The sequence below is a fragment of the Pseudoclavibacter sp. 13-3 genome (assembly GCF_021168475.1).
In the GTDB taxonomy this organism is placed as follows: domain Bacteria; phylum Actinomycetota; class Actinomycetes; order Actinomycetales; family Microbacteriaceae; genus Pseudoclavibacter_A.
Map to the genome: position 1 here is coordinate 230,687 of NZ_JAJOZT010000004.1, position 57,399 is coordinate 288,085.

47 protein-coding genes (2 of these 47 only partly in view) are annotated in these 57,399 nt (G+C 67.4%); 22 read left to right on the forward strand and 25 right to left on the reverse strand.

Going from position 1 to position 57,399, the window contains the following annotated elements:
- The 3 genes from LRX77_RS08575 to LRX77_RS08585 form a co-directional block, all read left to right on the forward strand.
- Positions 1-954 carry the 3' portion of a class I adenylate-forming enzyme family protein gene (locus LRX77_RS08575; protein WP_231832477.1) on the forward strand. The gene continues 585 nt to the left of window position 1, outside the view, so the window shows 954 of its 1,539 coding nt (coding positions 586-1,539); its start codon lies off the left edge, out of view; it ends in the stop codon at positions 952-954.
- Positions 951-2,261, forward strand: a complete 1,311-nt coding sequence (locus LRX77_RS08580; protein ID WP_231832478.1) for a beta-ketoacyl-[acyl-carrier-protein] synthase family protein — start codon at positions 951-953, stop codon at positions 2,259-2,261. The genes LRX77_RS08575 and LRX77_RS08580 overlap by 4 nt, the downstream gene beginning before the upstream one ends.
- A gap of 102 nt (positions 2,262-2,363) precedes the next feature.
- Positions 2,364-3,554, forward strand: a complete 1,191-nt coding sequence (locus tag LRX77_RS08585) for an acyl-CoA dehydrogenase family protein (RefSeq protein WP_231832479.1) — start codon at positions 2,364-2,366, stop codon at positions 3,552-3,554.
- Between the two features lie 120 nt (positions 3,555-3,674).
- Here the strand turns inward: LRX77_RS08585 and LRX77_RS08590 are convergent, their stop codons facing one another.
- On the reverse strand, positions 3,675-3,878 hold the full coding sequence (locus LRX77_RS08590; RefSeq protein WP_231832480.1) for a cold-shock protein: 204 nt from the start codon (positions 3,876-3,878) through the stop codon (positions 3,675-3,677).
- Between the two features lie 372 nt (positions 3,879-4,250).
- On the opposite strand from LRX77_RS08590, the gene LRX77_RS08595 reads away from it, so the two are divergent.
- Both LRX77_RS08595 and LRX77_RS08600 read left to right on the forward strand, forming a co-directional pair.
- A complete protein-coding gene (locus tag LRX77_RS08595) occupies positions 4,251-5,579 on the forward strand; it encodes a bifunctional glycosyltransferase family 2/GtrA family protein (protein ID WP_231832481.1) in 1,329 nt (442 codons plus the stop codon).
- Complete coding sequence (locus LRX77_RS08600; protein ID WP_231832482.1) at positions 5,576-7,612, forward strand: ArnT family glycosyltransferase; 2,037 nt, start codon at positions 5,576-5,578, stop codon at positions 7,610-7,612. Before LRX77_RS08595 ends, LRX77_RS08600 begins: the two co-directional genes overlap by 4 nt.
- Positions 7,613-7,698: 86 nt before the next feature.
- On the opposite strand, the gene LRX77_RS08605 is transcribed toward LRX77_RS08600, so the two are convergent.
- The 4 genes from LRX77_RS08605 to LRX77_RS08620 form a co-directional block, all read right to left on the reverse strand.
- A complete protein-coding gene (locus LRX77_RS08605) occupies positions 7,699-8,907 on the reverse strand; it encodes a hypothetical protein (RefSeq protein ID WP_231832483.1) in 1,209 nt (402 codons plus the stop codon).
- A gap of 144 nt (positions 8,908-9,051) precedes the next feature.
- A complete protein-coding gene (locus tag LRX77_RS08610) occupies positions 9,052-9,618 on the reverse strand; it encodes a GNAT family N-acetyltransferase (RefSeq protein WP_231832548.1) in 567 nt (188 codons plus the stop codon).
- A 99-nt stretch (positions 9,619-9,717) separates the two neighbouring features.
- Positions 9,718-10,512: a formate/nitrite transporter family protein gene (locus tag LRX77_RS08615; protein ID WP_231832484.1), complete on the reverse strand. Its 795-nt coding sequence runs from the start codon at positions 10,510-10,512 to the stop codon at positions 9,718-9,720.
- A 5-nt stretch (positions 10,513-10,517) separates the two neighbouring features.
- Positions 10,518-11,459: a VOC family protein gene (locus LRX77_RS08620; RefSeq protein WP_231832485.1), complete on the reverse strand. Its 942-nt coding sequence runs from the start codon at positions 11,457-11,459 to the stop codon at positions 10,518-10,520.
- 195 nt (positions 11,460-11,654) lie between these two features.
- Between LRX77_RS08620 and LRX77_RS08625 the strand changes: the two genes are divergently transcribed.
- From LRX77_RS08625 to LRX77_RS08635, 3 genes are all read left to right on the forward strand, one after another.
- A complete protein-coding gene (locus LRX77_RS08625; protein ID WP_231832486.1) occupies positions 11,655-11,867 on the forward strand; it encodes a heavy-metal-associated domain-containing protein in 213 nt (70 codons plus the stop codon).
- A gap of 62 nt (positions 11,868-11,929) precedes the next feature.
- Positions 11,930-14,209 carry a heavy metal translocating P-type ATPase gene (locus LRX77_RS08630; RefSeq protein ID WP_331716151.1) on the forward strand — a complete coding sequence of 760 codons (2,280 nt, stop codon included), beginning with the start codon at positions 11,930-11,932 and terminating at the stop codon, positions 14,207-14,209.
- Between the two features lie 41 nt (positions 14,210-14,250).
- Positions 14,251-14,886 carry a DedA family protein gene (locus tag LRX77_RS08635; protein ID WP_231832487.1) on the forward strand — a complete coding sequence of 212 codons (636 nt, stop codon included), beginning with the start codon at positions 14,251-14,253 and terminating at the stop codon, positions 14,884-14,886.
- Positions 14,887-14,888: 2 nt separating this feature from the next.
- Here the strand turns inward: LRX77_RS08635 and LRX77_RS08640 are convergent, their stop codons facing one another.
- Together LRX77_RS08640 and LRX77_RS08645 are read right to left on the reverse strand one after the other, a co-directional pair.
- Complete coding sequence (locus tag LRX77_RS08640; RefSeq protein WP_231832488.1) at positions 14,889-15,446, reverse strand: type 1 glutamine amidotransferase domain-containing protein; 558 nt, start codon at positions 15,444-15,446, stop codon at positions 14,889-14,891.
- Between the two features lie 53 nt (positions 15,447-15,499).
- The gene (locus tag LRX77_RS08645; protein ID WP_231832489.1) at positions 15,500-16,732 is read right to left on the reverse strand and encodes an AI-2E family transporter; all 1,233 of its coding nucleotides are present in this window, start codon (positions 16,730-16,732) and stop codon (positions 15,500-15,502) included.
- Positions 16,733-16,834: 102 nt separating this feature from the next.
- On the opposite strand from LRX77_RS08645, the gene LRX77_RS08650 reads away from it, so the two are divergent.
- Entirely contained in the window at positions 16,835-18,949 is a 2,115-nt protein-coding gene (locus tag LRX77_RS08650; protein WP_231832490.1) for an NAD(+) synthase, read from the forward strand.
- Positions 18,950-18,954: 5 nt separating this feature from the next.
- Here the strand turns inward: LRX77_RS08650 and rraA are convergent, their stop codons facing one another.
- The gene (rraA, locus tag LRX77_RS08655) at positions 18,955-19,455 is read right to left on the reverse strand and encodes a ribonuclease E activity regulator RraA (protein WP_231832491.1); all 501 of its coding nucleotides are present in this window, start codon (positions 19,453-19,455) and stop codon (positions 18,955-18,957) included.
- Complete coding sequence (locus LRX77_RS08660) at positions 19,452-20,963, reverse strand: XRE family transcriptional regulator (protein WP_231832492.1); 1,512 nt, start codon at positions 20,961-20,963, stop codon at positions 19,452-19,454. The genes rraA and LRX77_RS08660 overlap by 4 nt, the downstream gene beginning before the upstream one ends.
- A 214-nt stretch (positions 20,964-21,177) precedes the next feature.
- Here LRX77_RS08660 and aceA point away from each other — a divergent pair, with 214 nt between their 5' ends.
- The 5 genes from aceA to LRX77_RS08685 all read left to right on the forward strand — a co-directional run bounded on the left by aceA (position 21,178) and on the right by LRX77_RS08685 (position 27,915).
- The gene (gene aceA, locus LRX77_RS08665) at positions 21,178-22,488 is read left to right on the forward strand and encodes an isocitrate lyase (RefSeq protein WP_231832493.1); all 1,311 of its coding nucleotides are present in this window, start codon (positions 21,178-21,180) and stop codon (positions 22,486-22,488) included.
- A gap of 154 nt (positions 22,489-22,642) precedes the next feature.
- A complete protein-coding gene (gene aceB, locus LRX77_RS08670) occupies positions 22,643-24,361 on the forward strand; it encodes a malate synthase A (RefSeq protein ID WP_231832494.1) in 1,719 nt (572 codons plus the stop codon).
- Between the two features lie 4 nt (positions 24,362-24,365).
- Positions 24,366-25,724 (forward strand): MFS transporter, encoded by a 1,359-nt coding sequence (locus LRX77_RS08675; RefSeq protein WP_231832495.1) that lies wholly within the window; start codon positions 24,366-24,368, stop codon positions 25,722-25,724.
- On the forward strand, positions 25,721-26,857 hold the full coding sequence (locus LRX77_RS08680; RefSeq protein ID WP_231832496.1) for a cation:proton antiporter domain-containing protein: 1,137 nt from the start codon (positions 25,721-25,723) through the stop codon (positions 26,855-26,857). The genes LRX77_RS08675 and LRX77_RS08680 overlap by 4 nt, the downstream gene beginning before the upstream one ends.
- 38 nt (positions 26,858-26,895) lie before the next feature.
- Positions 26,896-27,915: an acyl-CoA thioesterase gene (locus LRX77_RS08685; RefSeq protein WP_231832497.1), complete on the forward strand. Its 1,020-nt coding sequence runs from the start codon at positions 26,896-26,898 to the stop codon at positions 27,913-27,915.
- A gap of 28 nt (positions 27,916-27,943) precedes the next feature.
- Here LRX77_RS08685 and LRX77_RS08690 read toward each other — a convergent pair whose 3' ends face one another.
- Positions 27,944-28,792 carry a CPBP family intramembrane glutamic endopeptidase gene (locus LRX77_RS08690; protein WP_231832498.1) on the reverse strand — a complete coding sequence of 283 codons (849 nt, stop codon included), beginning with the start codon at positions 28,790-28,792 and terminating at the stop codon, positions 27,944-27,946.
- Positions 28,793-28,857: 65 nt separating this feature from the next.
- Here LRX77_RS08690 and LRX77_RS08695 point away from each other — a divergent pair, with 65 nt between their 5' ends.
- Positions 28,858-29,679, forward strand: a complete 822-nt coding sequence (locus LRX77_RS08695; RefSeq protein WP_231832499.1) for a pyruvate, water dikinase regulatory protein — start codon at positions 28,858-28,860, stop codon at positions 29,677-29,679.
- A 114-nt stretch (positions 29,680-29,793) separates the two neighbouring features.
- Positions 29,794-32,178 carry a phosphoenolpyruvate synthase gene (gene ppsA, locus LRX77_RS08700; RefSeq protein WP_231832500.1) on the forward strand — a complete coding sequence of 795 codons (2,385 nt, stop codon included), beginning with the start codon at positions 29,794-29,796 and terminating at the stop codon, positions 32,176-32,178.
- Positions 32,179-32,286: 108 nt separating this feature from the next.
- Here ppsA and LRX77_RS08705 read toward each other — a convergent pair whose 3' ends face one another.
- From LRX77_RS08705 to LRX77_RS08715, 3 genes are all read right to left on the reverse strand, one after another.
- Positions 32,287-33,129, reverse strand: a complete 843-nt coding sequence (locus tag LRX77_RS08705) for an HpcH/HpaI aldolase/citrate lyase family protein (protein ID WP_231832501.1) — start codon at positions 33,127-33,129, stop codon at positions 32,287-32,289.
- Positions 33,130-33,230: 101 nt separating this feature from the next.
- Positions 33,231-35,768: a glycoside hydrolase family 65 protein gene (locus tag LRX77_RS08710; protein WP_231832502.1), complete on the reverse strand. Its 2,538-nt coding sequence runs from the start codon at positions 35,766-35,768 to the stop codon at positions 33,231-33,233.
- Complete coding sequence (locus LRX77_RS08715; RefSeq protein WP_231832503.1) at positions 35,765-36,502, reverse strand: HAD family hydrolase; 738 nt, start codon at positions 36,500-36,502, stop codon at positions 35,765-35,767. Before LRX77_RS08715 ends, LRX77_RS08710 begins: the two co-directional genes overlap by 4 nt.
- Positions 36,503-36,858: 356 nt before the next feature.
- On the opposite strand from LRX77_RS08715, the gene LRX77_RS08720 reads away from it, so the two are divergent.
- The gene (locus tag LRX77_RS08720; protein ID WP_231832504.1) at positions 36,859-39,249 is read left to right on the forward strand and encodes a glycosyltransferase family 2 protein; all 2,391 of its coding nucleotides are present in this window, start codon (positions 36,859-36,861) and stop codon (positions 39,247-39,249) included.
- Between the two features lie 34 nt (positions 39,250-39,283).
- Here the strand turns inward: LRX77_RS08720 and LRX77_RS08725 are convergent, their stop codons facing one another.
- Positions 39,284-40,321 (reverse strand): glycoside hydrolase family 26 protein, encoded by a 1,038-nt coding sequence (locus LRX77_RS08725; protein ID WP_231832505.1) that lies wholly within the window; start codon positions 40,319-40,321, stop codon positions 39,284-39,286.
- 43 nt (positions 40,322-40,364) lie between these two features.
- Here LRX77_RS08725 and LRX77_RS08730 point away from each other — a divergent pair, with 43 nt between their 5' ends.
- Positions 40,365-41,588, forward strand: coding sequence for a glycoside hydrolase family 26 protein (locus LRX77_RS08730; RefSeq protein ID WP_231832506.1), 1,224 nt, complete (start codon positions 40,365-40,367; stop codon positions 41,586-41,588).
- A gap of 118 nt (positions 41,589-41,706) precedes the next feature.
- Here the strand turns inward: LRX77_RS08730 and LRX77_RS08735 are convergent, their stop codons facing one another.
- The 3 genes from LRX77_RS08735 to LRX77_RS08745 form a co-directional block, all read right to left on the reverse strand.
- Positions 41,707-42,240 (reverse strand): carboxymuconolactone decarboxylase family protein, encoded by a 534-nt coding sequence (locus LRX77_RS08735; RefSeq protein WP_231832507.1) that lies wholly within the window; start codon positions 42,238-42,240, stop codon positions 41,707-41,709.
- A complete protein-coding gene (locus LRX77_RS08740) occupies positions 42,240-42,821 on the reverse strand; it encodes a peroxiredoxin (RefSeq protein ID WP_231832508.1) in 582 nt (193 codons plus the stop codon). Before LRX77_RS08740 ends, LRX77_RS08735 begins: the two co-directional genes overlap by 1 nt.
- Before the next feature lie 213 nt (positions 42,822-43,034).
- Positions 43,035-45,680 (reverse strand): DEAD/DEAH box helicase, encoded by a 2,646-nt coding sequence (locus LRX77_RS08745; RefSeq protein WP_231832509.1) that lies wholly within the window; start codon positions 45,678-45,680, stop codon positions 43,035-43,037.
- Between the two features lie 46 nt (positions 45,681-45,726).
- Between LRX77_RS08745 and LRX77_RS08750 the strand changes: the two genes are divergently transcribed.
- A complete protein-coding gene (locus LRX77_RS08750; protein ID WP_331716152.1) occupies positions 45,727-46,257 on the forward strand; it encodes an NUDIX hydrolase in 531 nt (176 codons plus the stop codon).
- A gap of 21 nt (positions 46,258-46,278) precedes the next feature.
- Here LRX77_RS08750 and LRX77_RS08755 read toward each other — a convergent pair whose 3' ends face one another.
- A complete protein-coding gene (locus tag LRX77_RS08755) occupies positions 46,279-47,034 on the reverse strand; it encodes a glutamate racemase (protein WP_231832510.1) in 756 nt (251 codons plus the stop codon).
- A 78-nt stretch (positions 47,035-47,112) separates the two neighbouring features.
- Here LRX77_RS08755 and LRX77_RS08760 point away from each other — a divergent pair, with 78 nt between their 5' ends.
- Positions 47,113-48,054 (forward strand): Ppx/GppA phosphatase family protein, encoded by a 942-nt coding sequence (locus LRX77_RS08760; protein WP_231832511.1) that lies wholly within the window; start codon positions 47,113-47,115, stop codon positions 48,052-48,054.
- Between the two features lie 89 nt (positions 48,055-48,143).
- Here LRX77_RS08760 and LRX77_RS08765 read toward each other — a convergent pair whose 3' ends face one another.
- The 3 genes from LRX77_RS08765 to LRX77_RS08775 form a co-directional block, all read right to left on the reverse strand.
- Positions 48,144-48,959: a hydroxymethylpyrimidine/phosphomethylpyrimidine kinase gene (locus LRX77_RS08765; RefSeq protein WP_231832512.1), complete on the reverse strand. Its 816-nt coding sequence runs from the start codon at positions 48,957-48,959 to the stop codon at positions 48,144-48,146.
- 36 nt (positions 48,960-48,995) lie between these two features.
- Entirely contained in the window at positions 48,996-49,613 is a 618-nt protein-coding gene (locus LRX77_RS08770) for an IMPACT family protein (protein WP_231832513.1), read from the reverse strand.
- A gap of 219 nt (positions 49,614-49,832) precedes the next feature.
- Positions 49,833-50,984, reverse strand: coding sequence for a sensor histidine kinase (locus tag LRX77_RS08775; protein WP_231832514.1), 1,152 nt, complete (start codon positions 50,982-50,984; stop codon positions 49,833-49,835).
- A gap of 231 nt (positions 50,985-51,215) precedes the next feature.
- Between LRX77_RS08775 and LRX77_RS10545 the strand changes: the two genes are divergently transcribed.
- Positions 51,216-51,869: a response regulator gene (locus LRX77_RS10545; RefSeq protein ID WP_231832515.1), complete on the forward strand. Its 654-nt coding sequence runs from the start codon at positions 51,216-51,218 to the stop codon at positions 51,867-51,869.
- 44 nt (positions 51,870-51,913) lie between these two features.
- On the opposite strand, the gene LRX77_RS08785 is transcribed toward LRX77_RS10545, so the two are convergent.
- Positions 51,914-52,879: an MYG1 family protein gene (locus LRX77_RS08785; RefSeq protein WP_231832516.1), complete on the reverse strand. Its 966-nt coding sequence runs from the start codon at positions 52,877-52,879 to the stop codon at positions 51,914-51,916.
- A 134-nt stretch (positions 52,880-53,013) separates the two neighbouring features.
- On the opposite strand from LRX77_RS08785, the gene LRX77_RS08790 reads away from it, so the two are divergent.
- Positions 53,014-53,868, forward strand: coding sequence for a polyphosphate kinase 2 family protein (locus LRX77_RS08790; RefSeq protein WP_231832517.1), 855 nt, complete (start codon positions 53,014-53,016; stop codon positions 53,866-53,868).
- Positions 53,869-54,210: 342 nt separating this feature from the next.
- Here the strand turns inward: LRX77_RS08790 and der are convergent, their stop codons facing one another.
- The 3 genes in view from der to LRX77_RS08805 are tightly spaced (each overlapping or abutting the next) and all read right to left on the reverse strand, a layout consistent with a single transcriptional unit that may run on beyond the window.
- A complete protein-coding gene (der, locus tag LRX77_RS08795; protein ID WP_231832518.1) occupies positions 54,211-55,737 on the reverse strand; it encodes a ribosome biogenesis GTPase Der in 1,527 nt (508 codons plus the stop codon).
- Complete coding sequence (gene cmk, locus LRX77_RS08800) at positions 55,730-56,473, reverse strand: (d)CMP kinase (protein WP_231832519.1); 744 nt, start codon at positions 56,471-56,473, stop codon at positions 55,730-55,732. Before cmk ends, der begins: the two co-directional genes overlap by 8 nt.
- A protein-coding gene (locus tag LRX77_RS08805; RefSeq protein ID WP_231832520.1) for a prephenate dehydrogenase crosses the window boundary here: on the reverse strand, positions 56,470-57,399 show its 3' portion. The gene runs 165 nt beyond the window's last position; only the last 930 of its 1,095 coding nucleotides appear in the window; its start codon lies beyond the right edge, outside the window; it ends in the stop codon at positions 56,470-56,472. The genes cmk and LRX77_RS08805 overlap by 4 nt, the downstream gene beginning before the upstream one ends.

Below are 57,399 nucleotides of genomic sequence, written 5' to 3' on the forward strand. Positions count from 1 at the left end.
GAAGCGCTCGACGGCGAGCGCACCCTCGCACCAGGCCCCATCTCGTACAGCCTGACGCTCTACGCCCTGCTCGAAGTGCTCGCATCGGGCGGCACCTGCTCGCTGAGCGACTCGTTCTCGCCGATTCCGCTGGTCTCGCGCATGCGCGACGAGGGCATCGAACGCATCGTGGCCGTGCCGGCGGCGGTGCAGGGCATTGCGCAGGCCGCCCGGCACGAGCCTGCGGCGGCCGAGCTCCTGCGCCTGCTGGTCACCGGCGGCGCGAATCTCTCGGCGAGCGTGCGCGAGAGCGTGCAGCAGGCCTTTCCCGGCGTGCCCCTGATCAGCTACTACGGAGCCGCCGAGATCGGGTTCATCGGCGACAGCCGCGACGGCGACGGCACCCGCATCCATCCCTATGACGGCGTCGAGATCAGCATTCGAGACGGGCAGGGCCGCCCGGTGCCCGCCGGTCAGATCGGCGAGCTGCACATTCGAGTGCCGTCGACGGCGGCCGGCTACGTCACGGCGCTCACCGGCGAGCGCCTCGTCGACGAGAGCGGGTGGGCGACGGTGCACGACCAGGGCCGTCTGGCGGATGACGCACTCGAGCTGGTCGGTCGCGCGGGCGACATCGTGGTCACCGGCGGTCACAAGGTGAGTCTTCCCGAGGTGGAACGCGCCTTGGCCGAGATTCCCGGCTGCGAGCACAGCTGCGCTGTGGCGGTGCCCGATCGCAGCCTCGGGTCGATCGTGGTGGCCGTCATCGAGCACGATGAGAGCGCCCGCAGTGCAGCCGAGCTGCCGCCCAAGGCCGAACTGCTCGCAGAGCTGCGCCAACGCCTGGCTCCGCAGTTCGTGCCCAGAAGGTTCTGCGTCGTCACCCGGCTGCCGCGCACCGTCGGCGGCAAGATCCGGCGTACCAAGGCGACCGAGCTGATCAAAGCCGACGGCCCTGAGGTCACCCGGCTGTGAGTGCGAGTCAGAGCGGCCCAGCTCAGCGAGGCATCCGCCGCCCGGTCTTCGTCAGCGGGATCGGCGCTGTGACCCCCTGCGGGCTCGATGCCGAGAGCACCTGGCAGGCGGTGCTCGCTGGGCGCAGCGGCGTCGGGCTGCTGCACGGCCCGGACGGCTGCGGCGGGTCGTACGACAACCTGCCCGTGCGCATCGGCGGGCAGGTGCGCGGCTTCGACGCGCGGTCGGTGCTGCCGCCGCACGAGTCGCGCCGTCTCAGCCGCGTGCTGTGGTGGGCGATCGGCGCGGCAGACGAAGCCCTCGCCCACGCCGGGTCGGCAGGTCGGCTGCCGAGTGCGTCACGGGCCGAGATCATCATCGGCACCGGGTCAGGCCCGATCGAGACGATGCAGCAGCAGACTCGGGCACTCGACGCCCGCGGGCCGCGTGGGGTCACTCCCTACGTCGCCATGCACGGCGCGCCCGACGCCGCCGGCGCCCTGCTCAGCATGCGCTACGACCTGCACGGCCCGACCCTCGGTCTCTCTGCCACCTGCGCCAGCGGGGCGGTCGCCCTCGGCGAGGCCATGCGTCGTATTCGCCACGGCTACGCCGACGCCGTGCTCGTCGTCGGTATGGAAGACTGCCTCAATGCGGTGAACCTCTCGGCCAACGCACGTATGCGCGCACTGGCCGCCGGGTACGAGACCGACCCGGCATCCGCCTGCCGCCCGTTCGACCGCGCCCGCGGCGGATTCGTCATGTCCCAGGGCGCAGCGGCCATCCTGGTCGAATCCGGCGAGAGCCTGCGTGCACGCGGCGGTCGCCCGCTCGCCGAGCTGGCCGGCTATGGGGCGTCGAGCGATGCCTGGCACGCGACCGCGCCCGACCCTGAGGCGCGCGGTGCTGCGCAGGCGATCGACGCCTGTCTGCAGGATGCCGGCGTCACGCCCAGAGAGATCGGTCACGTCAACGCGCACGGCACCGGCACTCCGCTCAACGACAGCATGGAGGTGCAGGCGCTCGACCGTGCGCTCGGCCAGGCGGCACGGCAGGTGCCGATCACCTCGACGAAGTCGTCGACCGGTCATCTGCTCGGCGCGTCGGGCGTGCTCGAGGCGGTGTTCGCCGTGCAGACCCTGCGCGACGCTCTGGTGCCGCCGACGATCAATCTCGCTGAGAGCGCGTTCCCCGACCACGACGTGGTCACCGGGCGGGCGAGGCCCGTCGAGGTGAGCGCCGTGCTGTCGAACTCCTTCGGCTTCGGCGGCCACAATGCCTCGCTGCTGCTGCGCCGTGCACTCCACGCGACCGAAGAGACCTCATGAGCTCGCATGCGCACACGAAACGCTCCCAGACGGCCGCCCGACGACATCTTCCCACACGACCGAGCAGCCAGCCGGCCGCCCGAACGACGCGAAAGGCAATCGATGACTGACACCGCACACCGCGACCGAGAGGCGCGCTTCGCCGAGATCTCGCAGCAGCTGCTGCCAGACGATCTCTGGCAGCGCATCCACGATCGGGCAGCCGACTACGATCAGCGCAACGTCTTCTTCGACGAAGACCTCGCCGAGCTGCGCGAGCACGGTTATCTCAAGGCCTTCGTGCCCACCGGGCTGGGCGGCGCCGGCCTCGGCATGCACGAGGTGTCACTGCTGCAGCAGCGCCTCGCGCAGGCCGCGCCGGCGACGGCCCTCGGCATCAACATGCACCTGGTCTGGACGGGTGTGGCGCACGCGATGGCCGCTCGCGGCGACCACTCGCACGACTTCGTGCTCGAAGAGACGGCTGCCGGCGAGATCTTCGCCTTCGGCATCAGCGAGGCGGGAAACGACCTTGTGCTCTTCGGATCGACCACCGAGGCCGAGCCTCAGGGCGACGGCGGCTATCGCTTCACCGGCATGAAGGTGTTCACCTCGCTGGGCCCGGTCTGGACCCGTCTGGGCGTGCACGGGCTCGACAAGACCGATCCCGATGACCCGCGAGTGGTCTACGGGTTCGTCAATCGCGAAGACGGCGGCGCCGAGCCTGTCGGCGGGTGGAACCCGTTGGGCATGCGCGCCACTCAGAGCCGCTCGACACGACTCGATCACGCGCCGGTGCACGCCGACCGCATGACGCGCGAGATTCCGGTCGGCCCCTCCCCCGATCTGCTCACCTTCGCCATCAACGCGAACTTCCAGCTGCTGATCGCCTCGGTCTACACCGGCCTTGCGGCACGGGCGCTCGATCTCGCCGTCGAGGGACTGCGCGGGCGCTGGTCGGCCAAGGCGTCGGAGTCACTCGCCGAGGTGCCCGAGTTCCGGGCGCGCATCGCCGACATGGCGCTGGAATACGAAGCGGTGCCACCGCAGCTGGCGACGTACACGAGAGAGTTCGACGCGCTCGTCGATCACGGCGCCGGCTGGGCCCGACGCTTCGTGGGCGGCAAGCTGCGCGCCGTCGAGATGGCGAAGAACGTCGTGCAGGATGCGATTCGTCTGGCCGGCTCGCGTGCCTACGACGCGAGCAGCGAACTCAGCCGTCTGCAGCGCGACGTGCTCGCGGGGATGTTCCATCCCGCCGGCTGGGACGCCGCACGGCCCGTCTTCGCGACGCAGTACCTCGACGAGCATTAAGCGCCGCAGACAGAGAAAGAGGGCGTTCACACTGAACTGGTCAGTGCGAACGCCCTCTCAGTGTGTGCCGTGCGCGATCAGTGCGATCGATCACGACTCACGAAGTCGACTGCGCCTGTCTCAGGCGTTGCGGATGTTCTCGGCCTGCAGACCCTTGGGGCCCTGCGTCACCTCGAACTCGACGTGCTGGTTCTCTTCGAGGTTGCGGTAACCGTCGCCCGAGATCGCGCTGTAGTGAGCGAACACGTCGGCGCTGCCGTCATCGGGAGCGATGAAGCCGAAGCCCTTTTCCGAGTTGAACCATTTGACTGTGCCGGTTGTCATGCGTACTGCTTTCTTTCGTTGTTCGACAGCACTCCTGCACTGTCGATTTTTCGCGGCCCGGTGGGCGCGAAGCTCTTCTGTCTGCGTATGACCACCGTTGTCATACGACTTCTGCGCGTCTCTTCGTGCGAATCACGTCGCACGGCACATTCGCACATGCCACCGAGAGCGCTGATCGTGCAGATGCACGCTCTCAACGGCTTTTCACCGCCCGCGGTAACCCTCAGCCTACACACCTCGTCTGCGACACGCGACTCCTACGGCGCGGCGCGTCTCGGCGGAGTCCAACCGACAAGCCCGTCACAGCTTCCTGCTCGGAACTGCACATGCAATCGCCTCTTGCCTCACAAGCGCCGACGCGAGCATATTCACATGACCATCGACCAGAGCCGACCGGCAATCACCCCAGGCCAGGTGCGCACACCTGATCCGACGCAGACGCCGCACAGCGTGCTGAACATCGTGATTCCCGTGTACAACGAAGAGTCCTCGCTGATGCGGGCGGTGACGACCACTCGAGCATTTCTCGACCAGGGGTTCCCGTTCAGCACCACGATAACCATCGTCGACAACGCGTCGACCGACGGAACGTGGCAGGTCGCCGAGGCGCTGGCCGACAGCGTTCCTGCCGTGCGTGCCGTGCACCTCGACCAGAAGGGACGAGGACTCGCCCTGGCCACAGCCTGGTCTGCAGCCGACTCCCAGGTGCTCGCCTACATGGATGTCGATCTCTCGACAGATCTGCGCGCGCTCGCACCTCTGGTGGCGCCTCTGGTCTCAGGGCACAGCGATCTGGCGATCGGGACACGGCTGTCTCGCACCTCGCGTGTGAAGCGAGGCATCAAGCGGGAGTTCATCTCCCGCTCGTACAATCTGCTGCTGCACGGCACGCTCGGCGTTCGCTTCTCTGACGCGCAGTGCGGGTTCAAAGCGATCTCGGCACAGGCGGCTCGGGCCCTGCTGCCCTACGTGCACGACTCGCAGTGGTTCTTCGACACCGAGCTGCTGGTCATCGCTGAGAAGGCAGGCCTGCGCATTCACGAGGTACCGGTCGACTGGGTCGACGATCCAGACAGTCGGGTCGACATTCCGACCACCGTCAGGCAAGACCTGGGAGGCATCGTGCGACTCGGCTCCGAGCTCGTGCGCGGCCGGATCCCGCTCGAGACGATCCGCCAGACGGTTCGCCCCGGAGACCCGAGAGCGCCTGTGCCGACCGACGCTCGCACAGCAGACCCGCACAGTGCCTCGCTGCTCAGGCAGCTCGTGCGGTTCGGTCTGATCGGTATCGCAAGCACGGCTCTCTACACCGTGCTGCTGCTGATGCTGCAGACGTTGATGAGTGCCCAGGCAGCAAATCTGCTGGCACTGCTGCTGAGCACGATCGTCAACACCCAGGCCAATCGCAGACTGACCTTCGGCGTGCGCAGCCGTGCGGGTGCCCTGCGCCATCAGGGTCAAGGACTCGTCGTCTTCGCCCTGTGCTGGCTGCTCACCTCGGTGGCGCTCTCGCTGACTCAGGGGTTCTCTCCCCTGGTGCAGATCATCGCTGCAACCGTCGCGAACCTTGTCGCCACGCTGCTGAAGTTCCTGCTCTTCCGACGCTGGGTCTTCCGCCCGCGCCCCGCCGTCTCGGCGACGGCAGCCGATTCGAACGACCGATCCGCACACCTTACGATCATCTCCGGAGGAGACAAATGACGACCACAGCATCCACCCCCGAGGCCGCAGCCGTCGGCGAGACCCGGGCGCACGAGAGCCGGCAGCGCCCACGGTGGGAGCTTCCGGCGCTCGTGGCCCTGCTGGCGGTGACCGCCTTCACCTACATCTGGAATCTCGGCGCATCAGGTTGGGCGAACTCCTTTTACAGCGCCGCCGTTCAGGCCGGCGCCGAGAACTGGACGGCTTTCCTCTTCGGCTCGTCAGACGCCGGCAACTCGATCACTGTCGACAAGCCACCGGCGTTCCTCTGGCTCATGGCGCTCTCTGTGCGGGTCTTCGGGCTGAACACGTGGGCGATGCTGATACCGCAGGCGCTGCTGGGCGTCGCGACGACAGCGGTGCTCTATGCCGCAGTGCGTCGGGTCTCGACTCCCGTGGCGGCTCTGCTGGCAGGCGTCGCATTCGCCTCGACGCCCATCGTGGCGCTGATGTTCCGTTATAACAATCCCGATGCGATGCTGGTCTTTCTGCTCACGCTCACGGCATACTTCGTCGTCCGTGCCGTTCAAGACGGCAGAACGCGATGGATGCTGTGGGCAGGCGTCGCCATCGGGTTCGCCTTTCTGACGAAGCAGCTGCAGGCCTTCGTCGTGCTGCCGGGATTCGCCGCCGCATATCTGCTGGCGGCACCCGTGCCCGTGCGACGCCGTCTGCGAGACGGACTGCTGGCCGTCGGAGCGATCATCGCGAGCGCCGGCTGGTGGGTGGCTCTGGTCGAACTCGTGCCCGAATCGTGGCGCCCTTATGTCGGCGGGTCGCAGAACGACTCGTTTCTCGAGCTCACCTTCGGCTACAACGGACTCGGCCGCATCACGGGCGACGAGACCGGATCGGTCACGCCCGGCGGAGGCAGCGGTCAGGGAGGCATGTGGGGCTCGACCAGCATCACGCGTCTGCTCGACGGCGAGATCGGGGGTCAGGCGTCCTGGCTCATTCCTGCCGCGGTCATCCTGACGATCGCCCTGCTCGTGCTCACGTGGCGTCGTCCACGAACCGATGCGCTGCGGGCTTCGGTGATCGTGTGGGGCAGCTGGACGGCGGTCACCTTTCTGGTGTTCAGCTTCATGTCCGGGATCTTCCACGCGTACTACACGGTCGCGTTGGCACCGGGCATCGCAGGCGTCATCGGGCTCGGCGCCGCTGAGCTGTGGCGGATGCGTGGCGAGAGCGCACGACGGGGGCGCATCCTGACGACCATGTTGGCGGGGACTGTCTTGGTGACGGTGGTCTGGGCGTTCGCACTGCTCGGGCGCAGTGAAAGCCTGCTGCGCTGGCCGGTTCTCATGCTCGGAGCGGCCGCGGCGATCGGGCTGGCGGCCAGTGCCTGGGTGCCCGATTCCCGGATGCTCGCCGTGCGCAGCGCAGTCGCCGCGACAGTCGTCTGCCTCGCCGGGCCGACCAGCTACACGATCTACACGGTGCAGCAGGGATACTCCGGCTCGATCATCACTGCCGGCCCTGCCGTGCAGTCTGGCGGCACGCAAGGCCCGGGCGGCATGGGCGGCGGCCGAAGCATGCCTCCCTCTGGCGCCGGCGCAGCTGACGGCTCCGGTTCGGCACCGAACGCTCCGAGCACCGCGCAAGACGGCTCGGGCACCCAGTCGCCGAGTGCGGGTTCGTCAGGAGGACGCGCTGAAGGTCGCATGGGGGGCGGGCTTCTCGGCGGCACGACGGTCTCGGATGAGATCGTGGGGATGCTGCAGGGCGATTCCGCTGGGTTCCGGTGGGCTGCCGCCACGACAGGGTCGCAGAATGCGGCCTCCTATCAGCTCGCCGCCGACGCCCCGGTCATGCCGATCGGCGGGTTCAACGGCAGCGACCCGTTTCCGACGCTGCAGCTGTTCCAGCAGTACGTCGACGACGGCGAGATCCACTTCTACATCGCCGGGGGTTCCATGGGGGCGGCCAACGGCGGGTCATCGGCGTCTGGTGAGATCGAGTCGTGGGTGCAGCAGAACTTCACCGCCCAGACCGTCGACGGAGTGACCGTCTACGATCTCACACAGCGTTGAAACGGAAGATCGCCCGCCGTACGACTGCTTGCCGAGCAGTCGTACGGCGGGCGATCTTCGTCAGCTGTGTTCAGAGTCAGCTGTGTTCAGGCGAGAGAGGTCGTCAGACGGTCAGGAGCTGCCGGGCGGTCAGGCAGACGCCGTCGGGACGCTTCTTTCGAGCGACCTTCGACACCATCGCAGACACGCATCCGCCCGGTCGCCCCGAGCGCCCGCTGCACCAGTCGCACGCAGTTCTCGAACGCTTCGTCGTTGCGATCGGCGATCTCTCCGGCGTAGTGTCGCGCGGCGATCTTCATGTTCAGCGCCTGACGACGCGTCGCCCAGCTCTTCTCGACGCGGCCGACCGGCAGAGCTCGAAGATAATGCGCGCCGACGAGGCCCGGCCATGAGACTGCCCGGCGGTCTGACCGTCGGGCGTCGGTACGCATCACTCGCGAGTTCTCCAGGTGCAGCACGCCGTCGAGCATGACGACGCGGCGGGCGTCGTAATGGTCTGCCTGACGCCACGATCGGCTCGACTTGACCTGGACGCCGATCACTTCGTGCGCTGCGGTGTCGATCACGATCATGTCGGCGTTCGCTCCGCCGGCGAATCGTTCGAACTGCGGCGGGGCGGGAAGCACCACTGTCTGAGGTGTCCGGCACGACACTTCGAGCAGGGCGATCATCGCGTCGATCTCTGTGAGCATTCCCGTGTGCCACCTGCGCAGCTGTCTCGTCTCAGCGTCGTCTTGGGCCATGCTGCCCAGGGCCTGTTCGCGCACTGCAGAGAACAGCAGGACGTCACTGGAGAGTTCGAACCGCGCCCGCGCCACCGTGCGGCGGATGCTTCGTGGCGTGCACTCGTCGAAGAGCAGTGCGCTCCACATCGGCAGACATCTGGCGTTCAGCCGGTGAAAGCTGAATTCGGTCAGCGCGTGGAGCACCTTAGCCGATTCGATCTGCTGAGATGCGGTCACTCCTTCAGCCGGCCCGCCAGAGCAATCGACCTCAGAGGCCGCCTGCTCGTTTGCGATCTCGACTGACAGCGCGACGAGTCGATCTCCGGCTGCGGCGAACCAGCGCAGGTAGGTCTGCGCCTCGGTATCGAGCTGACGCTTCGAGATGCCGATGGCTCTGCCGCTGAGACAGTCGTGCAGAAGACCGCCCCAGCGCTCGGCGTGGGCCCTCCCCTGACCCATGATGGAGTCGAGTTCGCGCTGCGTCTTCGCTGGGAGGCTTGCCCCAGCTGTCGCAGTGTGCGTCGGTGGGACTTCGCGGTGATACGCCTGCACGAATTCGCTGAACTGCATGACTCCTCCTGCCGGGAGCCGCAGCATGCGGTCCCCGACTACAGGGTGCCGCCTGATGCTGTGCCGTGTCTGAGCAGCAGCCGTGCGTCTGCAATCACCGAAGGGGGTCAGCGCCGGTTCGGTGCCAGCCGGGTCAGAGGGGTCTCAGAGGTGCTTCGGCAGCATGGCGGGGCGGGCCATGCCGGCCTCGGCGGGATGATCGTCGTCGAGGTCGAGTTCGAGCCAGGTGACGTCGTGCCACTCGTCGAACTTCCAGCCGACCCGTTCGAAGCGGCCGACCTCACGAAACCCCATGCGCTTGTGCATGCGGATGCTGGCCTCGTTCTCGCTGACCACGTTCGCGATGACGCGTCGGTAGCCGCGCTCGGCCAGACGATCCATCATGGCGTCGTACATCGCACGACCCACGCCTCCACGGCGTTCGTCGACCGACACGTACACGCTGGTTTCGCAGGTCCAGTCATAGGCGGGTCTGTCGCTGAACTCGTGCGCATATGCGTACCCGACGACCTGGCCGCCGCGTTCGGCGACCACCCATGCGTAGTGCTCGAGGGCTCCCTGCATGCGCTCGGCGACCATCTCGGTCGTCGGAGCGATCGTCTCGAAGGTGAACGACGTGTGTTCGACGTACGGACGGTACACTTCGGCGCACGCCTGAGCGTCGTCAATCGTCGCCAGGCGGATGTTCAGATCGGTCACAGTCTCTGTCATCGTCACCGCGTTAGCCTAACGTTCGAAAGCGAACATGCAAACCCCTGTTTCCTGCGTGTCGCCGACGTCGTGGCACGCCCCTGGCATGGGGTGACGGGATCAGACGACGCGCCGATGTGCCCACCACAGTGGAAGGACGGTGAGCAGCAGCGCGCCGGCCAGGTTTCCGGCCAGTGCGGGCACCTGATTCCACGCCCACCACTGCGCTGCGGTGACGTCGGCGCCGAGTACGATGCCGGCCGGGATCACGAACAGGTTCACCACCGCATGTTCCAGTCCCAGGGCATAGAACATCGTCACCGGCAGCCACATCGCCAGCACTCGCCCGGCAGTGTCGTCAGCCGCGTAGTTGAGCATCGCGCCGATCGTCACCAGCCAGTTGCAGAGCATCGCCTTGACGAAGACCACGGCGAGGCCCAAGGCACCGAGTGCGGCGTAGCCGGTCGTCTTGGTCTCTGCCGTGCTCACGATCATCGCGATGACTCCGGCTGTCGCGCCGTGGCCCTCAGAAGTCCGGCCGAAATCGGTGGCGCCGGCTGCGAAGAGGCCGATGAATGCACCGACACCGGCGAAGTGCCCGAGCAGCACCCACGTCGCGTTGCGCGCGAAGTCACGGCCGCGAGCGCGGTGCGCGAGCATGGCCAGCGGCACGACGGCGAAGTTGCCGGTGACGAGTTCGAGGCCGAGCAGCATGATCACCACGAAGCCGATCGGAAACACGACAGCGCCGATCAGCGGCAGCCCGGTCTGGGTCGTGGCCCCGTATGAGAGCACCGTCGCACACGAGAGCAGTGCTCCGGCGAGTGCGCCACGAGCGAAGAGCGACGCGGCCGGAGCCACGGCCCGCTGCGCTCCGGAGTCGATCACTCGGTCGAGCATGACCCGGGCGCTCACGGCGCTCACGGTGCCAGCAGCTCGTCGATGACGATCTTCTTCATGCCCAGAAGCCGCGCGTAGGCCCCTGGCCGCAGCATCAGCTCGGCGATGTCAGCCGGCACGATCTGCCAGCTCACACCGAATCGGTCGCGGCACCAGCCGCAGGCCTCGGCCTCAGGTGACGACGACAGGAGCTCCCAGAGACGGTCGATCTCGGCCTGATCGGCACAGTCGACCTGCAGAGACACACCCTCGGTGAAGGGGAAACCAGCGCTGCCGGTGTCGTCTGCGGCCGTGAGCCACTGCCCGCAGATCTGAAAGTCCGCGAACTCCAGCAGTCCGTCGGCAGTGGCGTCAGCCGTCGGTTCCGTGCTGGTGCTGCGGTATGGAATGACGGTGCCGAGCCCGGCCATCTCGGCGCGCGGCCTGAACACGTCGACGTAGTACTCGATCGCCTGCAGAGCATGCCCCCGCTGCGGGCCGGCGAACCGGAGCGACGGCAGCACGAACGGCCGCGACGCACCGCGGGGGTCGGTGAGGATCAGCTGCCAGCAGACGCCGTATCGATCCTGCAGCCACCCGAAGCACCTGCTGAACGGCGTGGCTCCCAACGGCACCAACGGGGTGCCGTCACGGCTGAGAGCCGCCCAGACGCCGCGCAGGCGATCGTGCGCCTGAGGGTCGACGCCGGGGTCGAAGTTCAACATGAGCGAGATCGACGGGTTCGGGCGAAACTCCGCACCGGCGTTGACGGCGACGAGCCGCTGCCCCGCGACGGTGAACTCGATCGTGAGCTCCTGACCGGCCATGGCTTCCTGAAAAGGAGGCAGTCCCTCGAGCGGATAGTGCGACACGTCGGTGACGCGGCAGTCGGGCAGCGCATCGACGTAGAAGTCGACGGCTTCTCGAGCATCGCCGTCGAACCAGAGGTTCGGCACGATGCAGGTCTTCTCGTCTGTCTGCATCGGAGGCCTCCTTCGATCGCCGTCGACCGCTGCCCTTATCATCGTGGGGCACATGATCGACCGCGCGCCACCCGAACACCGCGGAATATTCGATTCCTCCGCTGCGCTGACGCCGAGCCAGGAGTATAGTGGGCAAAAATACCCCCTCCGGGTATTCGGGCCGACGACGCAGCTCGTCGCAGAGAGGAAGACGCCATGAGCACGATCACCGATTTCGCCGTCACCGGAATGTCCTGCGGACACTGCGAGCACGCCGTGCGCGAAGAAGTCGAGAAGATCCCCGGCGTGCAGAGCCTCGAGGTCAGTGCTCAGACCGGGCGCCTGCACATCACCAGTGATCAGCCGCTCGACGACGCAGCCGTTCTGGCCGCCGTCGACGAGGCTGGGTACTCGGCGACTCGCGCCTGAGTCCGGCGCAGACTCGGCGCTCGACAGACAGCACACATCGTCTTCAGAGGGAGTCAGACACCGTGAGCGGCGAGACCACCACCCCGGCACCGACCGGACGCGACAGCATCGAACTCGCGATCGGGGGCATGACCTGTGCGTCGTGTGCCGCACGTATCGAGAAGAGGCTGAACCGGCTCGACGGAGTGGACGCGACCGTGAACTTCGCCACCGAGAAGGCACGCGTCCATGCACCTGAGGGCTACGACCCGGCGCAGCTGATCGACGTGGTCGAGCAGACGGGCTACACGGCCGCACTGCCCGCTCCCCCAGAGCCGACCACCGCATCCGCCGCCGGCGCCGACTCACACGACGACGCCGAGCTGCTGGCCCTGCGCAACCGGCTGATCGGCTCGGTGGTGCTCTCAGTGCCGGTCATCGCGATGGCGATGATCCCCGCACTGCAGTTCACGAACTGGCAGTGGCTGTCGCTGACGTTGGCGGCACCGGTCGTCGTCTGGGCAGCGTGGCCGTTTCACCGTGCCGCGTGGATCAACCTGCGCCACGGGGCGGCCACGATGGACACCCTGATCTCGCTCGGCACCCTCTCTGCCCTGATCTGGTCGCTGTATGCGCTCTTCTTCGGCATGGCCGGCCTGCCCGGCATGCACCACACCTTCGAGCTCACCATCGCTCCGAGCGAGGGGTCGGACAACATCTACCTCGAGGTCGCCGCCGGGGTGACCATGTTCGTCCTGGCCGGCCGCTTCTTCGAGATGCGCTCGAAACGACAGGCCAGTGCGGCGCTGCGGGCGCTGCTCGAACTCGGGGCCAAAGACGTCGCCGTGCTGCGCGACGGCCGCGAGCAGCGCATTCCGGTGGCCGAGCTCGCGGTGGGCGACGAGTTCGTCGTGCGCCCGGGCGAGAAGATCGCGACTGACGGCCGGGTGGTCTCGGGCTCGTCGGCGGTGGATGCATCGATGCTGACCGGCGAATCTGTGCCCGTCGAGGTGAACGAGGGAGATGCCGTCGTCGGCGCGACGGTGAATGCCGGCGGCCGCCTGGTGGTTCGGGCCACCCGCGTCGGCGCAGACACCCAGCTGGCGCATATGGCGCAGATGGTCGAAGACGCGCAGTCGGGCAAAGCCCCGGTGCAGCGCCTCGCCGATCGGGTGTCGGCAGTCTTCGTGCCCATCGTCATCGGCATCGCCGTGGTGACGCTGGCCGTGTGGCTGCTGCTGGGGCACCCTGCTGCCTCCGCATTCACCGCCGCCGTCTCGGTGCTCATCATCGCCTGCCCGTGCGCGCTGGGCCTGGCCACTCCGACGGCACTGCTCGTGGGCACCGGACGCGGCGCCCAGCTCGGCATACTCATCAAGGGCCCCGAGGTACTCGAGTCGACGCGTCGGGTCGACACCGTCGTGCTCGACAAGACCGGCACCGTGACCACCGGACGCATGACCCTGCACAGCATCGTCGTCGAGCCGGGCGTCGACGAGCACGAGCTGCTGCGACTCGCCGGCGCCCTCGAGAGCGCCTCTGAGCATCCGATCGCCCGCGCCATTGCACAGGCCGCTGCCACGGCCACTGCTGAGCCGCTGCCGGCGGTCTCAGACTTCGCCAGCACGGTCGGCCTGGGCGTTCAGGGCGTGGTCGACGGGCACGCCGTCGTCGCCGGACGCGAAGCGCTGCTGCAGCAGCAGTCGATGCGTCTCTCTGACAGGCTCGTGGCGGCCAAACAGCAGGCTGAGCGCAGCGGTGCGACCGTCATCGCCGTGGCATGGGACGGCTCGGCACGCGGCATCGTCGTCGTGGCAGACGCGGTCAGGCCCACCAGCCGCGAGGCGGTCGCCCGGCTCACCGATCTCGGGCTCACCACGGTGCTGCTCACCGGTGACAATGAGCGGGCCGCCGAGCAGATCGGCGCCGACGTGGGCATCGACCGGGTGATCGCCGAAGTGCTGCCGCAGCAGAAGGTCGCCGAAGTGAAGCGGCTGCAGCAATCCGGGCATGTCGTGGCGATGGTCGGCGACGGCGTCAACGACGCACCCGCTCTGGCCACCGCCGATTTGGGCCTGGCCATGGGCACCGGCACCGATGCGGCCATCGAGGCCGCTGACATCACTCTGGTACGCGGCGATCTGCGCAGCGCCGCCGATGCGATCCGTCTGGCCCGGCGCACGCTCGGCACGATCAAGGCGAACCTCTTCTGGGCATTCGCCTACAACGTGGCGGCGATCCCGCTCGCCGCGCTGGGCCTGCTCAACCCGATGCTGGCGGGTGCGGCGATGGCGTTCAGCAGCGTCTTCGTCGTGGGCAACAGCCTGCGCCTGCGCGGCTTCCGCAGTCGAGCACAGGGCTGATTCTCAATCAGACGTCATGGCAGCCGGGTACGCTGAGGGCAATGGGATCAGCAGCGTCTGAGTGGGTGTTGTCACTCGCGAACTCACCGTGGGTGTTCGTCGCGCTGGCCCTCGTGCTGGCGTTCAGCGGCACGCTCACCTTTCTGCCCACGCAGTCGCTCGTGATCGCCTTGGCGACGATCGCCTACGCCCGCCCCGACCCCGCGCTCGTGACCGTCCTGCTGCTGATCAGCACCACCGTCGGCATGGTCACCGGCGACCTCGGGGCGTTCGGACTGGCACGGTGGATGAATCTCGGCCGCTGGCGATGGCTCAACGGCGGCAGGGTGCAGCGCACGAGACGCTGGATGCGGCGGCGGCTGCGCGAGCAGCCGCACAGCACGATGATCAGCGCTCGACTGGTGCCCATGGGACGCCTGGCCACGACCCTCGCCTGCGCCGATCTGAGGATGCCGACCGCCCTGTTCGCCCGGCTCTCGGCAGTCGGGTCGCTGGTCTGGGCGATCTACAGCACCGTCATCGGCGCCATCGCCGGCATCTGGGTCGAGAAGCACCCCGTGCTGGTGCTCTGCGTCGCCGTGGTGGTCGCCATGCTCATCGGCATGATCGCCTCACGCGTCCAGACTCGGCTGATGTCTCGTGAACCCCATGAAGATCAGCCGGAGGGGCTTTCCTGAGCTCAGCTCTGCAGTGTCTCGACGATGGCTGCGACGAAGGCGTCGAGGTCGTGCGGCGACCGCGAGGTGATCAGCCGCCAGCCGTCGGTGTCGTCGACGACCGCCTCGGCGTCGGTCCACTCGGCTCCGGCGTTGACCAGATCGGTCTTGATGCTGCCATACGAGGTGAGCTTCTTGCCCTCGGCCACACCGGCGTCGATCAGCGCCCACGGCGCGTGGCAGATCGCGGCGATCGGTCGCCCGGCGATGGCGAAGCGGCGCACGATGCGCTGCGCGTCGTCGTCGATGCGCAGCTGGTCGGCGTTGATGGTGCCGCCCGGCAGCACCAGCAGATCGAACTGCGCGGGGTCGATGTCGGCGAAGGCGGCGTCGGGCGTCAGCGTCTCGCCGATCGTTCGGTCGTGCACCAGGGTGAGGATGGCCTCATGCCTCGGCGCGGCGACGGTCACGCGAGCGCCCGCTGCGCGCAGATCGTTCACCGGTCGCGAGATCTCGGCGGTCTCGACTCCGTAGTTGGTCGCGATGACGAGCACACGCTTCGCTGAGAGCAGTGTGGGCATGGGGGACTCCTTCGGTATCTGTGTCGTCGGCGCCGTGGTGGAGCCGACGCCGATCATACGGCGCTGTCGCTCGCTGCGTCAGCGGATTCTTCGGAGCTCGCCGCCGCATCCGCCGACGCCGCGCCGGAGGGGGCTTTGGCTTCCTCCTCGGCGGCCAGCTCGGCCTCGCGGATCTCACGACGCTCTCGAGCCGACTTCTTCCGGGCGAACCGCGCCGGACGTTCCGGTCCGTCCCAGACCTGCAGCACCGACCAGGCCGCGGCGGTGAGCGGTACGGCGATGATCGCTCCCAGCACGCCGCCGAGTGAGGCGCCGATGGTCAGTGCGATCAGAATCACCAACGGGTGCAGCTTCAGGGTGCGCCCCATGACCACCGGCTGCAGGAGGTTTCCCTCGAGCTGGTTGACCACGATCACGATGGCGATGACGATCAGCGCGGCGATCGGCCCGTTGGCCACCAGCGCGACCAGCGCGGCGAGGATGCCGGCCAGGGTGGCGCCGACGATCGGGATGTACGCCGTGACGAACACGATCACGGCCAGGGGCAGCGCCAGCGGCACCTGCAGAATGACGAGCCCGATGCCGATTCCGACGGCGTCGGCCGCAGCCACGATGGTGGTGCCGCGCAGATAGCTGCCGAACGTGGCGACCGCCTGCTGACCGGCGCGACGAGCCCGCGCGTATCCTTCTCCGTGCAGCGGGCGCAGCAGGAACTCCCAGATCGCCGCCCCGTCTTTGAGAAAGAAGAAGAGCACGACGACGAAGATGCCGAAGCCGGTGAAGAACTCCGCCGTCGCCGAGACGCCCGCGAGCGCTCCGCTCTGGAACCCGCTGCTGGCCAGCACGCCCTGGGCCCACTCCCCGATCTCGGCGAGCGCCGGCAGATGCACGGTGAAGGGCAGCCCGTCGATGAACTCCTGCAGCGTCGTCATGCCCTCGGTGGCTGAGCTGACGAGCACGCTCCACTGGTTGAGCACCGCCCAGACGATCAGCCAGATCAGCAGACCGAAGGCGACCACGATGCTCAGCAGAGCGGTCCATGCGGCGAGCATGGCAGGCGCGCCCCGGCGTGTCAGCCACGAGGTGAAGGGCACGATCGCCGACGAGACGATCAGGGCGAGCAGCACGGGAATCCCGACGATCGACACCTGCATGATGCCGAAGATCAGCACCACGATCACGGCGAGCACCACCAGAATCTGCAGGCAGCGCGTGGCGAGTGCGCCGAAGCCGTCAGCCCAGAGTCGACGCACGGCTCCCGGTTCTCTCACTGCTCGTTCTGTCATGGCGTCTCAGCTCCTTCGTTCGAGTCGTGCCCTCACGGTAGCAAATGTTCACCTGGTGTACTGTCTGTCAGCGCGAGGCCGCGCTGTGCCAGACTGGAGCCCATGACCGATCGACTTGTCGCCGCCCGCGCCCTCGGTGCGCAGGCGAGCGCCTACGCTCAGGGCTTCGCACGCGTCGCAGCCGTCACTTTTCCCATCTCGATCGCCGATCCCGCCGCGAATGCGCATCAGGTCATCGAACAGGCCGTCGCCTGCGATCGCGATGCGGTCGGGGTGGCCGTCTTCAGCGAGCTGTGCCTGACCGGGTACGCCATCGACGACCTGGTGCTGCAGGATGCCGTGCTCGACTCCGCCGTGGACGCGCTGATCGAGGTGATCGCCGCGAGCACCGAGCTGCTGCCGGTGCTGGTGGTCGGCGTGCCGCTGCGGCACAGATCGCGTCTGTACAACTGCGCTGCGGTCGTCCATCGCGGCCGTCTGCTCGGCGTCGTGCCGAAGTCGTATCTGCCGACCTACCGGGAGTTCTACGAGCGCCGCTGGTATGCACCGGGCGACGACCAGCGCGGCGGCAGCATCCGCGTCGGCGACCTCGACGCGCCCTTCGGCACCGACCTGCTCTTCGACGCCGTCGACGTGCCGGGTCTCGTGCTGCACGCCGAGGTCTGCGAAGACATGTGGGTGCCGGTGCCGCCGAGCGCTCGTGCCGCGCTCGCCGGCGCGAGCGTGCTCGCGAACCTCTCGGGCAGCCCCATCACCATCGCCCGCGCCGATGATCGTCGTCTCTTGGTGCGCTCGGCATCGGCCCGCTGCCTGGCCGCCTACGTCTACGCTGCGGCCGGAGCCGGCGAGTCGAGCAACGACCTCTCGTGGGACGGCCAGACGATGATCTACGACAACGGCGCGCTGCTCGCCGAGACTGAGCGCTTTCCCGACGGGCCGAGGCGGTCGGTCGCCGACGTCGACCTCGACGTGCTGCGGCAGGAGCGCCTGCGGCAGGGCACATTCGACGACAACCGGCGCACACTCGCCGATCTGAGCGGCGACGGCGAAGAGAGCTCCTATCGCACCGTCTCGTTCCAGCTGAGGCCGCCCACCGACGACATCGGCCTGCGTCGCGCACTCGCCCGTTTTCCGTTCGTTCCCGCCGACCCTGCGCGGCTCGCGCAGGACTGCTACGAGGCCTACAGCATCCAGGTCTCGGGTCTCATGCAGCGCATGCGCTCGATCGGGTCGCCGAAGCTCGTGATCGGCGTCTCGGGCGGCCTCGACTCGACGCACGCGCTGCTCGTCTGCGCACAGGCCATGGACCGTCTCGGACGCCCGCGCGCCGACATCCTCGCGTTCACCATGCCCGGATTCGCCACCACCGACCGCACGAAGTCGAACGCTGCGGCGCTCGCCGAGTCGCTGGGGGTCACATTCGAAGAGCTCGACATCAGGCCTGCCGCACGCGAGCTGCTCAGCCGCATCGGGCATCCCTTCGCCGGCGGCGTGCCGGTCTATGACACCACCTTCGAGAACGTGCAGGCCGGTCTGCGCACCGACTACCTGTTCCGACTCGCGAACCAGCGCGGCGGCATCGTGGTGGGCACCGGCGACCTCTCGGAGGGCGCATTGGGGTGGTCGACGTACGGCGTCGGCGATCAGATGTCGCACTATACGGTGAACACCGGCGTGCCGAAGACGCTGATGCAGCATCTGATCCGCTGGGTGAGCTCGACCGGGCATTTCTCGGCGGAGGTCTCGGCTGTGCTGCAGCGCGTGCTCGACACCGAGATCTCGCCCGAGCTGGTGCCCGCCGGAGCCGACGGCAAGGTGCAGAGCACCGAAGACCGGATCGGCCCCTACGCCCTGCACGACTTCACGCTCTACCAGGTGCTGCGCCACGGCATGCGTCCGAGTCGCATCGCCTGGCTGGCCGCACACGCGTGGGCCGAGCCGGCCACCTGTCTTGATGCGGGCATGGGTCAGTGGCCGGCGGGTTTTCCCGACGCCGACCGCCACGACTTCGATCAGCGTCAGATCGTGCACTGGCTTGAGGTCTTTCTGCAGCGCTTCTTCGGGTTCGCCCAGTTCAAGCGCACGGCCATTCCGAACGGCCCGAAGGTCTCGGCTGGCGGGTCGCTCTCGCCGCGCGGCGACTGGCGGGCGCCCTCAGACTCCACACCGCAGGCGTGGCTCGCCGAGCTGCACCTGGCGTTTCCGAGCGCCGACTGAGTCGGTCAGCCCTCGGAGCGCGGGTCGACGCTGAGAAACACCACGCCATCCTCGTCTGAGACCACCCAGTCGCCCGGCCGCACATCGACCTCGAGAAAGCGGATGGGCTCGCCCAGCACACCGAAGCCACGCTTCACCGTGGGCACCGGCTGCGAGCCCAGGGCCTTGATGTGCACGTCGGCCTGACCGAGCTCGACGGTGTCGCGCACGGCTCCGGCTACCAGGATGCCGGCCCAGCCGCTGCGAGCGGCCAGCGCCCCCAGATTGCCGCCGACCACCGCACGCCGCAGCGAGGCTCCGGCATCGACGACGAGCACGCGCCCTTCGCCTGGTGTGCCGAGCTGCTCTCTGATCAGCGTGTTGTCTTCGTGCACCTGCAGCGTCTGCACACGCCCGAAGACACGGGGTCGGCCTCCGAAGCTGCGCAGCTGGGTGACCACGCTGCGCAGCTCGCGATCCCGGTCGTCGGCGAGGTCTGCGGTCAGCAGGTCGGCGGTGTCGGTCATGGGCGGTTCCTTTCGTGGGCGGTCAGAGACGGTTCGGCGGGTGCGTGTCGTTCGAGAAACTCGTACACGTCAGTGGTGTCGACGCCGGGAAACACGCCCTGCGGCAGCGCGGCGAGCAGCGAGGCGTGCGGTCGTGTGGCGGGCCAGCACTGATCCTCCCATTTCTCGCGCAGGTGCGCAGGCGGAACGCGGCAGCAGTTCTCGTCCGGGCAGGTTGAGACGGCACGGCTGGTGGTGTTGCCGCCGCGGAACCAGCGGGCATGCGTGAAGTCGGTGCCGACCGACACCGACACCCGCCCCTGCGACGAGGCGAGCACGCGGGCGGCGCACCAGAACGTGCCGGTCGGGGTGTCAGTGTACTGTGCGAACGGGCTGAAGTGATCGGTCTCGGCGAAGACAATGCGGCTCGTCCAGTGACGGCAGCAGGTCTGCCCCTCGATGGCGCCCAGCGAATCGGTGGGAAAGCACACTGCGTCGTTCTCATAGGCTTTCCAGATCGTGCCCGACTCGTGCACTTTCACGAAGTGCACGGGCAGATCGAGAAACTCGGTGGCCAGATTGGTGAACCGATGCGCGGCGGTCTCGTAGCTGACCGCATAGGCGTCGCGAAAGTCGTCGATGGCCAGATCTTTGTTCGCCTTGGCAGCCTGCAGTCGCTCGACGCTGCGGGTGCGCGGCATGAGCATCGCACCGGCGAAGTAGTTGCTCTCGACCCGCTGGCGCAGAAACTCGGCGTAGTCTACCGGAACGGTGTGGCCCAGCACCTTGCTCGACAGCGCCTGCAGCACTGCGGCGCGCGAGTCGCCCGAGCCGATCACCGACTGGGGCAGATAGATGCGGCCGTTGCGCTCGTCCAGCACCGACCGCGTCGACTGCGGCAGATCGTCGACGTAGTGCAGTGTGACGCCGAGGTGGTCGGCCAGCGCTGCGGTCAGCCGCTGCGGCAGCGGCCCGCCCGTGTAGCCGAGCGTCTCGAGCAGGCCCTCGGCTTCGTTCTCGATCGCCGCGAAGTAATTGTCGCCAGCTCGCATCGTGGTGCGCAGCTCGGCGTTCACCCGACGGGCTTCTTCGGGGGTGGCCTGGCGATCGTCGCGCAGCTGCTCGATCTTGCGGTACAGTCCGACGATCGTCGCCAGGGCGTCGTCTCCCAGGCGCGGCCCCACCCGCACCGCGGGCAGTCCGAGCGACGAGAACCCGACCGAGCGCTGAATGCGTTCGAGTTCGACCTCATGCGACACCCGTTCGCTGGGAGCCTCGTCGCCGCCAATGAGATCTTCGAGAGGCACGGCCAACGCCTCGGCGATGCGCCTGAGCTGGCTGAGCTTCGGCTCCCGGTGGCCGTTCTCGAGCGCCGAGACCTGACTGGGCGCGCGCTCGATCGCCTGCGCGAGCGACTCCAGAGTGAGCCCTCGCTGTTTTCGTATCGCGCGAATCCGTCGCCCGATGATGAGTGCGTCAACCGTCGCCTCATCGTCAAGACGCGCCCCGCGCCGTTGCGTGGTCGTCATGCATTCATGATGGCACACGCGTTTTCTCCGCAGAACAGAAGAATCGCAGAACTTTCCTGTCGTTCGGTTCAGATCGCCCGGTTCGGGTGACGCAGAGTAGAACTCACCACAGCACGACCGAACGAATCCATGACGACTCGATCATCCGAGTGACGCGGTTCGGCCCACCGGCCGATGCGGTGGCACACGCACCATGAGATCAAAGGAGATCACCATGACCGAGCAGAACATCCGCCCCGGCGACCAGACCCAGACCGCTGAGCAGCTCCGGTTCGAGTGGGACAACGCCCCGCGCTGGGAGGGTGTGCGCCGCGACTACTCCGCCGAAGACGTGTTGCGCATTCGCGGCGGCATCCGGGAAGAGAGCACCCTCGCCCGTCGCGGTGCCGAGAGGCTCTGGGAGCTGCTGCACGAAGAGGGCGACGACTGGGTGCGCGCTCTCGGCGCGCTCACTGGCAACCAGGCCGTTCAGCAGGTGCGGGCCGGGCTGCGCGCCATCTACCTCTCCGGCTGGCAGGTCGCGGCAGACGCCAACCTCTCCGGTCAGACCTACCCCGACCAGAGTCTCTACCCGGTGAACTCGGTGCCCGCCGTCGTGCGGCGCATCAACAATGCGCTGATGCGCGCCCACCAGGTGGAGTTCGGCGAGGGCGGCCCCGAGGCAGTCACCCGTGACTGGATGGCGCCGATCGTCGCCGACGCCGAGGCCGGCTTCGGCGGGCCGCTGAACGCCTTCGAGCTGCAGTCGGCCATGATCCAGGCCGGCGCGGCGGGCGTGCACTGGGAAGACCAGCTGGCCAGCGAGAAGAAGTGCGGTCACCTCGGCGGCAAGGTGCTCATCCCGACGAAGCAGCACATCCGCACCCTGCAGTCGGCCCGACTCGCATCGGACGTCGCGGGGGTGCCCACACTGATCATCGCCCGCACCGACGCTCTCGCGGCCGACCTGCTCACCAGCGACGTCGACGAGCGCGACCGCCAGTACGCCACCGGCGAGCGCACCGACGAGGGGTTCTACCGGGTGCGCAACGGCATCGAGCCGGTCATCACGCGCGGTCTGGCCTTCGCCGAGTACGCCGACCTGCTCTGGGTCGAGACCGGCGAGCCCGACATCGAGCTGGCTCGCGAGTTCGCCCATGCGATCCATGAACGGTTCCCCGGCAAGCTGCTCGCCTACAACTGCTCGCCGTCATTCAATTGGAAGGCCCACCTCTCTGACGAGCAGATCGGTTCGTTCCAGCGTGAGCTCAGCGAGCTGGGCTACAAGTTCCAGTTCATCACGCTGGCCGGCTTCCACGCGCTGAACTACTCGATGTTCGAGCTGGCCAGTGGTTACCGCGACGAGCAGATGACTGCCTATGTGCAGCTGCAGGAGAAGGAGTTCGCCGCCGAGAGCGAGGGCTACACCGCCACGCGGCACCAGCGCGAGGTCGGCACCGGCTACTTCGACCGCATCTCGACGGCGCTCAACCCTGAGAGCGCGACCCTCGCGCTGGTGGGCAGCACCGAAGAGGCGCAGTTCTGATCTCGTCTGGTCGGGGCGCTCGTGCAACGGCGCAGGCTGCGCCCCGACCGGCTCGCTCCCGACGACGCCGTCACCGCGACGCCAGTCGCCACGTCTCGCCATCATGCATCCGCCGATCAGCGACGATCGGCACCGCCATCAGGATTGGAGAATCATGCACACCACCACCGCCTTCCGCCGGCCGACCCGACCCGTCGTGCGCATCGCCGGCCCCATGCACGAACGCTTCGACGAGATTCTCACACCCGAGGCACTCGGCTTTCTCGCAGCGCTGCACCACCGCTTCTCGTCTCGTCGCCACGAGCTGCTCGCCAAGCGGGCGAAGCGGCTGAAAGACTACTCACTCGGCACCAACCCCGACTTCCTGCCCGGCACCGCGCACATCCGCAGCGATCGCAGCTGGCGCGTCGTCGGATCCGAGGGAGCACCGGGGCTGCAGGATCGCCGCGTCGAGATCACCGGCCCGACCGACCGCAAGATGACCATCAACGCGCTCAACTCCACGGCGAAGGTCTGGCTCGCCGACTTCGAAGATGCGACCAGCCCCACCTGGCAGAACGTGGTCGGCGGCCAGCTGAGCCTCTTCGACGCCATCCGCGGAGAGATCGACTTCACCACGCCCGAGGGCAAGCAGTACGCCCTGCGCACGAACGAACTCACCGAGCTGCCGACCATCGTGCCCCGGCCGCGCGGCTGGCATCTGCCCGAGAAGCATCTGGTCTTCACCGATGACAACAACCGCACCGAAGACACGTCGGGCAGCCTCGTCGACTTCGGGCTGTACTTCTTCCACAATGCGAACGAGCTCATCGCCCGCGGCCGTGGCCCGTACTTCTACATTCCCAAGCTCGAGAGCCACCTCGAAGCCCGGCTGTGGAACGACGTCTTCTCCTTCGCCGAGCGCACGCTGGGCCTCGAGACCGGCACGATCCGCGCCACCGTGCTGATCGAGACGCTGCCCGCGGCCTTCGAGATCGACGAGATCCTCTATGAGATGCGCGACCACATCACCGGCATCAACGCGGGCCGCTGGGACTACATCTTCAGCGTGATCAAGGTGTTCCGCGAGCGCGGCGCCAAGAACGTGCTGCCCGATCGCGCCTGCATCACCATGGACGTCCCGTTCACCCGTGCCTACGCTCAGCTGCTGGTGCAGACCGCTCATGCCCGAGGTGCCTACGCCATCGGCGGCATGAGCGCGTTCATTCCGAACCGGCGCGACCCCGAGGTCACCGAGCGCGCCTTCCAGAAGGTGTCGGCAGACAAGCGCCGCGAGGCGGAGGCCGGCTACGACGGCACCTGGGTCGCGCATCCCGATCTGATCCCGTACGCGCAGGCCGAGTTCGACAAGGTGCTCGGCGAGCGCCCCCACCAGGTCGATCGTCAGATCGACGACGTCAGAATCGGGCAGAGCGACCTGCTGAACTTCCAGGCGACTCCGGGCGAGGTCACCGAGGCCGGCCTGCGCGACAACATCTCGGTGGGCATCCGCTACATCGAGTCCTGGCTGCGCGGCGTCGGCGCTGCGGCCCTCGACAATCTGATGGAAGACGCGGCGACCGCCGAGATCTCGCGCACGCAGATCTGGCAGTGGCTGCACTACCAGACCGTCACCGCCGAGGGAGAGACGGTCACCCGCGGTCGCGTGCAGCAGATCATCGACGACGTGGTCTCGCAGCTGCAGCGCTTCGACGGCGACCGATTCGACGACGCAGTGCAGGTGTTCGCGCAGGTCGCCCTCGACAAGCCGTTCCTGCCCTTTCTCACGACCGAGGCGTATCGGCGCTACCTCGCCACCGACGTGGTCGCGCCGGAGCTGCTGCCCGACGAGGCCGCCAGCCGCGCCGAGCCGCAGCCGGCGAACCGGGGATGACGCCATGTCGACGCAGCGCACGGCGGCCTCCGACGTCGCACCGCAGACCGGTCGGGTGCCCTCAGCGACCGGCCGGTCGTGGTTCAGCGTCGCCGCCGTGCTCTTCGCCGTCGCCTGGGCCGGCAACGAGTTCACTCCCCTGCTGGTGATGTACCAGATGCACAGCGGCTTCGCCGCCCTGCAGGTCAACATCCTCTTCGGCGGGTACGTGCTGGGCATCATTCCGGCGCTGCTGATCGGCGGTCCCATGGCCGACCGCCTGGGTCGCCGTCCGGTCATGATCCCGGGCCCGCTGCTGGCCATGGCCGGCAGCCTCGTGCTCGCACTCGGCCCCGAGAGTATGGTGGCCCTCTTCATCGGTCGTCTGCTCTGCGGTCTCGCCCTCGGCCTGGCGATGGCGGTCGGCAGCACTTGGATCAAAGAGCTCTCGACGGCACCGTTCGATGCGAGCGCCGACGCGGGTGCGGGCGCACGCCGTGCATCCATCACGCTCAGCGTGGGCTTCGGGGCAGGGGCTGCGGTCGCCGGGGCCATCGCGCAGTGGGGGCCTGCGGCTACGATGCTGCCGTACCTCGTCAACATCGCGCTGCTCATTCCGGTGACGGTGTGGATGCTGCGCACAGGCCCCGAGACCCAGGTGCACGCGGTGCTCTCCACGTCGCGTCGCCGCAGCCGCTCGCGCTTCGCGCTGATCGCCGAAGACGGCATCGATCCGGCCGTGCGCCGTCGGTTCCTGCTGGTCGTCGCGCCGGCAGCGCCCTGGGTGTTCGGCTGCGCCGGCAGCGCCTACGCGATCCTGCCCACGCAGCTGCTCTCACTGGCCCCCGGCCTCGAGATCGGGTTCAGCGCCCTGATGTGCCTGGTGGGGCTGACCTGCGGCGTCGGTGTGCAGCCGCTGGTCAGGCGGCTCGAACGCCGCGGTTCGGCTCGCACACTGGTGCTCGGCCTGATGGTCGCCTGCGCGGGGATGCTGCTGGCGGCGAGCGCGCTGGCCGCAGAGCAGGTGTGGCTGGGTCTGGTCGCCGCGGCCGTGCTGGGCACCGGCTACGGCACGGTTCTGGTGTCTGGCCTGCAGTACGTGCAGCGCATCGCACCGCCCGGGCGTCTGGCTGCGTTCACCGCCGTGTTCTACAGCCTCACCTACCTGGGATTCTTCATGCCGGCGGTCCTCTCGGGCATCGAGCTGGCCTTCAGCGGCGTGCACCACGTCTGGATGTTCACCGTGGGTGCGGTGCTGGCTCTGGTCAGCCTCGCGGTGATCGCCGCGAGCAGCGCGGCACTGCGAGAGCGTCCCACCGAGGATGCTGTGGTCGCGAGCGCGCTGGAGAGCGGCCGCGCCGAGGGTGCTAACGTGCCAGCATGACCTTGCTCACGCTGCTGGCGATCACCGTGGTCGCGCTGCTGGGGCCCATGCTGAGCTGGGTCACCCGCTGGCGAACCCCGGTGCTCGTCGGCCAGATTCTCGGCGGCCTGCTGATCGGCGGCACCGGTCTGGGGTGGGTCGACGCGAGCGACTCGATGTTCACGCTGCTGGCCGATCTGGGATTCGCACTCACTATGTTCGTCGCGGGCAGTCAGATTCCGGTGCGCAATCCCGAGCTGCGGCCGCTGCTGTGGAAGGGTCTTCTGCGAGCGGCCGCGGTGGCTTCGGCAGCTCTCGCGCTCGGTGCGATCATCAGCCTGACCCTGCACAGTCCCGACTGGCTGATCTACGCAGTCGTGCTCGGGTCGTCATCAGCGGCTCTGGCGCTGCCGGCGATGGCCCAGGCACGGCTCACCGGCCCGGCGGTAACCGCCACGATGGCGCAGATCGCCATCGCCGACGTGGCGTCGATCGTGCTGCTGCCTTTGGCCATCGACACCGGCCGGGCGCTGCTGACCATCGTCGGGGCGCTCGCGCTCTGCGTGCTGACGGCCGGGGTCGTCGTCGCACTGCGCGTGCTGCGACGTCGCGGCATGCTGCGCGAGGCCCACCGAGTCAGTCATCGCGAGCATCTGGCGCTCGAACTGCGCATCTCGCTCGTGCTGCTGCTCGCATTCGCAGCGCTCGCCTCGCAGACCGCGGTGTCGATCATGCTCGCCGGGTTCGCCGCAGGCGTCGCCGTCGCGGCGATCGGTGAGCCCCGTCGGCTGGCGAAGCAGGTCTTCGCACTCAGCGAGGGCTTCTTCTCACCGCTGTTCTACGTCTGGCTCGGCGCGTCCCTGTCGCTGGGCGAGCTGTGGAGTGGTCCGCAGCACATGCTGCTGGGCCTCGCACTGGGGCTCGGCGGCCTGGCCGTGCACGCGGTCGGCGCACTCACCGGGCAGCCGATCTCACTGGCGCTGCTCGGCAGCGCCCAGCTGGGGGTGCCGATCGCCGCCGCCGCCATCGGCATGCAGACCGGGGCGTTGAACGGCGGGGAGGCCGCCGCACTCGTCTTCGGCGCTCTGATCAGCGTCGTGTCGCTCTCGGCGATCGTTCCCCTCGCGGCCAGACGGTTCGCCGCGCAGAGCTGATCCGCTGCCGCACCGGCAGGATCGACTAGGGTATGTGCATGCTCACTGACCCTCATTCGTCCGAGTCCACCGGCTCATCCCCCGTCGACAGCGAAGCGGCGTCACCGCAAGACCGCATCACACTGCGGTTCATGGCTCTGCCCCAAGAGGTCTCGAAGACCGGCACCTCGATCGCCGAGGGCCGCGTCCTGGAATGGATAGACCGGGCGGGTTACGCTTGCGCCGTCGGCTGGAGCTCCTCATACTGCGTGACCGCCTATGTCGGCAACGTGCACTTCAACCGGCCGATCGCCCCGGGCAGCATCATCGCGGCGCATGCCCGGGTCATCCACACCGGCCGCACCAGCATGCACGTGCTCGTGCGCGTCGAATCGGCCGACGTGCGCACTCGCGCCTACCAGCCAGCCTGCGACTGCATCCTGATCTTCGTCGCCGTCGACGAGAACGGCACGCCGGCACAGGTGCCCCAGTGGAGCCCGCAGACCGACACCGAACGCCAGCTGCACGAGGCCGCCATCGAGCGCATCGAACCCCGCCGCCGCATCCGCGAGTCGATGGCCTCGCAGTCATACACGACCTACGGCACCGCGCCCGAGACGGTGTTTCGCTTTCTGGCCTCGCCGCAGCACGCGAACTGGGGCGGCAAGACCCACGGCGGCACGGTGATGCGCTGGATCGGCGAGGCGGCGAACACCTGCGCCACCAGCTGGGCCAAGCACGACGTGGTCGGCGTCTACTCCGGCGGCATCCACTTCATCAATCCGATTCCGATCGGCAACATCGTCGAGATCCGCTCGCGCCTGCTGCTGACGACGCCGCACAGCATCCACGTCAGCACCCAGGTGCGCACGGCAGACCCGAAACGACCCAGCGATCTGCGGCTGACGACACGCTGCATGAGCGTGCTGGTCGTCGTCGGCGAAGACGGACATGCCACCGACGTGCCGCAGTGGGAGCCGGTCAGCGACGAGGACCGCCACCTGCGGTCACACGCCCGCAAGCTCATCGAGCTGCGTCACGAGATGCATCCGGTACCGCTCGAGCTGCCCGGCATCTGACCGGCCGCCGCCCGACCAGCCCGCCGGCCTAGCCGAGCAGACCGGTCGACAGCAGCCAGGGGCCGGCCAGCTGCCAGCCCACGAACGCACAGGCGTCGAGCAGAAAGTGCGCCACCACCAGCGGGGCCACCCCGCCCCATCGGCGTGCTGCCCAGAGAAAGACCACGCCCATCACCGCATTGCCGACGAACGGCCCGACGCCCTGGTACAGGTGATACGAGCCGCGCAGCAGTGCGGCGAAGACGAAGACGGCAGGCCACCCCCACGAGATCTCGCGCAGGCGGATGACCAGCCATCCCGAGACGACGGTCTCTTCGAGCAGGGCTGCCTGCACCGCTGCGAGCAGCAGCACGGGGATGCTCCACCAGTTCGGATCGAGCGCCGCCGGCACGACGTTGGCGGTGAGCCCGAGCAGACGCCCGACGGCGTAGAGCGCGAGACCGGGCAGGCCGATCACCGCGGCGAGCAGGCAGCCGCGACCCACGGTGCGCCAGCTCCACAGATCGTGCAGACCGAGCCTGGCGGCGCCGACCCCGAAGCCGGCGCCGGTGAGGGCAGGTTCGGTGCGCCCGCCGGCGGCTGCCGCACGCGCTGCCAGCAGCCACAGCACGAACAGCACCGGCACCAGGCCGAAGCCGATCTGCGCCAGCTGGATCAGCAGGTCGAGCCAGGGCTGCGACGCCCGACTCGCGTTCAGGGTGCTCGTCTGGGCGCCGAGGCCGCCTTCGGCCGTCAGCTTGCGCAGCAGCGAGAGTGCGGCGAAGACCGCCGACTGCCCGAGCGTGAGCCCGAGCACGATCCAGATCTCTGCCCGCACACGCGGCCGTGCCCAGGCAGGTGTCACCTCGGCCTGCGGCCAGCGGGAGCGTTGCGTCATAGCAGCACCCTACTCGGGGGCGTCTCTGCGGTATCGTGGAACCCGTCGCCGGCAGAGAGGCAGTCATGAGCACAGAGCACGAGACGCATTCGGTCTTCTTCGTGTCGGACGGTACCGGCATCACCGCCGAGACCCTCGGCAACACGCTGCTGACGCAGTTTCCGAACGACAGCTTCATCCGCGCCACGATCCCCTTCGTGAACACCGTCGAATACGCTCGCACCGTGGTGCGCCACATCGACTCGCTCTCGAAGTCGCAGCCCACTCCGCTGGTCTTCTCGACCGTGGTCTCCGACGAGATCCGCGAGGTCTTCACCGCCTCGGGCGCCCTGGTCATCGACCTGCTCGGCGAGGCCACCAAGCGCCTCGAGCAGACTCTGCACACCGAGGCCAGCCACTCGCCGGGTCGCGCGCACGGGCAGGGCGACCTCGAGCGCTACAACGCCCGCATGCATGCCGTCGAGTTCGCGATCGAACACGACGACGGTCAGAGCCTGCGCGCGCTGGATCGCAGCGACATCATTCTCATCGCCCCGTCGCGCTGCGGCAAGACGCCGACGACCATGTATCTGGCGCTGCAGCACGGCGTACTGGTCGCGAACTACCCGCTCATTCATGAAGACTTCGGTTCGATCGAGCTGCCTGCCCCGATCGCGCCGCTGGCAGACAAGTGCTTCGGCCTGCTCTCGACCCCGCAGCGACTGAGCGAGGTGCGCACCCAGCGCCGCCCCGACTCGCGCTACGCCTCGCTCGACCAGTGCCGTTACGAGCTGCGCAACGCCGAAGAGATGTACCGACGCCACGGCATCCCCTTTGTCAACTCGGCGAGCAAGTCGATCGAAGAGATGGCCTCGGTGATTCTGCACAGCATGAGCCTGCGCAAGTAGCGGCGGCGGAGAGTCCGCCAGCAGGATGTCACCCTTCAGAAACATATCGTGACTATACTTTTTTGCAGTGTGCCGGTGATGACCCATCGACACCACTACCACTGAAGGAGACCAGTGTCAGAAAACGTCCTGTGGTTCACCGAGGCCGGCCTCGATGACATCGACAAAGTCGGCGGCAAGAACGCTTCGTTGGGTGAGCTGATTCAGAACCTCTCATCGGCAGGCGTCAACGTTCCCGAGGGGTTCGCCACCACCTCGGCCGCGTTCCACACGTTCCTCGACGAGTCGGGTGTGCGTGACTATATCTTCAAGACTCTTGCAGACCTCAATGCGGACGACGTGGTCGCCCTGGCTGCGGCCGGCAAAGACATCCGCGCCAAGGTTCGCGACACGCCCTTCCCCTCGGCGCTCGAGGCTGACATCCGCAACGCCTTCGAACAGCTGACCGGGTCGTACGACGATCCCACGGCCGTCTCGTTCGCCGTGCGCTCCTCGGCCACTGCCGAGGACCTGCCCGACGCATCCTTCGCGGGCCAGCAGGAGACCTACCTGAACGTGCGCGGCATCGACCACATCCTGGCCGCCATCAAAGAGGTGTTCGCGTCGCTCTACAACGACCGTGCGATCGCCTATCGCGTGCACAACGACTACAGCCATGAAGACGTCGCCCTGTCGGCGGGCATCCAGCGCATGGTGCGCTCCGACATCGGCGCGTCGGGCGTCATGTTCACCCTCGACACCGAGTCGGGCTTCGACGACGCGGTGTTCATCACCAGCGCGTTCGGCCTCGGCGAAGGCGTCGTACAGGGTGCCGTCAACCCCGACGAGTTCTACGTCTACAAGCCCGCGCTTCGCGCCGGGCGGCCCGCGATCCTCAAGCGCTCGGTCGGCGGCAAGGCGCTGAAGATGATCTACACCGACGACCAGACCGTCGGCCGCAGCACCGAGTTCGTCGACGTGCCCGAGCAGGATCGTCTCAAGCTCAGTCTGACCGACGACGAGGTGCAGGAACTGGCCCGCCACGCGCTGGCCATCGAAGCGCACTACGGACGTCCGATGGACATCGAGTGGGGCAAAGACGGCATCGACGGCCGCATCTACGTGCTGCAGGCGCGCCCGGAGACCGTGCGCTCACGCGACGACTCCTCGGCGCTCGAGCGTTTCAGCATCGGGGCAGAGGGCAAGGGCGACGTGCTCATCGAAGGTCGTGCCATCGGTCAGCGCATCGGCGCCGGCCCGGTGCGGGTGATGCACTCGCTCGATCAGATGGTCGACTTCGTCGAGGGCGAGGTGCTCGTCGCTGACATCACCGACCCCGACTGGGAGCCCATCATGAAGCGTGCCAGCGCCATCGTGACGAACCGCGGCGGGCGCACCTGCCATGCCGCGATCATCGCACGCGAGCTCGGCATCCCCGCCGTGGTCGGCACCGGCGACGCCACTCGCTCGCTCGCCGACGGCAAGTCGGTGACCGTCTCGTGCGCAGAGGGGGAGACCGGCTTCGTCTACGAGGGCATCGCCGACTTCGAGCTCAAACGCACTGAGCTCGACCACATGCCCGAGATCCCGGTCAAGCTCATGATGAACGTGGGCACCCCGGATCAGGCGTTCAGCTTCGCGAAGCTGCCGAACGCCGGCGTGGGCCTCGCGCGTCTCGAGTTCATCATCAACCGCCAGGTGGGCATCCACCCGCGCGCACTCCTCGAGCTGGACGACCAGGAGCCCGCGCTCAAGGCCGAGATCGAGCAGCGTATCGCGGCCTACGAGAGCCCGACCGACTACTTCGTGAAGCGCGTCGCCGAGGGCGTCTCGATGATCGCCGCGGCCTTCGCGCCGAAGCCGGTGGTCGTGCGCATGAGCGACTTCAAGTCGAACGAGTACGCCAACCTGCTCGGCGGCGCCCGCTACGAGCCCGACGAAGAGAACCCGATGCTCGGCTGGCGCGGCGCCTCACGCTACGTCTCCTCCGATTTCCGGGCCTGCTTCGAGCTCGAGTGCCGTGCCATGAAGTTCGTGCGCGACGAGATCGGCCTGACCAACGTGAAGCTGATGGTGCCGTTCGTGCGCACGGTCGAAGAGGCCAAGGGCGTCATCGAGCTGATGGAGCACAACGGTCTGAAGCGCGGCGAGAACGGTCTCGAGATCTACATGATGTGTGAGATCCCGAGCAACGCACTGCTCGCAGACGAGTTCCTCGAGTACTTCGACGGCTTCTCGATCGGCTCGAACGACATGACGCAGCTGTCGCTCGGCCTCGACCGTGACTCGGCGCTGGTCGCCGACGAGTTCGACGAGCGCAACCCGGCGGTCAAGAAGCTGCTGGCGATGGCGATCGAGCACTGCAACGCGGCCGGCAAGTACGTCGGCATCTGCGGGCAGGGCCCGAGCGACCACCCGGATCTCGCCGAGTGGCTGCTCGATCAGCACATCGTGTCGATGTCGCTGAACCCTGACACCGTGGTCGACACCTGGCTGCGTCTGGCCGAGCACCAGAGATGACCATGCGAACGGTGTGGTGCTGAGTCGTTCGGCTCAGCACCACACCGTTGCCAGAATGGCCGGCACACTGTGTGCCGGCCATTCTGCATCTGTGTGAGGGGTGTTCGATCAGCTGTTCCACAGGCCGAACGATGCGGCCAGGCGGCTGATCTTCTTCGCCCGCGACAGTCGTGGCAGGTAGCTGCCGTCGGCTCCCCCGTCGCCCTGCGCGTCTTTGTCGAGCAGGTCGCGCGCCCAGGCGATCTCGGACTGCGTCGGAGCGAGATGCTCGTTGATCTGTGCGGTCTGCTGCGGCTTGAGCACCAGTTTGCCGGTCATGCCCATCTCGGCCGTGGTCTGGCAGGCCGCCATGATCACCGCCGGGTCGTCACTGAGCACCGGGCCGTCGATCGGGCCGGGAAGCTCGCCGACGCGAGAGGCCACGACCAGCCGTGACCGCGCGTATGCGAGCGCCAGGGCGGTGTTGCCCGCACCGGTGTCGCGGCGAAAGTCGCCCACGCCGAAGGCGAGCCGAAAGGTTCCCGGTGCCTTCGCGATGAACGGTGCGTTCTCGACGCCCAGACCGCTCTCGAGCAGCGCGACCACCGGTGTGCCGGGGTTGAGCCCCTGCCCGGTCAGCGCCACCTGCTCGGCGGTCTCGGTCTTGGCCAGCATGACGCCGCGCAGCCCTTCTGCGCCACGCAGCGCATCGAGGTCGCGATGCCACAGCTCGCTGCCGGCGGGGTTGATGCGCACCCATGCGCTCATCCCGTTGTTCAGCGCTTCAGCGGCCAGCGCTCGAGCGGCGTCTTTGCCCTCGTCTGGAATGCCGTCTTCGATGTCGAAGACGACGGAGTCGGCCTCGCTCGCCAGCGCGTCGAGCAGCGTCTGCTCGTCATGCGGCGGTGCGAGAAGCCAGCTGCGCGAGAGTTTCGCAGGAAGATTTGCCGCACGTTCGTTTCGAATGCCCATATCAGCCATGCTAGCCACCCGTCGACGTCTTGGCGCGGATCACCGCACCTCCTGCGCGGGGCATATACGACCCGGGGCATACATGTCCCGGACCTCCCGGCTCAGGCGCTCACCGATCCGTGCACGATCGGTATCTCGCTCGTCACCACCGGAATCGACGCGGTGAGCAGCGTGCCGTCCTCGCGTCGGAAGCCTTCGAGCTGGTCGATGTCCGGCTCGCCTTCGATGATCGATCCCTGACCGTCGAGCGCCACTGAGACGGGCTCGCCCGCACGCACCACGAACCGCTGGCCGCGCACCCAGAAGGTCAGCTGCGTGCCCTCCTCGACTTCGGCGAAGAGCGTGTCTCGCGTGACGGTGAAGCGCACCCGGGTGCCCATCTGCGTCAGGGGGAACGAGAGCTCCTGCCAGTCAGCGGGAAGCCGAGGGTCGAAGCGCAGCGTGCCGCCGACGTCGCGCAGACCGCCGAACCCGCTGACGATCGTGGTCCAGATGCCGCCGGCGGATGCGATGTGGGCGCCGTCCTCGGTGTTGCGATGCAGGTTGTCGAGGTCGGTGAACAGCGAGCACATGAAGTGGTCGTAGGCGAGCTCCTGATACCCGACCTCTGCTGCCACGATTGACTGCACACCGGCAGAGAGCGTGGAGTCCCCGGTCGTCAGCGGTTCGTAGTACTCGAAGTCGGCGCGCTTCTCGGCAGCACTGAACAGGTCGCTGCGCAGGTAGAGCGCGAGCACCACATCGGCTTGTTTGACCACCTGGAACCGGTAGATCACCAGCGGGTGGAAGTGCAGCAGCAGCGGTCTCTGCTCTGGCGGCGTGTTCTCGACGTCCCAGATCTCACGATTGAGGAACTGCTCGTCTTGGGGATGGATGCCGAAGTGCTCGTCGAAGGGCAGCTCCATGCGATCGGCGATCAGCTCCCAGCGTCGAATCTCGTCATCGGTGATGTCGAGCCGCTCGCGAGCGCGAAGCGCGTCGTCGGGGCGCAGCTGGGCGATCTGCTGCAGCGCGCTCACCGCGTAGCGCAGATTGAACTGGGCCATGGCATTCGTGAACAGGTTGTTGTTGACGACAGTCGTGTACTCGTCAGGACCGGTGACGCCATGGATGTTGAAGGTGCGCTCCCCGTTCGAGCCGCGCCAGAATCCCAGGGAAGCCCACATGCGAGCGGTCTCGACCACCACGTCGATGGCCTCACGAGCGAGAAACTCGTAGTCTCCTGTCGCCCCGATGTACTTCGCGATGGCGTAGGTGATGTCTGCGTCGATGTGATACTGCGCAGTGCCGGCCGCATAGTAGGCCGACGACTCCTCGCCATTGATGGTGCGCCAGGGGAACAGCGCGCCCTCGACGCCGAGCTGGTCGGCGCGCTGTCGGGCCTGAGGCAGCATCTGCACGCGAAACCGCAGCGCGTTGCGCGCGACATCAGGGCTCGTATACGAGAGAAACGGCAGCACGAACACCTCGGTGTCCCAGAAATAGTGGCCGCTGTAGCCCGATCCGGTGAGCCCTTTGGCCGGCACGCCCCAGCCCTCGGCGCGGGCCGAGGCCTGGATGAGCTGGAACAGGTTCCATCGCACCGCCTGCTGGATCACCGGCTGACCGGGAATGCGCACATCTGAGCGCGCCCAGAAGGCGTCGAGCCAGCGCCGCTGCTGCCGGCGCAGTCCGTCGGCACCGTACTCGTGAGCCCTGGACAGGCTTCGCACGCAGCGGTCGACGAGTTCCTGCACGGGATACCCGTTCGATGTGTGATAGGTCACGAACTTGGTCACCGTGGTCGGCACGCCCTCGCGCGCGTCGACCTCGAACACGTTGCGGGCGAGGTCATCAGTGATCGTGTGCGAGCTGCGATACGCGTTGCGTGTCTCGATGAGATGGTCGGCGGCCACCGCGATCGTCTGCCCGGACTTTGCGACACGGTAGCCCAGCACGCTGCGCTGGTCGTTCTGCATGCGGTATCGCGGCAGGAACACCCGGTGCTCGAACTGCTTCGCCCTGCGCGGCTCGATCCCCTTGCCCAGCGCATGCTGCCGAACGCCGAAGTCGTCTTCGCCATCCTGCCGATTCATGATCTGACACGAGATCGCGATGGGCGCGTCTCCTTCCAGCATCGTCACCGTCAACGTGAGCAGAGCCAGGTGGCGCTGCGTGAACGAGACCAGCCGAGACGAGGTGATCCTCACTCGTTTGCCGGCTGGCGTCCGCCAGACCAGGTCACGGATGAGCTGCCCGGTGCGAAAATCGAGGCGGCGATGGTAGTCGACGATCTCGGCCTTGTCCGGGATGAACGGCTCGTCGTCGACGTAGACGCGGATCGGCCGCGCGTCGGGAGCATTGATCATGCTCTGTCCGACCTTGGCGAATCCGAAGGCCTCTTCAGCGTGCCGGATCTCCCAGGTCTCATGCAGCCCGCTGACATAGGTGCCCTGCTCGCAGCTGGACCGCCCCTCCGAGTAGTTGCCGCGAAAGCCGATGTACCCGTTCGAAACGGCGAAGAGAGTCTCTGTGATGCCGACGTCGTCGATGTCGAAGCGGTCTTCGCGCAGCCCCCACTCGTCGATCCGAAATCGTGTTCGGTCGATGTCGGTCGGGCTCCACTCTCGCCCCAGGGCGAGGCGTCCGGATGTCGTCATGCGTTCTCCTCTCGGGCTGCGCTCGTCAGCTCTGCAAGATCGTTCACGACCAGATCGGCACCGGCCTCGAGGAGCGCGTCCCGGCCGGCACCCCGGTTCACTCCGATCACGGGGTGGAATCCTCCGGCGCGACCGGCTGCGACGCCGGAGAGCGCGTCTTCGACGACTGCGGTGCCGCGTGGATCGACGTCGAGCATGCGTGCTCCCTCCAGGTAGGTGTCCGGCGCGGGCTTGCCCGGCAGCCCTGCAGCAGCGGCATGCACGCCGTCCACGATCACGGGAAAGTTCCCGTCGAGGCCGGCTGCCGAGAGAACGCGGCGGGCGTTGCGCGAGCTGGAGACCACGCCGACCGGCACGCGAGCTGCGCGAAGCTCTTCGAGCAGAGCGACCGACCCGGGGTAGGCCTGCACGCCGTCGGCCGCCAGCACGGCGGTGAACAGGTCGTTCTTCATGTTGCCGAGGCTGCACACGGTGTCGAGCCCCGGTTCGTCTTCGGGGGTTCCGATGGGCAGCGTCAGCTTGCGGGACGCGAGCACGGCGGCGACGCCCTCGTAGCGTGGCCGTCCGTCGACATATCGCAGATAATCGTCGGCCGTGTAGTCGGGGCTCACGCCATAGTGCGCGAACACAGTCTCGAAGAGCCGTCGCCACGCCCGCTCGTGCACCAGGGCAGTCGGCGTCAGCACACCGTCGAGGTCGAAGAGCACGGCCTGCGCCTGTTGAATGATCGTCACCCTTCCAAGAGTACCGACGTCGTGGGCCAGACACGTGCTGAGAATCACTTCACGCAATGGTTACACCGATTTCTTCTGCCGCATACAGTGCAGTCGATAGTCTGCGTGAAAGCCCGTGCTCGTCGGCAGCTCCCCGTACTGACCGCCCCCCCTCTGATCCGTCCACTGTTTTCCACTCGGTCAACCCGCAGTCGTCCGAGTGCTCCCGGGTGGGTCTCTCCACCCGTGACCGGCATCTGCGAACGGCCGTGTGATCGGCTGCGGCTCGCCCGTCAGCAGGTGCCTCGCGGCACAGATGTCCGAACCCTCTGTGCGGCACCCCATCCTCGCTGCCCGACCCTGTTTGGAGGCGTTCCATGTCCCCCACTCGTCTGCTGTTCGCACGTCTGATCGCCATCCTCGTCGCCGGTTTCGGCATGTCATACATCGTCTGGCGCTGGTCTGAGACCATCGCCTGGTCGGCCGCGTGGCTGGCCGTCCCCCTGGTCGTCGCCGAGACCTACTACCTCGCAGAGTCCCTGCTCTACGCGCTGACGATGTGGAACGCCAGGCGTCGCCCGAGGGCGCCTGCCGCTCCGGAGGGACGAACCGTCGACATCTTCATCACGACGTACAACGAACCACTCGACCTCGTGCTGCGCACGGCCATCGCCGCCCAGGCGATCCGCTATCCGCACCAGACCTGGATTCTGGATGACGGCGACCGGTCGGAGTTCCGGCTCGCGGCACGGCGCATCGGCGTGGGCTACATCACCAGGGGTCCCGAGTGGGCGGGCCGCCCTCGCCTCGCCAAAGCGGGAAATATCAACAACGCGCTCTTCCGCACCGACGGGGAGTTCTTCGCCGTGCTCGACGCTGATCAGGTGCCCTCCCCCGATTTCCTGGACGCAGTGCTCGGATACTTCGCCGACGACCGGGTCGCATTCGTGCAGACTCCGCAGGAGTTCTGGAACATCGGGCGCAGGGATCCCTTGGGCAGCCGCGCCGAGCTGTTCTATGGTCCCATTCAGCAGGGCAAGGACGGCTGGGACGCGGCGTTCTTCTGCGGCTCGAACGCGGTGCTGCGCCGTGAGGCGGTCATGGCGCTCGGGCTCAGCCGCATGCCGTCGCGGGCCCGTGTGCGCATCCGTCGTCACCTGCGTCGTTCACGACACCAGCTGACCGCGCTGCGATCGTCGGTGCGCACGAGCGATCCCGCGGCAGCGCACGTGCTCACCGATGTGCTCGCCGCGATCGACGAGGCGGGCAGATCTCTGCGCCGGGCACATCCGCTGGCGGCGGTGGTGCTGAGGTTCCGGGCGCGCGTGCAGGCCGCGCACAGCACCGATCTGTCGCTGCCCTTCGCCGTCGAGGAGGTGCTCGCCGGCGTGCTGCAGCGCATGACGGTCACGCGCAGCGACTCCGCACTCGCGGTCCAGCCGGTGCGCACCACCTCGATCACCGAGGATATGGCGACGGCGATGCATCTGCACGCTCTCGGCTGGTCCAGCGTCTTCCATGACGAGGTGCTGGTGCGCGGCCTCGCCCCGGAGCACATCCGCGACGCGATCGCCCAGCGGCACCGGTGGGCGACCGGCACCATGCAGGTGTTCTTCACCCAGAATCCCCTGTTCGTCCGTGGCCTCTCCACGGGTCAGCGACTGATGTACCTGGCGACCATGACGAGCTATCTGAGCGGGTTCGCGGCGGTTGCCCTGCTGAGCGCCCCGATCGTGTTCCTCACCACGGGCATCGCGCCGATGGAGGCGAGCGCACTCGACTTCGCCGTGCGGTTCGTGCCGCTCTTCGTGCTCTGCCAGCTGCTGTTCCTCGTCTCTGGATGGCGCAGACGAGGGCTCTGGCGCGGGCAGCAGCTCTCGATCGCGCTCTTTCCCACCTGGATCCGAGCGTCAGTCGACGGCCTGCTCTCCGCGGTGGCGGGGCGACCCGTCCAGTTCACCGTCACACCGAAGTCGAGCAGCGGTGCCGATCGCAGCGGTCTCCGTGCGGTGACACCGCAGCTGGTGGTCCTGGGGCTGCTGCTCACGGCAGGCCTGGTCGGAGGAATCCGTCTGATCACCGGGGCGACCGATCTGCAGGCCTCGCTGCTGGCCTTCGGGTGGACGGCACTGGACGTCGTGCTCCTCTCCGTCGTCATCGGTGCGGCACGCTACCGTGGACCTGACCCGACGACTGTGCGCGAGCCCTCATCCGCAGAAGACGCCCTCTTCGCCGACATCGTGGCCAGAACCGCCAGTCGACAGCATGGTGCGGAAGGCCCATCGCACAGCGGATTCGCCGCTGCCGTCGAGCCCTGCTCTCCCGGATCGGCCACGTCGCTCGAAGGGCCTGTGACCGTTCGTTCCGATGCTGTGGTCTTCAGGCCAGACGCCGTCACGCTCGACTCACGCGCCGCGCTGCGACTGCGCAACGAGATCGCCGGTTTCCTCGACGGCGACCGCCTGGTGCTCGTCGACGTCGCAGGAGTCGAGAGGGTCACCCCGGCAGGGCTCGCGGGAATGCTGCAGCTGCTCCATCTCGTGCGCGCTGAGGGTGCCGATCTCCGTCTGTTCGGCATCTCTGCGGCGATGCGGCGAGCGCATGAGGCCTATCGGCTGAATCTGCTCACCCCGATTCACCGGCACGAGCGCGACGCACTGTGCTGGGTGCCTGCACCGGTGCCGCTGGAGAAGACGGCGGCTCGCCGTCTTCTCCAGCACACGGACGGTGCACGCCCTCGGAGCGCGCGGAGGGACCATGGACAGTGAGCGCCATCGCCGCGGACGTCTGCAGAGACACCGTTCAGGTGTGCTCGCCGAGCGCCCGCCGGAACGCCTCGGCGCTCTCTGGTCGGGAGTCCAGGCGCCAGTCGCGCTCCTTGTCCATCTGAAACCAGACGAGACCGGCCAGGCGCTCCTGGTTCGCGGCCAGGCGCATCAGCGAGTCGATCCAGGCGGCCTTGCGGCGCGTCTCGGATGCGTCCTCGGCGCAGCCGGTCTCGGAGATCAGGAGTGGGGCGGTCGTCTGCAGCTCCCGCAGCTCGTCGAGCGACGATCCGAACAGCTCTCCCGGCTCCGTCCAGTGGTGTCCCTCGCCGTCGCCCCAGTTGTATCCGCTCACGCCGATGAGGTCGACGGCGTCCGCGCCGGGGAACGTGTCGGAGATCGGGGTCGTCACTCCCTCGACCGCGACGTTCGGCGCCCAGAACAGCTGCACGTTGCCGGCGTCGTGTTCGTCCAGGATTCGGGCCAGACGAAGCCAGACCTGCACGAATTCGTCGGCCGTGTTTCCGTTGACGCCCACTGCCCACGGGTACCAGTTCGCGTTCATCTCATGGGCGAAGCGCAGGATGATCGGCGTCTCGAGCCCGGCGAGCGTCTGCGCCCAGCGGTGCAGCGCCACGTCGTGATCGCCTGCGGCCAGGCTGCGCAACGCGTATGCCGGCTGGTCAGTGCCGGCTTCGGGCACCCACGGCTCCAGCGAGACGATCGGGGTTGCTCCACGGGCGGCGTCTTCACGAATGCCGTCGACGGGCACGCGCTCGTTCAGGGCGACGAACCGCATGAGGTAGTCGGGGGTGGCTCCCGCCACATCGACCACGTGCTCGTAGGTGCTCGACGGCTGCCCGTCGTCTGGCAGGAAGACTCCCCAGCGGAGCTCATGCGCAGACTCGTCTCCCCCGCCGCCGGGCTGCGATGCCGCCGGCTCGGACGCGGCCGTCCCGCCGCGCGGCAAGGAGTCGCAGCCGACCAGCAGCATGGTGCCTGTCAGAAGGCCGGCCGCGACCGACAGCAGCGCCGACGAACGGTGCCGGCCTTCAGGCTTGTTGGCGCTCCGCATCTCGCCCCTCCTCTCGCCGCATTCGATTGCATTGGAGTCTGACATGAACACGACGCAGAATCGACCCCGGCGACGCGGCCGCGCTCGCGCATCCGTCATCGTGCCGGTGATCCTGATGGCGATGTCCGCCACCGGCATCACTCTCGGAATGCGCCAGGCGATGCCTCCCGAGCCCACCGCGGAGCAGTGCGCCATCAGCGATCGCGACGTGCTCGCAGACGTCGACGGCGGCGTGCTGCTCGGAGTGAATCTCGACTGGGAGGCGAACTCCCTGGCCGAGCATCGTGAGGCCCTCGCCCACGACCCGGCGGTGGTCGTGCAGTTCACCGACATTCCCTACGACGATCAGACCTGGCAGCACACGGCGGATGCCGCCGCCCAGGTGAGAAAGATCGGTGGTGTGCTTCTGCTCACCCTCGAACCGCACGGCGGTCTCACCACGCTGAGCGAGCCGGTCGTGGACCGGCTCGTCACCGATCTGGCCGCGCTCAACGACTCCGGGGTGCCGGTGGTCGTCAGGCTGGCGCACGAGATGAACGGGTCCTGGTACTCCTGGGGGCAGCAGCCCACGGCCTATCGCGAGGTGTTCCGACGAGTCGCCGAATCCGTGCACGAGGGAGCGCCCGGCAGCGCGATGATGTGGGCACCCAACTACGGCGGCGGGTATCCGTTCGTCGGCGGTCAGTACGCGGCGGTGCCCGGCAGTGCTGACCATCATCTGCTCGACACCGACGCAGACGGGGCGATCACGATGCACGATGATCCGTACGCCCCGTACTACCCGGGTGACGACGTCGTGGACTGGGCGGGGGTGTCGTTGTACCACTGGGGCAACCAGCGCCCGTGGGGCGACAACGACCCCTTGGTCGAGACCACGAAGTTCGCCGACATGCTCACCGGCTCATACCATGGCACGGCTGGCGACGACTCCATGCTTCCTGACTTCTACGAGGTCTACGGCGAGCGGCATGGCAAGCCGATCGCCGTTCCGGAGACCGCGGCCATCTACACCCCCTCACGCGCCGGAGAGGATGAGCTCAGCGTCAAGCAGGCTTGGTGGTCGCAGGTGTTCGCCGACGGCCTGCACGAGCGATATCCGAAGATTCGCATGATCAACTGGTTCGAGTGGCGCAAGTTCGAGATCGAGATCAACGACATCGTCGACTGGCGTGCGTCCGGATCCGAACCGGTGCGCCAGGCATTCCTCGCAGACCTGCCCGACTGGCTGCTCTACGCCGACGAGCTCGGCACCTGCCGAGAGCGGTGAGCCCGGGAACGGTGCCAGAGAGACGATGAGAGGAGGGTCGGCTCCGCGTCTGCGGTGCCGACCCTCCTCTCATCCGACCTGATGGTCCAGTCGATCGCGCGCGAATCCGTACTGCTGGTCAGGCCTCGACGGTCTCGGCGAGCGTGATCGCCTGACCGATGCCCGACATCACTGCGGCGATGCGCAGCGTCTCATAGACCTGTTCGCGCGAGATGCCCTCGCGACGCACCGTCGCCTCATGAGCGTCGAGGCACTGCTCGCAGCCGTTGATCGCCGAGACGGCCAGCGACCAGAGCTCGAAGTCTGCCTTGGCGACGCCTCCGGCCGACCCGATGATGTTCATGCGCAGCCCGGCGCGCAGATCGTCGTAGGCGCCGTGCAGAAAGTGGCGGGCACGGTAGAACACGTTGTTCATGCCCATGATCGAGGCCGCACCGAGCGCCGCTTTCAGCGCCGTCTCGTCGAGGTGCTCTTTGGCCTCGCTGACGACCTCGACGATGACCGACTCGACTCGGGTCGCCGCAGCGGTGGCCGCCATCGCGCCCCAGAGCTGCTGCTCGGTCAGCGTCGAGTCACGCAGCAACGTGCCGATGTTGAGCTTGAGGTCTTTTGCGTAGTCGGGCAGCGCATTCTTCAGGTTCTCGATGGCCATCAGTGCACCAGCTCGTGGAATGCGTCGATGGTGGCTGCGCCCTTCTTCCAGTTGCAGGCGCAGAGCTCATCGGACTGCAGCGCGTCGAGCTGACGCAGCACCTCATCGGTGTTGCGACCGACTGAGCCTGCGTCGACCATCACGAACTGAATGGTGTTGTTCGGGTCGATGATGAACGTGGCGCGGTCGGCGACTCCATCGCTGTTGAGCACGCCGGTGGCCGTGACCAGTTCGCGCTTGATGTCGCTGGCCATCACGAAGGGCAGGTCGCGCAGGTCTTCATGCGACCGACGCCAAGCGTAGTGCGTGTACTCGTTGTCGACCGAGGCGCCGATCACCTCGGTGTCGCGATCTGCGAAGTCGTCGTGCAGCTTGCCGAAGGCGGCGATCTCGGTCGGGCAGACGAAGGTGAAGTCCTTCGGCCAGAAGAAGACGACGCGCCACTTTCCGGGGTTGTCCTTCGATGAGACCGTGGTGAAGAAGTCTTCAGGCTTGTTCGCCTCGACCTTGCTCAGGTCGCCGGGCACCACGCCCGTGAGTTCGTAATCAGGGAACTGATCGCCGATCGTCAGTACAGACATTCCGTGTTCCTCCATCTCTGTGGCGCGGCGTCACTCTGTACGACGTCGCACCGGGGCGGCCCGTTCGGGTCGTCGACTTATTTTGCCTGGATCAAATATACAACATCTGTTGGGGAGCGGAGAGACGGATCGACGAACGCTCGACGAACCGCGGTCTCACGGGCTCCGCACGCGGGCCAACACGGTGACGTGCAGCTCAGCCGCTCTCCGAGGTCAGACCTCCTGCATCGCGAGCGTGCGCACCACGGCTTCGCCAGCGTCGTCCGAGGCGTCGAGGTCGATCTCGGCTCTGATCTGCCAGTCGTGGTTGCCGTCCGGGTCTTCCAGCCTCTGCCGCACCGTCCAGACTCGCGCCGTGGAATCGTCGATCTCGAGCAGGCGCGGGCTGCGCGCCTTCGCGTCGAAGCCGATCGTGTCGTACTGCTCGTGGTATCGGTCAAGCGCCTGCTGCCAGCCGGCCGCGTCCAGCCCGCCATGGTCGGCATCCGCAGCAGCCAGATCATCGATGCGCCCGAACGCGGCGAGCTGCACCCGACGGAACATCTCGTTGCGCACCAGGACGACGAACCCGCGACGGTTGTCGGTGAGCCGCGGCGGATTGTCGGGCAGCGCCCCGGGACGCAGCGACTGCTCGGCATCGCGTGCGAGCTGCTCGGTGTCGGGATGCGCAAGCTGCTCCCACTCGTCGATCAGACTGGAGTCCACCTGTCGCACCAGCACGCCGAGCCACTCGATGATCGCCGTGAGCGCGTCGTCTTTGCTGCCGTCGGGCACGGTGTGCGACAGCGCGCGAAACGCGTCGGAGAGATAGCGCAGCACGACGCCTTCGGAGCGCTGCAGATCATAGAAGCCGATGACGTCGCGAAAGTCCATCGCCCGCTCGAACATGTCGCGCACCACCGACTTCGGCCGCAGCTCTTCGTCAGCAGCCCAGGGCACCGACTGCAGGTACTGGTCGAAGGCCGCGCCCAGCAGCTCGTCGAGCGGTTTGGGCCATTCGATCTGCTCGATGATCTCCATGCGCTCGTCGTACTCGACGCCGTCGGCCTTCAGCTCGGCGATCGCAGCACCGCGCGCCTTCTTCTGCTGCGCGATCAGCACGACGCGGGGGTTCTCGAGGGTGGCCTCGATGATCGAGACCACGTCGAGCGCATACGTCTCGCTCTGCGGATCGAGCAGCTCGATCGCCGCAAGGGCGAAGGGCGACAGCGGCTGGTCGAGGGCGACCTGCTCGCCCACGCCGTCGGCGAGGCGAATCACCAGGCGCCCGTCGTCGAAGCGCTTCTGCTCGACGACCCCGGCCGCGCGCAGCGTGCGATAGATCTGCAGTGCGCGTCGCGCGAGAGCGTACTTATTCTCGAGCGACTCGGCACTGTCGAAGATGAGCGATCGCACTCGAGCGAAGACGTCACCGCCGAAGGCGATCGCATTGAGCAGGATGCCATGGGTGATGCGCATCTGCGAGCGCAGCGGCTCGGGCTGCGCGGCGATCAGCTTCTGAAAGCTCGGCTCGCCCCAGCTCACCATGCCGGCAGGCGCCTTCTTGCGCATGACCTTGCGGCGCTTCTTCGGATCATCGGCATACTTCTTCGAGATCTTCGCGTTCTCGATCTCGTGCTCGGGGGCCTGAGCGATGACGTCGCCTTCAGTGTCGAAGCCGGCCCTCCCGGCACGGCCGGCGATCTGATGGAACTCACGAGCCGTGAGATGACGCTGACGCACGCCGTCGAACTTGGTGAGCCCGGTGAACAGCACGGTGTGAATCGGCACGTTGATGCCGACCCCCAGCGTGTCGGTGCCGCAGATGACCGCGAGCAGCCCCTGCTGCGAGAGCTGCTCGACCAGACGCCGGTACCGCGGCAGCATGCCGGCATGATGCACGCCGATGCCGGCTCGCACCAGCCGCGACAGCGTCTTGCCGAACCCCGTCGTGAACCGGAAGTCGCCGAGGGCCTCTTTGATGCGGTCTCGGCGCTCGCGGCTGACCAGGCCCGCATTGACCAGCCCCTGCGCGGTCTCGATCGCCGCCGCCTGCGCGAAGTGCACGACGTAGATCGGTTCGCGACGCGAGTGCATGAGCTCTTCGGCGAGCTCGTGCAGCGGCGTCAGCGAGTACTCGAAGTGCAGCGGCACCGGCCGCTCGGCGTCGTCGACGAGGGCGACCGGGCGATCGGTGCGCCGGGCCAGGTCGGCGCGCAGCCCGCTCACGTCGCCGAGGGTGGCCGACATCAGCAGAAAGCGCGCGTCGGCGAGCAGCAGCAGCGGCACCTGCCAGGCCCATCCGCGTTCGCTGTCGCCGTAGTAGTGGAATTCGTCCATCACGACGGTGTCGAGACCGGCGCGGTCGCCGTCGCGCAGCGCCTGATTGGCCACGATCTCGGCCGTGCAGCAGATCACGTCGGCGTCGCTGTTCACGGCAGAGTCGCCGGTGAGCATGCCCACGCGATCGGCCCCGAAGATCTCGATCATGTCGAAGAACTTCTCGCTCACCAGAGCCTTGATCGGGGCCGTGTAGGCTGCACGACCGCCACGCCACAGGGCGAGAAAGATCGCGCCGATGGCGACCAGCGACTTGCCCGAGCCGGTCGGCGTGGCAAGAATCACGTGCGAGCCCCCGGCGAGCTCCAGCACGGCCTCCTGCTGATGCTCGTAGGGCTCGATACCGCGTTCCTCCACCCAGGCGAAGAACGCCTCGAAGGCGGCGTCGAGGTCGTCGCGATCGCGCTCGGGTATCAGGCGCTCGGCCAAGGAGGGCACCTGCGCCGTCGACCCGCCGGCGGCGCCACCGGGTGTGGGCACAGCGTCATCGCGCTGCACGTCGTCGAGAGCGGCATCGGTTTCAGGATTCTGGTCAGGCATCACGTTCAGTCTAGGGGTGGCCGCCGACGGCCAGTAGACTGACGCCATGAGCGATCAGGATCAGCACGCCAGCGATCGGAATCAGTATCTGCAGCCGGCACCCGACGGCTATGCGGTTCGAGATTCTGGCGACGCCTGGGTCACCGGGCCCGACGGCAGCCGGTACTGGGGTCGCTTCGGAGCTGCCGGGCTGCTCGCCCACGACACCGACCGCGGCATCCTGATGCAGCACCGGGTCGCCTGGAGTCACTTCGGCGGCACGTGGGGCATTCCCGGCGGCGCCCGTCGCGAAGGCGAGACCGCGCTGCAGGCCGCTCTGCGCGAGGCCGGCGAGGAGGCCGGAGTGCCGAGCGACGCGATCGCTCCCATCAGCGAGCACAGCTACGATCTGGGCTTCTGGTCGTACGTCACCGTGCTCGCACGTGTCACCCGCCCGTTCGATGCGGTGCGCTCCGACGCCGAGAGCGTCGAGGTCGCCTGGGTCCCGCTCACGCAGGTCGCGGGTCTCGAACTGCATCCCGGTTTCGCCAAGGCCTGGCCCGAGCTGCAGCGCACGCTCCTCGAACGCCAGATCTGACCTGCCCGGCGAGCAGGCGGCTCACAGGGTGATGCGCTCCGCCCAGGTCAGTTCGGCGGCATCGCGCACCCCGGCAGCGGCGAATGCCGCATCGTCCGAGAATTCGGCGACTGACGCATCCACCGGCACTTTGAGCCGACGCAGGGTCTGCCGAGCGACCGCCTCGGCACTGTCGAGCAGCACGGTTCCGGCCGGCAGAGCCGCCGCGATCACATCGGCGACCAGCGGGTAATGCGTGCACCCCAGCACCACGGCAGGCACCTGCGGCGTGCGTGCGACGGCATCCTGGACAGCCGACTCGATACCAGCGGCGTCGCCCTGCTCGATCGCATCGGCGAGACCGTGGCTGCCGATGACGTCGACGTGCTTCGTGCCGGCGAACACCTGCACAAGATCGGCGAGGTAGTCGCTGTGCGCGGTCGTCTCGGTGGCCCAGACCGCGAAGCGTTCGAATCGCTGGGCGGCCGGCTTCACCGCGGGCACGGTCGCGATGATGGGGATGCGCGGCTCGAACTGGTCGCGCAAGGGCTCGCGTGCCACGATGCTTGCGGTGTTGCAGGCCAGCGCGATGCCCTGGGCTCCGGCGTCTCGGGCCCGGCGGGCCATCGCGAACACGCGTTCGACGACGTCTCCAGGGTCGCGCTCGCCCCATGGCGAACCGACCGGATCGGTCATCAGCAGCACGCGCAGGTCGGGGGCCAGACGATGGATCCACTGTGCAGTGGGCAGCAGCCCTTTGCCGGAATCGATCAGTGCGACGCATTTCTCAGTAGGCACGAGTTGCATTCTACGCCGCGGCGCTCGGGCGGCTGCTTCAATTGCGCGCGTGCACACGTCGCCCACTAGGCTTGACGTATGCGCCTTGGGGTTCTTGATGTCGGATCGAACACCGTACACATGGTCGTGGTGGATGCCCACGCCGGGGCGAACCCATCGCCCTACTCCACGCACAAGTCCGTGCTGCGACTGATGCGCTACCTCACCGACGACGGTTCGATCAGTGACGAGGGCGTCGATCATCTGGTCACCTCGATCGGGCAGGCCGTGGCGAGCGCCCGGGCCGAGAAGGTGCACGACCTCGTGGCCATCGCGACCTCGGCGGTGCGCGAGGCGACCAACGGCCCAGCAGTGCTCGAGCACATCGAGAACGAGACCGGCGTGCATCTGCGGGTGCTCGACGGCGAAGACGAGGCTCGGCTCACGTTTCTGGCGGTGCGCCGCTGGTTCGGCTGGTCGTCGGGCACCATCATGCTCATCGACATCGGCGGCGGATCGCTCGAGATGGCGATCGGCCCGTCCGAGTACCCGATCTCGGCCCGATCGGTGCCCCTGGGCGCAGGTCGCAGCACGATCAGCTATCTGCACGACGACCCGCCGACCAAAGATCAGATTCGCCGACTGCGTCGCCATGCCTTCGAGCTGGTCTCCGACGCGGCAGACGTGTTCGCCGAGATGCCGCGCCCCGACCACGTGGTCGGCAGTTCAAAGACGATTCGCTCGTTGGCGCGCCTGGCCGGCGAGACGCACACGCACGGCAGCATCTCGTCGCAGTGGCTGAAGCGATCAGACCTCAAGAAGTGGCTGCCGAAGCTCGCCGAGCTGCCGGCCGACCAGCGGCAGAACCTGCGCGGCATCACCGCAGACCGCGCGTTCCAGATCGTCGGCGGCGGCATCGTGCTGCATCAGACGATGAAGGCGCTCGACGTCGACGAACTGCAGGTGAGCCCGTGGGCGCTGCGCGAGGGTGTGATTCTGCGCTACTTCGACTCGCTCGAACACGGCAGCGCCGACCTCTGATCTTCCGCCAGAGACGCTGTGGGCCTCGTGCGCTCTGCGCAAACGAGGCCCACAGCGTGGAGACGGCGTTCACGACCGTCAGGTCGTCGTCAGCGTGCCGCGCCCTGCCACAGCACGTCGAAGGGCGCATTCGACTCGACGCGGCCCTTGATGCCTGCAGTCACGAAGTCCTTCGCCCGATGCGCGGCCTCGAGCGGGCTGTCGCCCAGCGCGAGACCGGCCGTCACAGCCGCCGCGAGGGAGCATCCGGCACCGGCCACGACATGCTCGCCGACCTTGGGCACGCGCAGCACCTCGAGTGTGGTGCCGTCGTAGAACACATCGATCGCGTCTGGCCCGGGGATGCGCACGCCACCCTTTGCGAGCACGGCAGCGCCGCTCTTGTCATGGATGCGCTTGGCCGCTTCGACGAGGTCGTGCTCGTCGTTGATGCGGGCCATGCCCGAGAGCTGCTCGCTCTCGAAGTGGTTCGGGGTGACGAAGGTGGCGAAGGGCAGCACCTTCTCGGTCAGCGCGGTGTCGGTGTCAAGCGCTGCGCCGGGCTCCTGCCCCTTGCAGATGAGCACCGGGTCGAGCACGACGTTCTGGTACGAGCGTTCGCCCAGGGCAGCGGCGACACGGTCGATGGTGGGCGTGGTGCCGAGCATGCCGATCTTCACGGTCTTCAGCTGGTCGGGGCCGTAGGCAGCGGTGATCGCCTCGATCTGGTCGCTGATGACCTGCGGATCGACCGGCACGAAGCGATGGCCCCAGTTGTTCTTGGGATCGAACGAGACGATGCAGGTCAGTGCAATGGAGCCGAAGACCCCCAACTGCTGAAAGGTCTTCAGATCGGCCTGGGCTCCGGCGCCTCCGGTGGCTTCGGAGCCGGCGATGGTCATGGCGAATGCAGGTGTCGATGGCATGCAGAGTATTCTACGCGCCAGTAGAACGATCGTCGCTCACATCAGCCGACGGTCAGTCTGCACGCCACGCACCCGACCGCCGGTGACCTGGAGCATGTGCTCGCGTGCGGCTTCGGCCTCTGCGAGAGGCACACCGAATCGCAGGGTCACCGATTCTCCCCAGTCGGCTCCGATCTGTGCCCAGCCGTGCTGACGAGCCGCGCGCTGCACGATAGCCGCGTCGTGGTGTGAGGCCGCGAGTTCGATGACCGCGCATTCGCGCACGTCGCGCAGCGTCGCCTGTTCGATCGCCGCTGCGGCAGCCTCGCGGTACGCGCGGGAGAGGCCGCCCGTGCCGAGCAGGATCCCGCCGAAGTAGCGGGTCACCACGCAGACGACCTGCCCGAGACCCGCGCTCTGCAGCGCGTCGAGAATCGGGCGTCCGGCGGTGCCCGAGGGCTCACCGTCATCATTGGTGCGCAGGATGTCGGCGCGCTCTCCGACGATGAATGCGCTGCAGTGGTGTCTGGCCTGCGGATGCGCCGAGCGCGCCTGCGCGATGACGACACGAGCCTGAGCCTCGTTCTCGGCCGAGGCCAGCCTGCCGAGAAAGCGCGACCGCTGCACCGCGATCTCGGCGTCTGCAGTCGCTGACGGCGTCAGGAAATGCGTCATGTGGCGATGATACCGCCAGGTCTCAGACGATCCAGACACGGATAGGGCCGCCTGCTGTCATGCAGCAGAGCGGCCCAATCGACTCCCCCCGGATCGTGTGGGCCTGAGGCCCCCACAGCCGATATGTCGAGACTAGCAAGCGGCTCTTCGTCAGATGGCCATCGTGCCGGGAATAGGTACCAAAGTATGCATGCAAACTCCCAGTGGATGCTGCCACGGTCAGAACAGCGGGATCACCACGCGCAGTCGCCAGAGGCCTTCTTCTGCGGTCGCCGCCAGCTCGCCGCCAAGCGTCTCGATCCGAGCTGAGAGTCGGTCGAGACCCAAATGCGTCGATCGGTCGAGAGCATCGTCAACGGCGCCGATGGAGTTCGTGAGCACAGCCGTCACCGTGGAACCCTGGCTCGCGATGCTCATGGTCACCGTCGGCGCCGGGCCGGCATGTCTGACGATGTTCGTCGTCGCCTCGCGCACGACTCGCACCAGAGTGCTGGCCACCGCCGGTGGAAGGGTCTCCACACCCTCGGCCCGACTGCTCACACGGGCCCCGATCGACTCCAGCTCGACCTGCGCCGTGTGCAGAGCTGCCGAGACATCGGCTCCCAGCGGCTGCTCATCGGCGTGTTCGTCTGTTCGCACCGTGTTCAGCAGCCTGCGGATGTCGGCCAGTGATCGTGTGGCGCTGCTCTTGATCACGGCCAGCGACTCACGACTCACCACAGGGTCGTCCATGGTCTCCATCACCCGTGCATGCATGGCGATCAGTGTCACGTCGTGAGCGAGGATGTCATGCAGCTCCGAGGTGATGCGCTCGCGTTCCGCCGCGACCGCCCGGACTCGCTCGGATTCGACCCGTGACGCAGTCTCTGCAAGCTCGGCAGAGCGAAAGTAGGCTCGCCTGGCTCCGACCCCGATCAGTGCCGAGACGAGGGCGATGAAGGCCAGTGCGAATGGTCCCGTGGTTGTGAGCGTCCCCGTCTGCGCGTTTGCGATGACGCCGGCAGCGGTGATGACCGCCACATGCGCCCAGAGGCACCATCGCGGGCAGGCATAGACGACGAGGCCCACCGTCGCTGCGGCAAAGAGCAGATACCCGCCTTGAGACAGCATGACCGCTTGGGCGAAGACCAGCGCCGCCAGCGATGTCGCTGCGGCGACCGGTGCCAGGGCGAACAGCGGGAGCATCAGCACCATGGCCAGTTCCAGGAGCTGCCGCTGCCACGACGTCGACCAGTCAGAGACGAAGCTGACGCTTTCCAAGGCGATGACGCCCACAGCGACCACCACCAGGGCAAGACTTCCCCACTGCGGCAGACGGGCGTTCGGCCGGGCGGTCTGCGGTCGGAAGACCTGATGGTTCGAAGAGCTCACCCCACCATTGTCGCTCACCGCACATGAGCCAGCCGACTACTGACAGATCTTGAGATATCGGCACAGGTCGTCGAGAAATCCCTGCACCGACAACGACAACACCCACATAGTTCCCCCCTCAGGCCTGTCTGATACGAACGGACACGACGATACCCCGCGGAGCCGCCCGGTGACACCTACCAAAGTACTCACTTCAGGGCAGACGCGATCCGTTGAACGTACGATGATCTCGTGAATCAGATCCGCGTAGCCGTCGTCGACGACGAAGCTCTCGTGCGACATGCGCTTCGCCTGTTCATCGGGCTGGATTCCTCGCTCACCCTCGTGGCCGAAGGTACGACCGGCCTCGACGCCATCGCCCTGGCCAAACGTCACATGCCCGACGTCATCCTGATGGACACGCAGATGCCTCAGATGTCGGGGATCGACGCCACCAGGGCGATCACCCGCCTTCCCGTGGTCATGCGGGTGCTGATGCTGACGACTTTCTCGTCAGACCGGCATGTCATCCCTGCCCTGCGCGCTGGAGCATCTGGATACCTCGTGAAAGACACCGAGCCGCGCGACATCATCCGCGCAGTGCACGAGGTGTACGACGGCCGGCCGGTGATCTCGCCCAGAATCTCGCAGGAGCTGATCGCCAAGGTCGCTGCAGCCCCTGATGCGCGCGACGATGTGCCGCGAGAGCAGCTGACCAGCCGTGAGCTCGACATCGTGCGGCTCATCGCAGAGGGCAAGTCCAACGCTGAGATCGCCTGCGATCTGCATCTCGCCGAGACGACGGTCAAGGCCACGATCGGGCGCATCCTGCGCAAGTGGAGTGTGCGTGATCGCGTACAGGCGCTGATCTACGCGGTGTCGAACGGAATCGTCGACCTCTCATAGCCGCTGCAAGCGCCGAACGGCTTCGCGGCCGTCCGGCGCGAGGGCTACTCCGCGGGGGCGGGCGCAGGGGCAGAGGCGGGTGCAGCGGCGACTGCGGCCAGCTGCTGTTTCGCCTGCAGATCGAACTCCCGCGAAGCGGGCTGCTCAAGCGCCTGAGCGAGCATCTTAAGAGCCCCCTGCTTGGTCTTCGCCGCGCCGATGAACCCCACTTTGTGGGTGAACACCACGTCGGGCACACCGGTCAGCTCGGCAAGGTGCTCTTGGTCGGCGCCGCGCCAGGCCTCGGGCAGCAGCACACGTGACTCGAAGCTCGACGAATCGACCTGCACCGTCTTGATCGCCCAATCGCCGTTGGCGTTGGGAAAGACCACGAACTGCAGCAGGGGCTGCTTGCTGGCGATGCCGCCGTGCGGCACGAACTGGTCGAGCACGACGTAGCGCGCATCGGGCGTCTGATCGTAGGCACGTGTGAAATAGCGCTTGCCCTCGATGGCGTCACGAGACTTGAGCAGCAGGCGCCTGAGCAGCTGCGTGGCCACCGTGACCGCGACCATGAACTGGTCGTCGAAGTCTTCTTCGCCCACCAGGGTGACCGGGTTGAACCAGCCGAGCACCTCGCTGATCTCGATGGGACGCGCATGAAAGTCGTTCAGTGCGTAGAGATCCTGGCCGTTGTCGCCCGCGTCGATGCACTGCACCAGGCTGCGGTCGATGCGCTTCCAGACGTCTTCGTCTCCGTCGCAGAACTCCATGCCGTAGTGCTGCCAGAGCAGACCGAATGCCGAGTAGAGAATGCCGTTGTCGCGTGCGCCCGAGGTCTTCTGATGATGGTCGAAGCGCAGCGTGTCTGGATCGTAGACGCCGCCCACGTCGAGGACGATGTCGGCCGTCTCGAGCACCTTCGGGTCTCGCGAGCGCACCACCGTGGCATCCGGGTAGAGCTGGAGCAGCAGGGTGACGCCGAAGACGTCGTCTGCGTGGAATTTGCCGTTGTGCGTTGCGATGATCACACCGCTCATTCTACCCGTTCCACCGCACCCGGCGCCCATGGCATCCACCTACCGCGCTGCTTCGCACGGGTCAGCAGGTCATTCACCGCCCGCGCCACCGCTGGCCGGCCCGCGTAGCCGGATAGCATGAGCATATGAAGAATCCTTGGAAAGACAGCCCGCGCGCACTGCTGCGCGCTGAGGGCGAGCACTTCGATCTGTCAGCCGTCGACCCGGCGTCGACGCCGGGCTGGCGCAGCTCCTGCGACGCCGACGACTACCTCGCCGACACCGCCAGACGTCTGGCCGACCTGCAGGAGATGCTCTTCGCCAATGGCCGCACCGAGAACGGTGCACACCGTTCACTGCTGCTCGTGCTGCAGGCGATGGACACCGCAGGCAAGGGCGGCATCGTTCGTCACGTGATCGGCAACGTCGATCCGCAGGGCACCCACATTCATGGATTCAAGAAGCCCACGCCGGTCGAGCTCAAGCACGACTTTCTGTGGCGCATTCGCAAAGAGCTGCCCGCCACCGGCCTGATCGGTGTCTTCGATCGTTCGCATTATGAGGATGTCCTGGTGCATCGCGTGCGTCATCTCTCGCCCGCAGAGGTGGTCGAACAGCGGTACGGCATCATCAACGACTTCGAGGCGGAGCTCACCGAACAGGGCACCACCGTGGTCAAGGTGATGCTGCACATCTCGAAAGACGAGCAGCGTCGACGTCTCGAGTCACGACTCGATCGGCCTGACAAACACTGGAAGTACTCCCCCAACGACGTCGACGAGCGCGAGCTCTGGCCCGCCTACCAAGAGGCCTACCAGATCGCGATCCAGCGCACCTCGACCGCCGTGGCCCCCTGGCACGTCGTTCCCGCCGATTCGAAGCCCTACGCTCGGGCCGCGGTGCAGCGCATTCTCATCGAGACCCTCGAAGACCTGGCGCTCACCTGGCCGAAGGCCGACTTCGACGTCGAGACCGAGCGCGAGCGACTCGCCGCAAGCTGACGTCACTCGGTGCTCAGAGCACAGCACCAGCACCAGCCCCGTGCACGGTTCCGCTGAGACAGACACGGTTCTGTCAGGATCACCACGATCTCAGCGGAACGGTGTCTGTCTCAGCGGAACCGCACACAACTCCTGAACGCCCGGTGAGTCGCCGCGAGCTGACGCCGCACAAGAGCTCTCTGCGAGCTGCGGGTTCTGGGCAGCGACCTACACACCTGCACAGCGGCAAGCCGCGAGCGGCGAAGTGCACGATGCGCGCTTCGAGGCGCGAGCCAAGACCTGCGAAGTGCAAGACTCCGGACTCTGATCTGGGCGCTTCGCACAGGGTGCGCTGAACCGGTGCTACTTGCGTCCGCGCTTCTCGCGCACACGCATGTTGATGCGAATGGGCGTGCCGACGAATCCGTAGACCTCACGCAGTCGGCGCGTGATGAAGCGTCGGTACTGCGGATCCATGAAGCCGCTGGTGAAGAGCACGAAGGTCGGCGGCTGAGTGTCAGCCTGCGTGCCGAAGAGGATGCGCGGCTGCTTTCCGCCGCGCAGCGGGTGCGGGTTCGCCTGGGTGAGTTCGTGGATGAACGCGTTGAACTTGCCGGTGGGCACGCGGGTGTCCCAGCCGTCGAGCGCGGCCTGCAGCGCGGGCACCAGCTTCTCGAGATGGCGGCCGGTCTTGGCCGAGAGGTTCACCCGAGGCGCCCATGCCACGTGGCTGAGGCGCTGCTCGATCTCGCGTTCGAGCTGCGGACGACGCTCGTCGTCGAGCAGATCCCACTTGTTGAACGCGAGCACCAGCGCACGGCCGGCCTCGAGCACCATGTCGATGATGCGCAGATCCTGATCAGAGATGCTCTGGCTCACGTCGAGCACCACGATGGCGACTTCGGCGCGGTCGAGCGCCGACTGCGTGCGCAGGGTGGCGTAGTAGTCGCTGCCCTGCTGCAGGTGCACGCGACGGCGGATGCCTGCGGTGTCGACGAAGCGCCAGGTCGTGCCGAGAATGGTCACCAGCTCGTCGACCGGGTCACGCGTGGTGCCGGCCAGGTCATTGACCACGGCACGCGTCGAGCCGGTCGCCTTGTTCAACAGGCTCGACTTGCCCACGTTCGGGCGGCCGATGATCGCCACGCGACGCGGCCCGCCGGGCTGCTGCTGCGCGACCTTCGACTCCTTCGGCAGCATCTTGATCACGGCGTCGAGCAGGTCGCCGCTGCCGCGGCCGTGCAGTGCAGAGACAGGGTGCGGCTCGCCGAGCCCGAGACTCCAGAGCGCCGCCACGTCGGCCTCCTGCCCGCCGGCGTCGATCTTGTTGGCGACCAGCAGCACCGGTTTGCCTGAGCGCCGCAGCACGGCGACCAGCTGCTCGTCGGTCGAGGTCGGCCCCACTTTGGCGTCGACGACGAAGAGCACGCCGTCGGCCTCTTCGATCGCCAGCTCGGCCTGCTCGGCCACCGACCGGTCGAGGCCCTTGGCCTCGAGCTCCCAGCCGCCGGTGTCGACCAGCCGGAACGGCTGACCGTTCCACTCGGCGTCGTATGAGACTCGGTCGCGCGTCACGCCAGGTGTGTCTTCGACGACGGCCTCGCGGTGGCCGAGCACGCGGTTGACCAGCGATGACTTGCCCACATTGGGGCGCCCGATCACGGCCAGGACGGGCGGCGCCGGGCGTGCCGCCTGTGCATCCGGGGTCTCGTCTCCGCTGGCCAGCACGGCCGCGTCTTCGGGCTCGAGGTCGTAGTCCTCCAGCTCGGCGCGTGCGACGTCGGCGACCTGCTGCTCGATCTCGGGTTCGATGTGCTGCAGTCGGGCGGCGAGCTCATCTGCGCTGGTGGCGCCGAACTCGGGATCGATCGGTTCGCGTGATTCAGCCATGTGACTCCTGAGTCTGAGAGTGAGATGAAAGGTTCGGGTCGGTGCCCGCCGCCGCAGGAACGAGCCCCGCAACTGTATCAGTGACCTGGGCCAGGGTGAGATCGCTGGTGTCGATCAGCGTCACCCCATCGGCCGGCCGTATGAAGTCGACGACGCTGAGATCACGGGCGTCTCGCATCGAGATGCTGCGAGCGATGGCCGCGACGTCGGTCTCGCCGATCTGCGCGGCCCGCCGTCGGGCGCGTGCCTCGGCGGAGGCGGTGAGCAGTACCCGGACTTCGGCCTGCGGAAAGGTGACCGTCGTGATGTCGCGCCCCTCTGCGACGACACCGGGCGCCGAGGTGGTTGCGGCAAGGTGACGGAAGGCGGCGTTGAGGTGTTCGCGCACGACGGGCAGCCGCGAGTACCGGCTCACCGCACCGCTCACCTCGGGCGTGCGGATCGCCTCCGAGACGTCGTGCCCCTGGATCACGATGCGCGGCCGGTCGAAGGCCTGGGCGATGATCGGGTCGAACGCGTCGAGCAGCCCGCGCACCGCGGCCTCGTCGTGCGGATCGACCTCGGTGCGCAGTGCGATCAGGGTGAGCACGCGATACCAGGCGCCGGTGTCGAGATGTGCATAGTGCAGTCGTTCGGCCAGTGCCTTGGCCGTGCTCGATTTACCGCTGCCGGCTGGGCCGTCCAGGGCGATGATGACCGGTTTGGACGCGGTCGCCGCCGTGCGTGTCTCGGTCATCGGCTCAACCGCCATCCGCGCTCCTCAAGTGCCTTGGTCAGCTCTTCAATGTGCTCGGGCAGTACCGAGACCTCGGCGAGCCCGAACTCGGCCTTGGGCGAGTGCTCGAGGCGCAGGTCTTCGATGTTGACGCCGATCTCGCCGATCTCGGCGAAGAGTCGGGCGAGTTCGCCCGGCTTGTCGTCGACGAACACGATCGTCGTCGAGAACGCGGCGTCGGTGCCGTGCTTGCCCGGGATGCGCCGCACCCCGGTGTTGCCGGCGATGAACAGCTCGGTGATCTCACGCCGAGCACCGGGACGATCGACGTCTTCGAGGTCGCGGATCATCGCGTCGAGATCGTCGCGCAGGGAGCGCAGCACGCTGGTGACCTCACCAGCGTTGGCCGCGAGGATCTGCAGCCAGAGACCTGGGTCGCTGGCGGCGATGCGAGTGGTGTCGCGCAGCCCCTGACCGGCCAGAGAGATCTGCGACGGCGTGCCGTCGACGAGCCGGCCGGCAAGCAGTGTGGCAACGACCTGCGGCACGTGCGAGATCAGGGCGACGGCACGGTCGTGCTGCACCGGGTCGAGATGCACCGGCACCGCTTCGACGTCGAGCGCGAGGCGTTCGACCGCCTCGAGCGCCCGAGCGGTGACGTGCTCGTGCTCGGCGATGACCCAGGGCTGTCCGCGAAAGAGATCGGCGCGGGCCGAGATGGGCCCGCCGCGTTCGCGTCCGGCCATCGGGTGCGACCCCAGATAACGGTCGAGATCTGTGCCTTCGTCGGTCAGGGCCCGCACGATCTGGGCCTTCACACTGGTGACGTCGGTGACCACGGCATCGGGCCAGCGGCGCAGCTGCTCGGCCACGGCATCCGCCGCGATCTCGGGGGGCACCGCGACGACCACGAGCGCCGGCTGGTCGCCCTCGACCAGCGCACGGCC

What these genes read in the sequence shown, in the direction of transcription:
- LRX77_RS08585 (WP_231832479.1), top strand. Translation starts at nt 2,364, where the DNA reads ATGACTGACACCGCACACCGCGACCGAGAGGCGCGCTTCGCCGAGATC.
- LRX77_RS08590 (WP_231832480.1), bottom strand. Translation starts at nt 3,878, where the DNA reads ATGACAACCGGCACAGTCAAATGGTTCAACTCGGAAAAGGGCTTCGGC.
- LRX77_RS08595 (WP_231832481.1), top strand. Translation starts at nt 4,251, where the DNA reads ATGACCATCGACCAGAGCCGACCGGCAATCACCCCAGGCCAGGTGCGC.
- LRX77_RS08600 (WP_231832482.1), top strand. Translation starts at nt 5,576, where the DNA reads ATGACGACCACAGCATCCACCCCCGAGGCCGCAGCCGTCGGCGAGACC.
- LRX77_RS08605 (WP_231832483.1), bottom strand. Translation starts at nt 8,907, where the DNA reads ATGCAGTTCAGCGAATTCGTGCAGGCGTATCACCGCGAAGTCCCACCG.
- LRX77_RS08610 (WP_231832548.1), bottom strand. Translation starts at nt 9,618, where the DNA reads ATGACAGAGACTGTGACCGATCTGAACATCCGCCTGGCGACGATTGAC.
- LRX77_RS08620 (WP_231832485.1), bottom strand. Translation starts at nt 11,459, where the DNA reads ATGCAGACAGACGAGAAGACCTGCATCGTGCCGAACCTCTGGTTCGAC.
- LRX77_RS08625 (WP_231832486.1), top strand. Translation starts at nt 11,655, where the DNA reads ATGAGCACGATCACCGATTTCGCCGTCACCGGAATGTCCTGCGGACAC.
- LRX77_RS08635 (WP_231832487.1), top strand. Translation starts at nt 14,251, where the DNA reads ATGGGATCAGCAGCGTCTGAGTGGGTGTTGTCACTCGCGAACTCACCG.
- LRX77_RS08640 (WP_231832488.1), bottom strand. Translation starts at nt 15,446, where the DNA reads ATGCCCACACTGCTCTCAGCGAAGCGTGTGCTCGTCATCGCGACCAAC.
- LRX77_RS08645 (WP_231832489.1), bottom strand. Translation starts at nt 16,732, where the DNA reads ATGACAGAACGAGCAGTGAGAGAACCGGGAGCCGTGCGTCGACTCTGG.
- LRX77_RS08650 (WP_231832490.1), top strand. Translation starts at nt 16,835, where the DNA reads ATGACCGATCGACTTGTCGCCGCCCGCGCCCTCGGTGCGCAGGCGAGC.
- rraA (WP_231832491.1), bottom strand. Translation starts at nt 19,455, where the DNA reads ATGACCGACACCGCCGACCTGCTGACCGCAGACCTCGCCGACGACCGG.
- LRX77_RS08660 (WP_231832492.1), bottom strand. Translation starts at nt 20,963, where the DNA reads ATGACGACCACGCAACGGCGCGGGGCGCGTCTTGACGATGAGGCGACG.
- aceA (WP_231832493.1), top strand. Translation starts at nt 21,178, where the DNA reads ATGACCGAGCAGAACATCCGCCCCGGCGACCAGACCCAGACCGCTGAG.
- aceB (WP_231832494.1), top strand. Translation starts at nt 22,643, where the DNA reads ATGCACACCACCACCGCCTTCCGCCGGCCGACCCGACCCGTCGTGCGC.
- LRX77_RS08675 (WP_231832495.1), top strand. Translation starts at nt 24,366, where the DNA reads ATGTCGACGCAGCGCACGGCGGCCTCCGACGTCGCACCGCAGACCGGT.
- LRX77_RS08680 (WP_231832496.1), top strand. Translation starts at nt 25,721, where the DNA reads ATGACCTTGCTCACGCTGCTGGCGATCACCGTGGTCGCGCTGCTGGGG.
- LRX77_RS08685 (WP_231832497.1), top strand. Translation starts at nt 26,896, where the DNA reads ATGCTCACTGACCCTCATTCGTCCGAGTCCACCGGCTCATCCCCCGTC.
- LRX77_RS08690 (WP_231832498.1), bottom strand. Translation starts at nt 28,792, where the DNA reads ATGACGCAACGCTCCCGCTGGCCGCAGGCCGAGGTGACACCTGCCTGG.
- LRX77_RS08695 (WP_231832499.1), top strand. Translation starts at nt 28,858, where the DNA reads ATGAGCACAGAGCACGAGACGCATTCGGTCTTCTTCGTGTCGGACGGT.
- LRX77_RS08705 (WP_231832501.1), bottom strand. Translation starts at nt 33,129, where the DNA reads ATGGGCATTCGAAACGAACGTGCGGCAAATCTTCCTGCGAAACTCTCG.
- LRX77_RS08710 (WP_231832502.1), bottom strand. Translation starts at nt 35,768, where the DNA reads ATGACGACATCCGGACGCCTCGCCCTGGGGCGAGAGTGGAGCCCGACC.
- LRX77_RS08720 (WP_231832504.1), top strand. Translation starts at nt 36,859, where the DNA reads ATGTCCCCCACTCGTCTGCTGTTCGCACGTCTGATCGCCATCCTCGTC.
- LRX77_RS08725 (WP_231832505.1), bottom strand. Translation starts at nt 40,321, where the DNA reads ATGCGGAGCGCCAACAAGCCTGAAGGCCGGCACCGTTCGTCGGCGCTG.
- LRX77_RS08730 (WP_231832506.1), top strand. Translation starts at nt 40,365, where the DNA reads ATGAACACGACGCAGAATCGACCCCGGCGACGCGGCCGCGCTCGCGCA.
- LRX77_RS08735 (WP_231832507.1), bottom strand. Translation starts at nt 42,240, where the DNA reads ATGGCCATCGAGAACCTGAAGAATGCGCTGCCCGACTACGCAAAAGAC.
- LRX77_RS08740 (WP_231832508.1), bottom strand. Translation starts at nt 42,821, where the DNA reads ATGTCTGTACTGACGATCGGCGATCAGTTCCCTGATTACGAACTCACG.
- LRX77_RS08745 (WP_231832509.1), bottom strand. Translation starts at nt 45,680, where the DNA reads ATGCCTGACCAGAATCCTGAAACCGATGCCGCTCTCGACGACGTGCAG.
- LRX77_RS08750 (WP_331716152.1), top strand. Translation starts at nt 45,727, where the DNA reads ATGAGCGATCAGGATCAGCACGCCAGCGATCGGAATCAGTATCTGCAG.
- LRX77_RS08760 (WP_231832511.1), top strand. Translation starts at nt 47,113, where the DNA reads ATGCGCCTTGGGGTTCTTGATGTCGGATCGAACACCGTACACATGGTC.
- LRX77_RS08765 (WP_231832512.1), bottom strand. Translation starts at nt 48,959, where the DNA reads ATGCCATCGACACCTGCATTCGCCATGACCATCGCCGGCTCCGAAGCC.
- LRX77_RS08770 (WP_231832513.1), bottom strand. Translation starts at nt 49,613, where the DNA reads ATGACGCATTTCCTGACGCCGTCAGCGACTGCAGACGCCGAGATCGCG.
- LRX77_RS08790 (WP_231832517.1), top strand. Translation starts at nt 53,014, where the DNA reads ATGAAGAATCCTTGGAAAGACAGCCCGCGCGCACTGCTGCGCGCTGAG.
- der (WP_231832518.1), bottom strand. Translation starts at nt 55,737, where the DNA reads ATGGCTGAATCACGCGAACCGATCGATCCCGAGTTCGGCGCCACCAGC.
- cmk (WP_231832519.1), bottom strand. Translation starts at nt 56,473, where the DNA reads ATGACCGAGACACGCACGGCGGCGACCGCGTCCAAACCGGTCATCATC.